We start from the raw sequence: 57,671 nt of genomic DNA, 5'->3' as shown, positions 1-57,671 counted from the left end.
CCGGGGGTCGTGATCCGCCCGGGCGGCACCACGATCACCGCGGCGCCGTCGAGCTCCCCGCGCCGGATGCGTTCCAGTGTCACCAGGGCGAGCGGGATCTTCACGAGGGACGCGACGGGTAACTCGATGTCGGGGTCGATACCGATCTCGTCGCCCGTCTCCAGGTCCCGGACGAGGAACGAGCCGTACAGCCCGCCGTCGCGCAGCGTCCGGCGAAGCTCCCCGAGCAGCCTCTCGGTACCCGTGGTCATGCGGCTGCCTCCGAGTGCTCCATGGCGCCGAGGCACCGGGCGATGCCGTACGCGCAGGCCTGGCGTAGGCGGATCGCATCGGCGTCCGACTCGTCCGCCACGGCCAGGGAGAAGCCTCGTGCGAAGCCGGGGCCGAGTTCGCCGACGGGCCGCCAGTGGAGGCGGAGTTCGCGGGCCTGTGCGGCCGAGCACAGCAGCGCGTCGCCCCTGCTCAGCACGTCCGCCGCGGCGGCGGCCACGGCGGGTGCGACGGCCAGTTGGGCCGGGCGCAGCCCGACGGCGTCGCGCAGGCGGACGAGACGGTCCCGGACGTGCGGCACATCGTCCTCCGGCTGAAGCAACACGCGCCGCGGCCGCCGGTCGCGGTCGGCCCGGCCGGGGCGCAGGGTGTCCAGGTAGATCGGCCCTTGCGGGTCGTCCGCGACCGCCAGTCCCAGCGGCACCGTCCAGGCCGCCTCGGTGGGAGCCACCGCGAGCAGCGCCGCACGCACATGCCGGGACGTGACGAGGTCGGACCGCTCCGCGGGCCCTGCGGGACACGGGTCGAGGAGAACTCCGTGGCCGTGCGCCTCCGCGATGAGGCGGGCGAGGGCTCCGGTGGGACAGATGGCGGGAACGGCGAGCCGCAGCGGCCGGCGCCGCGCGGACTCCGCCTCGTTCTCGAACCGATCGGCCGACTGCACGAGTTGCCTCGCCGACGGCAGCATGTCCCGGCCGAACGGCGTCAGCGTCACCGCCCGCGACGACCGGTCCAGCAGCCGCTCGCCCAGGCGCTGCTCCAACGCGGCGACGCGGCGACTCACGACGGACTGGGCCGTCCGGGCCGCTGCCGCACCCACCGTGAAACTGCCGTGCTCGCTCACATTGACGAACGCGCGGCATGCCGCAACAAGATCCACGCGCCCTACTATGCCAAAACAGCATGGAGTTGAACGTCCGCGTCTTGGACCTCGGCGACCCACTGGCCGGAGAGTGGTCGCCGCCCAGGGCTTTCCCCGGGCTCGCACGGTCCACTTGTCCTTCGACGGCTTGGAGGTCCATTCCATGACGTACCCGCTTCGCATCCACCGGGGCGCCGCCTGGGTGGCGGCCGGCTTACTCGCGCTCGGCGCCCTTCCGGCGTGCGGTCAGCAGACCGAGTCCGGGCCCGGTTCACCGGCCGCCTCGAAGCGGTCGACATCGCCGGCCGCGGCCACGAAACCCACCGCTCCCAAGTTCCGGTCACTGGAGCGGGAGTTCGACGCGCGGCTCGGCGTCTACGCCCTGGACACCGGCACGGGCCGGTCGGTCGGCTACCAGGCGGACGACCGGTTCGCGTACGCCTCCACGTTCAAGGCGCTGGCAGCGGGCGCCATCCTCCGGAAGTACGGGACGGACGGCATCGACAAGGTGGTCATGTACTCGCGGGACGACGTGGTCGCGGACTCGCCCGTGTCCGAGAACTTCGTCGAGACCGGCATGAGTCTGCGGGGGCTGTGCGCCGCCACCCTCTGGTACAGCGACAACACGGCGGTCAACCTGCTCCTCGACGAGCTCGGCGGCCCCGACGGCCTGGAGAAGGTGTTGGAGGAGTTCGGCGACGACGTCACCGAGATGGACCGGTACGAGCCGGAGATGAGCGACGGCACACCAGGCGACATCCGCGACACGAGCACACCGCGTGCGATGGCGGAGAGCCTGCGGGCGTTCCTGCTCGGCGACGCCCTGAAACGGGACGAACGCGAGCTTCTCCGGCAGTGGATGACGACGAACATGACCGGTCGGACGCTCATCAGGGCGGGTGTTCCCGACGGCTGGGACGTGGCCGACAAGAGCGGCTCCGCCGGATACGGGGGCCGCAACAACATCGCCGTGGTATGGCCGGAGGACGGCGGCAACCCCATCGTCATGGCGGTCATGTCCACCCGCGGCAAGCAGGGCGCCGACCGCCGCGACGCCCTTATCGCCAAGGCCGCCACCGTGGCGGCCGACGCCCTGGGCCGCTAGGGCGCATATCGAGTCTGATCAACCTGCGGGATTCGCCCTCTCGTCGGGGCCTGAACCGGTAGATCTTCTTGCGTGACGCGAGTGCAACTGACGGACGAGGAGTGGGAGTTCATCGGGCCGTACCTGCCGATCGGCGAATACGGCCCGTACCCCGGGCGGCTGCGGCAGCAGTTGGAGGGCGTGATCTGGCGGTTCAAGACGGGCGGGCAGTGGCGGGAGATGCCGACGGATTTCGGCGCCTGGTCGACCGTCCACAACCGCTTCCGGCAGTGGCGTGACGCCGGGGTCTTCGAGGCCCCGCTGGACGGCCTGATCGCGGAAGCGGCGAAGCGCGGTGAGGTGGACCTGTCCCTGGTCAGTATCGACTCCACCACCGCGCGGGCTCACCACGACGCCGCCGGGATGCACCTGGACGAGGACGTCCTCATCGCCCTGGAGGAAGCCGCCGCCGATGCGGAGAAGGCCAGGTCAAAGGGGCAGCTGCGTCGAACAAAGCGGGCAGGAGGCCGAAAGCGATCCCGCACGGGAAGAACGAAGACGCATCCGGATGCGGCGAAAACTCCGGCTGAAGGCCGCTCTCCTCGGACGCTCCAGAGGTGGGCAGACCAGCAAAGTCCACCTCGCCGCCGCACGCAAATGCCTCCCGCTGGCGTTCAATCCTGACCGCGGGCCAGGCAGCGGACGCCCCCAGTTCTTCCCCGTCCTGAAGAAAGTACGGGTCCGCGGGCCCGTCGGCCGCCCCCGCACCCGGCCTGACACAGTCGCCGGGGACAAGGCCTACTCGTCCCGGAGCAACCGGGCCCACCTGCGCAGACGCGGCATCAAGGCAGTGATCCCGGAGAAGCGGGACCAGGCGGCCAACCGGAGGAAGAAGGGCTCCGGGGGCGGTGGGCCCGTCAGCCACGACGCCGACCTCTACAAGGAGAGGAACACCGTCGAGCGCCTGATCAACAAGCTCAAGGCCTGGCGAGGCATCGCCACCCGATACGACAAGTCTCCAGACAGCTACCTCGCCGGCCTGCACCTGCGTGCGTCAATGATCTGGATCAAAGACCTGACGCGGACCACCCAATGATCACGACTCGATACGCGCCCTAGGAGTGTCTGAGCCTCAGGCGACGACAGTCAGCCACGACGGCGGGCGCGCCGACCGAGCACGCACGCGTCTGCCTCGCCGCACACCCACCGGCCTCAGCCACGCTGCCATGCCGTCGACCAGAGTGAGCTGCTTCGGCGGAAGCGTGGCGGTGAGAGCTTGGGTGATGACCTCTTCGTCCCGAACCAACATGAGCGAGGAGGCCGCCTTGGACTGGTGCGCCCCTCACCTGCCCTCATGGTCCGCAGACGTCCGCGCTCGTCCGCCAGTGTTCGTCGGCGTTGTCACGCAGTCAGACACTCAGCTGCCGCGTCTCCGAATGTGCTCAGGGTGCCGGCGGGAGATCGCGCCAACCCCATGGCCGGGCGCTCTCCCCGTTGACGTCACGTCCGAATCGTCTCGCCTCGATGGCGGCCTCCCCGTGGTCCTCGGCCCGACCGTTCAGGATGGCGACGGCCTCGTCTGCCCCGATCGTCCGCAGCAGGCGTAGCAGGAGTGCCACGGCGGCCGGGTCGGTGGTGCAGACACCGTTGGCGGTCCGGAGGCTGAGGTCCGCGGTGGCCTTGTCCGCGCCGTATTCCGCCAGCGTGTCGAGCAGTTGCGTGACGAACTCGATGTCGGTCTCGGCCACCGCGCGACGGTTCAAGGTGGTCATGGCCTCGTGCGCGCCGACGTCCTCCAGGACGTGTAGAAGGGAGGCGACGCCGTAGGCGTCCCGGAGTTCCGACGTGACCTCGGGACGGCGGCCGAGCAACACCGCCTCGGCCTCGGTCTCGTCGGCGTCATGCAGGTTTCGGAGGAGTGCGGCGGTGGCCTGCGGCCAACTGAGGTCGGCGCAGACCTCGGGACGCCGGGACAACAGCACGGTCACGGCCGCGTGTTGACCGGACCTGCGGAACTGCTCCAACAGGTCGGCGACGTCGTCCGGGAAGGCAGGGTTGACGTAGGTCGCGGCGCGATGGCTCAGCACACCGGCGTCCTCCTCAGCGCCCACCTCCCGCAGCGCCTTCAGCAACACCCCGACGTCGCCCAGGCGGTCGCCGAAGTCGACCTCCGCCCCGGCGCGGCGGCTCAGGGTGCGGCCTGACCCCCAAGTGCACCCGAAGGAGCGCCGCCGGGGGCGGAGATGCTCGGCACAGCTCATACAGGCGAGCCGTTCATCGTGACGATCACGTTCAGGGACAACCCCAACGACCCAGATCGTTGGCATGTCGGCTGTCTCCGTCCTCGCCCGTTCGGACCTGCCTCCTTCACCCTTAACGGTCGCAACCCTCGGCGCCCTGCGCACCCGGAGATCGAGCGGTCCGTGTCAAGGAGGAACTGCACCCGTCGAGCTTGCGGCGGAGCTCCTCGATGGCTGGATGGTCGATTCTTCCGGCGATCTCCAGGGCGTTGCGCCAAGCGAGTTGGGCGGCCTCGGTGTCGCCTGCGGCCATCCGGGTGTCGCCGAGGTGCCCCAGGATCTCCGTCTCTCCGTACTGGTCGCCGAATTCCCGGTCCAGGGCGAGGGCCCGCTCGTAGCAGGTGATGGCATCGTTGTACTGCGCGAGGTGGTGGTGTGCGTATCCGAGGCTGTCCCACGCTCCGGCCTCGGCGTGACGGTCACCGATCTGCTGGTTGATGTCCACGGCCTGGGCGCAGTGGGTGAGTGCCTGTCGGTAGTGGCCGAGCATGATGTGCAGCCAGCCGGTGTTGTTCAGCGCTTTGGCCTGTCCCGCACGGTGGCCGGCCTGCCGGTACAGGGCGAGGGCCTGTTCGTTGTGGGCGAGCGCGTCTTCTTGGTTCCCCTGCTGGTCGCACACCCAGCCCAGGCCGCGGTGGGTGTGGGCCTGGTTGACTTGGTCTCCGAGGCGGCCGTAGATGTCGAGGGCGTGGCGGAAGTGGGTGTGGCCGCTGTCGAGTCTGCCCATCTGCGTGTAGACGCTGCCGAGGCTGCGGTGGGCTCCCGCCTGCCAGGACGGGTCGGCGAGTCGCCGCGCCGCGTCGAGCGCGGTGTGCTGACTGGCCGCCCAGTCGTGCCAGTGACCGCGATAGTCGAAGTACGTCTCAAGGGCGTGGGCCAGCAGCCACGCGTACCGATCGCGGTCACTCCTGACCGCCATGTCGACGGCGTCGAGCAGCACGAGGTGCTCGACGGTGAACCAGGCCAGAGCCGCGGCGAGATCCGCCGGCTCCTCAGGAGCGGCCCCGGGCCGGGCGGGGGCCAAGGGGATGCGGTCGCGGTGCGGGTCGAGGTGGCCCGCGGCGGCGTGGGCCGTGTGCAGATAGGAGTCGATCAGCCTCAGCAGTGCGTCGTCGCTGCCGGTGGCCGAGTCCTCTCGCGCCCGTTCGGCGGCGTACAGCCGCGTGAGGTTGTGCATGCGGTAGCGGCCGGGGATGTGCTCCTGGACCAGGTGGGCGGCCTGGAGCCTGCGCAGCAGCACGCGCACCCGCGGCACGGGCAGGGCGGTGAGGCTGGCTGCGGCGCGCAGGCTGATGTCTGGGCCGGGTGCCAGACCGAGGAGCCGCAACAGCCGCGCGGCCTCCGCTTCCAGCGCGCGGTACGACGAGGCGAACACCGCCCGGAGGTCGGCGGTGAGGTCGCCGGTGTCCAGGGCGTCGAGCCGGGTGTGGGTCTCGCGGAGTTCTCCGGCCAGTTCGGCGAGGGAGATGTCTCGACTCTGGTTGGCGCGGGCGGCCAGGATGCTGAGGGCCAAGGGGAGGCCCGCGCAGTACTTCAGCAGCGTGGCCACGGCCTCAGGTTCAGCAGCCGTGCGTTCGGCGCCGAGGTGGCTGGTGAGCAGGTGCCGCGCCTCGGTATCGGTGAGTACGTCCAGAGGCAGCGGGCGGGCGCCGTGTGCGGTGGTCAGGCCGGCCAGCTGATTGCGGCTGGTGACGATGACGGTGCACGTCGGGCCGCCGGGAAGCAATGGTGCGGCCTGGGCGGTGTCGCGGGCGTTGTCCAGGACGACCAGGAGGCGTTTGTCGGCCGTCAGGCTGCGGTAGAGAGCGGCCTGGGCGTCCGGTTCAGCCGGGATAGCCGCGCGATCGGCGCCGAGAGCGTCCAGGAAGCCGCGCACTGCCGTGTGTGCCGGGACAGGTTCGCCACCAGGGTCGAAGCCCCGGAGATTCACGTAGAGCTGTCCGTCGGGGAAAGCGTCGAGATGCTCGTGGGCCCAGCGCAGGGCGAGCCAGGTCTTGCCGATACCGCCGATACCGCCAATCGCAGAAACCACCACAGTTCTGCTGGGTTCGTCCGGTGAGCCCAGCACTTCGGTGAGCAGGGCCAGTTGCTCGTTTCGGCCGATGAAGCCACGCGGCCGGGCGGGAAGCTGGCGGGGAACGACCGCCAGTGCTTCCGTGCGGGCGGGGGCCTCCGGTTCCGAAAGGGTCAGTGCCGGGTCGTCCGAGAGGATCTGCTGGTGCAGCCGCTGCAACGGGGCACCTGGCTGTAGGCCCAGCTCGTCGTCCAGTCGGCTCCTGATGGTCTGGTAGTGGTCGAGCGCCTCCACGGTTCGCCCCTGCCGGTGCAGCGTGAGCATGAGTCTTCCTGCGATGCGCTCGTCGAACGGTTGCGCCTGCGCCCGTGTGCGGAGCAGTGGCAGGACTTCCGCCTCCCGCCCGAGCTCCAGCATCACCTCACTCAAGGCCAGCTCGGCATTGAGGAGTTCCCCGCCGAGGGTTTCCCGCAGTTGGTTGAACCATGGGGTGTCCGCCCCGTCGAGCGCGTCCCCCTGCCACAGCGCCAGCGCCTCCAGCAGGAGGTCGGCCGCGGGCTGCGGCGCTTCGGCCATGCGGGCATCCTCCACAAGCCGACGGAAGCGGTGCACGTCCACGATCTCCGGATCGGCCTCGCAGACGTAGCCGCCTGCGCGACGCACGATCGTGAGTCCGAGGCCCTCCACTACCGGGCGCAGCCGTGACACATAGCTGTGAAGCGTCGTCGTTACGCGTCGGGGTGCGCGTTCGCCCCATACCCGGTCGACCAACTGGTCCATAGACACCGGGCGGTTGAGGTCGATGAGCAGGGCCGCCAGGACATGGCGCTGCCGGGCGTGCCCGAGGCTCACCTCCTGCCCGTCCGCCCATGCCCGCACGGCGTTCAGTAAGTGGACCTCAACCGGCACTGTGCCTCCCCCAGCGCTTTCTAGGCGCAAAAGTTTCCGCAGTTCAGCGCACTGATTCAAGAAAGTTCCAAGACATCCTCACGGCCCCTCGGCGAAGGTATGAGCGACCGGAACGACCAAGAAGAGGGGAATTGCCGTGAAGCGCAAGTTCACATGGAAAGCAGCGTCGGCCGTGGCCGGCCTGACCCTGGTCGGGACCCTGACGGGGGCCGGCAGCGCGGTGGCCGCATCGAACGCCGCCGACGCGGCGCTGGCGTCATGTGTGACCGAGACCCGTAACTGGGGCGGAAACATCCACGGTCAGTACGGCTGCACGGAGTACGACCTGCCCAACGGAGAACAGCAGGTCTTCGGGATCGGCACGGACGGGGCGATCTGGACGCGCTGGTCCCGGACCAATGGCACGCTCAGCTCCTGGACGTCGATGGGTGGTCAGGGCCGCAGCACGGTGGTCGCTGAGGGCTGGGGCTGGGCCATCACGCTCAAGGTGCGCGGCACCGACGGCAACTGGTGGTACAACAACCGCAGTGGAACTCCGAGTGGCGGCTGGAGCGGCTGGCACCGCTGAGCAACGAGGGCCCAGTGAGGGGGAGCGGGGGGATCCCCCTGTGACGGGGCGGTGGGCCTTGTACTTGCTCTGTGCAGGTCGAGGCCCACCCTTGCCGTTCCTCACCTGGACCGGCCCGGCGGCGGGTGGATGGATGCTCCTGATCACGTTGTTGGGCGCCGGGCCGATACGGAATATCCGGCGACTCTCAGGTGCTTGGTTGGCTCGGACTCCGCGCTCAGCGGTGCACCGTTCGGGATTCATGAAGTGTTCCGGGTGAACTGTGGAGATGCTCCTGGATGGGGGCCTGGGGGCATCAAGACGAGCTCAGGGCGCGGGCCATCGGTGATGCGACGGCCGTACGGTGCTGATCCGTTCCGAGAACGAGAGCTCTTGAGGGCATGTGCTGTCGTCCCGGAGATCACAGAGGGGGAGGGGAAGAGCCCCGCTGGAACGACTGGCAGCCCCGTACGGGCTCGGGGTGCGCGAACTGCTCACCCGCAACCTTGATATACCCGGCCTGGTCCTGCCGGACAACCTCGGCTACGACCCGCCCCCGACCATGCTCGCCGCGCTGGCCGAGCGCACCGGTGTCACCGTCGCCCGGATGCGCACCATGACGCCGGCCGGGTGGGTGCCCTGGCTCCTGGACGACCTCGGCGCCACCGTCGACCTGCGTGAGCACTGGAAGGCACCCAAGGGCCTGGCTTCGTTCACTTCCGGCGGTGCTGGCACAGGTTCTGTGGTCCGCCACGGTGAGTGACGGAGCGGGCGGAGAGAGCTGCGTCGAGGTTGCCCGAAAAGGGCTGCCCGTCCGGGTGGCTGGGCTGACAGTTCGGGGCCGTGGACGAGCTTGCGGTTCGGTTGAAGGATCTGCTGTTCCCGTCGGTGGCGGACGTGGTGGTGCTGTCGTTAGACGTGAGCATCGCGATAGTGCGCGTTGATGTCCGGTGCGCGACGGCAGGAGCGTCATGTCCGTTGTGCGGGACGTGGTCGGACCGTGCCCATGGCTCCTACCTGCGGTTCCCCGCTGACGTGCCGAGCGGTGGCAGAAACGTGGTTCTCCGATTGAGGGTTCGGCGGTTTACCTGTCCGAATGCCTCCTGCGGGCGCCGGACATTCGTCGAGCAGATAGCAGGGCTGACCCGGCGTCACGGCCAGCGGACGGAACGCCTTGGCTCGGCACTGTCCGACATCGGGCTGGCCCTGACCGGCCGAGCCGGAGCCCGCATAGCCCAAGTGCTCGGGGTCGGCGTCAGCCGGAGCACGATCCTGCGAATTGTCGACGAACTGCCAGAACTGCAGCCGCCCACCCCGCGGGTGGTCAGTGTCGACGAGTACGCCACCCGCAAAGGACGGCTCTACGGAACCGTCTTGGTCGATGTCGAGACCCGCCAGCCGGTGGGGGGGGGGCCAGTTGGCCATCAGGCCGAAGCCGGACGGCATCCCGCCCGGCCCCTTGGATGACTACGTCACCTGGCTGTGGAAACTGCATCCGTTGCCGTGTCCATGTCCCTTTTCCTCGCCCATGGAACTCTTTTCCCTTCGAGTGCCCGTGACCACAGCAGCTCTGCCCTCTGGGTTGGCAGGCGTCGCTCACGGCCCGATGCGCGCGGGCGAGAGCGCGAAACTGCGCGGGCAACGGTTCGCTCGCTGGCGGGGCCGGTCGGTGGTGCGCTGGGCACTGAGACGCTGGGAACACAGTCCTGGCACCTTCGCCTCAGTGACGTCACCGGCCAGGGTCTGAGGAGGGCTGGGCAGCCGGTCCGGGGCCGGGTGGGGTGGTCTCAGCCGTGGAAGTTGATGTAGCCGTTGCGGTCGGGGTCGTCGTTGTGTTTGGTGTAGGCGTGGACGTCGGCGCGGCTGCCTGAGGGCTTGTACAGGTAGATGGTGTCCTTGTCGTTGTTCCACAGGAAGTTGCAGTTGTCGCGGTAGACGACGTTGTGGGTGTCGGAGTCGGTGCCGTGGCCGCCGCGCAGCTTCACATAGTCACCGGGCTGCAGGTAGTGGTTGGCGGTGAAGGTGAAGCGGTTACCGGTGGCGTCCTTGACGACGTGGCCCTTGAGGTTGATCGTCGAGCGGGACGAGTAGTTCTTCACCGTCAGGTACTCCTCGTCGGTGTTGCCCGAGGAGCAGCTGTTGGAGTCCCGGCCCGGCGCGTCGTACTGAACTCCGCGGACCTTCAACGCCGAGCTGTACTCGGCGGCGTGTGCGGGAGTAAAGGACAGGGCGGTCAGCGCGCCGGCCGCAACAGAGGCAGCCTTGACGAGGTTCTTGTGCAAGAGCGGGCTCCCCATGGTTGAGCGGGTGGGAGCGCCTGTGCAGGACACGCACCCAGGTCCGGTGATTGCGCCCAGGCGAGAACCTTCGAAGACCCCGGTGGCCGGCCGGGCCGACGTCACGCTGTCCTGCCGGGTGACGGCGCCCTCTCCCTACGACAGCCTGGTGCCGACCCTCGCGGTCATCGAGACGGTCGTGGCCGCAGTGGTGGAGGGTCTGGGCGAGGCCGCCCACGACCACTTGCGCCGCGCCGAGGACATCGCCCAGAACATCGGCCTGGTATGACGTGAGCCGGTCCGGGTGGTGCGTGCGTCACCTTCGACCCGAAGCTCGACGTCGACTTCGCCGCGCTCCGCGAGCAAGACCTGACCACCGCCGGCCAGGCCGCGTGACATGCCGAAGGATTCCGCCATGTCCGCCGCCCCCGTACGCACGGGCCGCTGCCTCTACCGCGCCGAGCGGGCCTACGTTGATGACAACGGCGTCGGCCACGAGGTCCTGCACCTGTACTCCACCGGCCACCGGCTGCGGAGGTGCTCGGGGTGTCCCAGCGCGCCGTGGAGCTTTACGTCGCAGGCAAGCTCAAGCGGCCCCGCCGGGACCTATGCGAGCACATAGAGCGTGAGGTCAAGCGCTGGTGGCAGCCGCAGATCAGGGCGAAGCCGAAGAAGAAGGCCGCGAACGTTGAGATCGTCGCTCGCACCCCGCAGGTCAAGGGGTTCGTGCCGCAGCCGAAGCGGTGGAGGATCGAGCAGACCTACGCAGTCCTGATACTGCACCGGCGCCTGGCCCGCGACTACGAGCACCGCCCCTCCTCCGCCTCCCGCGTCTACTGGGCGATGACCCACGTCATGACCCGACGCCTCACCGGCGCGAACGGCGTTGTCACGTTGTTGGGTGCGTGACTGCCTGACGGCGCGTCGGGGCAGGGTGGGCTTGGGGGCCGGGCCTGTGGTCAGGCTGGTCTTCCCCTTCGCCGACATCTCAGGGGAAGGGAGAGAGGTGTCAGCATGCCAGGAGGCCCCTTGCCTGCTCGCGCCCTTGCCGCTCAAGCGGACAGTCGCAGCCCGATGTTGCTCCGATCGGGTGGTACAGGCCACTGCCGGCGTCAGGCTCCTCTGGCGATGGACAGATCGGGGCTACGGTCGCCTGCTGACTGCATAAGGCAGAACACGGTGAAGCACTGCGGGGAGACGGCATGAGGTACAGCCCTGGCGTGATGGCCCGCGTGAGCGTGCTTGCGGCGGTCCTCGGGCTCGTCGCAGCGTGCGGTTCGGGAGGAGGGGCAGAAGACACTGAGGAGAGCCCCACTCCTTCGCGGCCAAGCTCCACCCTGACGTCGCCGCCACCCTCGCCGTCACCGACGTCGCCGTCACCCTCGCCTTCGCCTTCCGGTAGTTCTTCCTCCTACAGTGGCGAGTCGATCTCTCCGCCCGACCCCGTGCCGTCGAACACGGGCCCCTCGGATGACGGAGGCGCGGGCATCACTCCGACAGGCACTCCGCCTCCGGCCTGCCCCGGCGGTCCGGCGTGCCCGCCGTCACCGGACGGCACGTGAACGAACCAGGGCCCCGTTCTTCAGCGGGGCTCGAACGCACAGACTCGCCAGCCGGTACGCCCCCGACGGCGCTGATCAACATCGTGGTCGCGCAAGCGTCGTTCATCGCCGCGCTGATGTTCTACGTGGGGGTGATCTACACAGGCGCGTACTACGGCTACTTCCACCTCTCCCCGTTTGCGCTCGGCTTCGGCTTCGGTGAATTCGTTTTGCACAGCCTGCACTTGGTGACGTTTCCGGTTCTTGTGGGCGCCGCCGCGTTGTGCTTGGTCGTGGCGATCGCCGGACATCAGCCGCAACAGGGACTTCACGTCCTGATGCGCAGCGCCGGACGGGGGGCGTCGGCTCTGGCCCGCCACTATCTGATCGTCGTGGCCGCAGGCTTGCTTCTGCTCGTGTTGTGGTGGCAGTGGCAGGTGCTTCTGCCGTACCGCTGGGCGGGACCCCTCCTCGTCGGTTTCGGCCTGGTGCTCGGAGTCGTACGGCAGGCTGGCCTGAGCCGCCCGAGGAGCCCGTGGGAGACGGCTTTGCTGGTTCTGGCCGCCGGACTGTTCCTGCTCTGGGCAGTCACCCTTGTCTCCGGCCAACTCGGCGAACGGAACGCCAGGAACGACGCGCGCAACGTAACTCTGCGCACCGGTCTGGTGGTCCACAGCGCCCAGTCACTCAGCCTCTCGTCGTGGGCGCCCGGCCTGCGCCACCGGGATCTGGGTGCGGGCGTCCACTTTCGCCACCGCTACGAGGGCCTGCGGCTCATTGTGGAGCGCGCCGGGCGTTACTACGCCGTGCCCATCGGCTGGCGGGCGCGGATCGACCACGTCTTCATCCTCAGGGAAGGCGAGGGCGTGCGCATCGAGCTCACGCCCGGTGTGCAGTGAGCGGTGTGCATCGTGAGGGTGCTGGTCACGGGTCTGGCGTGAGTTGTCTTCGGCGTACTCGTGCTGGTCGTGGGCGGCAGTCTGAGGTGTAGATCGTCTGGCAGGTGCGGGTATTTTGCGATTTCTCGCCCGCCGTCTCGGTGCGCTCGTACGCTCCGGCGAATGGTGGACCCCGAGGTGCATGAGCGGATCACCGCGCGCCGCGCGGAACGGGGGGCACCGAAACTGCTGGGCTATTGCGGGAGCAGAAGCTCTTGTTCGGGCCGCTGCGGGAGCAGCGGCCGGCCCGGTTAATCGGTTGCGGGCCTTCGGGATGGAGTGTCTGATCCCGGCTATGACGATTGTGCTGGGTACGCCGACTGTCGACGGGGTACGCGAGGCCATGGCCGCGCTGCGGGAGTGGCAGTACGACGAAGCGCCGATGCAGTTGCATTCCGGGGACATCGGCTGGAACTACCGGTTCGGAACGGCCGAGACGGCCGCGGTGGTCCGGACCTGGAGTCGGGACGGGCGGATTCTCGCGGTCGGGATGCTCGACTCGCCGACGCTGGTGCGGATGACGGTCGCTCCGGACGCTTTCCAGGATGAGGACTTGGCGCGGCGGCTTGTCGAGGACTTCTCGCTGCCTGAGCGCGGCGTGTTGCCGGAAGGAGCGGTGTCCATCGAGGCGCCGCTGGGCCTGGTGCTCCACGACCTGCTGAGCAAGGAGGGCTGGGGCGTCGACGAGCCGTGGACGCCGCTCTTCCGCGACCTCACCGAGCCGGTGGAGGACCCCGGCGTGCGGATCAAGTCGATCGGCCCGGAGCAGGCGCAGGACTTCGCCGACGTCCTGCGGTCGGCGTTCAACACCTCGCGGCCTACGCGCGAGTACTGGCACGCGATGTCGGCGGGACCGTTCTACGCCGACGCCCGCTGCCTCGGCGCCTATGACGACCAGGGCAGCGTGACGGCGGTGGTGACGGTGTGGTCGGCCGGCCCGGGGAAGCCGGGGCTGGTCGAGCCGATGGGCGTCCACGAGGACCACCGTGGTCGCGGCTACGGCCGGGCGATCAACGTGGCCGGGGCGGCCGCGCTGCGGGAGCTGGGCTCGTCGAGCGTACGTGTATGCACGCCGAGTTCCAACGTCGGCGGCGTCGCCACGTACAAGGCGGCCGGGTTCGAGGTGCGGCCGGAGGTGCGGGACCGGATCCGGACGGTCTGACGCCGCAACTGCTCGGTATGGCGAGAGTCTGGGGCGTAGATCGTCTGGCAGGTGCGGGTTTCCGGTTTCTCATCCGCCGTCTCGGGTTGCGCTCGTACGCTCCGGCGAATGGTGGACCCCGAGGTGCATGAGCGGATCACCGCGCGCCGCGCGGAGCTGGATGAACTCGAAGAGCAGCTGGTCAAGCAGCTGTCCGAGGTGCGGGCCGAGCGGGACTAGCTGGCCGTGGCGGTCCGGGTGTGGCAGCGGATGAGCGAGCAGCTCGCTGACGAGCGGGCAACGGCCGGGTCGCCGGTGGTGCAGGTGGCGGGTCGGGCGGTGCGGCTGGTCCCGGACCGGGCGTCAGGGGTGGCCGAGTCCGCGCTGCCGGCGGACTACCAGCGCATCCTGGCCGCCGTGCGGCAGGCCGGTGGGCCGGTCGCCACCCGGGCCGTCGGTGAGGCGTTGGGTCTGGACACCGGGGTGCGGGGCAAGCTGGAGCCACTGCGCGGGAAGTTGACGAAGCTGGCCGATCGCGGCTGGCTGCACAAGCGGGGTGACGGCAAGTTCACCGTGCGCCCGTAGTCACCGGACTCGAAGAGCGGGTAGGCGTAACCGGCGGGCCCCCGGCGGCAGTTGAGTTTGGTGTGAAGAAAAACAACGAAACCGTCGAGGGCCCTGACGGCCTTGTCTGCACCGCCCGCCTGTCGCTGTCGAGCGCCACCTTGAACTATCTCGCCGATCTGATCCGCGGCCACCGCAAGAAGATCCGCTCGCCGTGGCGGGCGCTGCCCGCCGGGAAGATCGCCGGGATCGTGCTGGCGGTGCTGCGCTGAGACCAGCGGCCCGGCGACCTGGCCGGCGGCAACGGCATCCACCGCACCACCATGAGCCGGTGGGTGCGCGAGGTCGGCGGCCTTCGACCACATGACGACACGTCAGCTGAGTATGCTCAGAGAACAGCCTCTGACCAGCGGCGACAGCGAAGTTCAACTGGAGTACTAAGACGACCGATACGCACTTCAAAGAGGACTTCTTCCTGCGGGTGCAGGCTGTCAGCGGAGCCCTTGTTGCCGGCTTCACCATTGAGATCGACGGCGAATGTGTCGCATCGTCGGCGTGCGAGCAGGGCCTCGGACCGTGGACGGGCCCGGCTCCAGTGACGCCGCTCTCCATAAAGGAGGGGACCTGGCAGCGTTCATGGAAGAAGACAACCGGTAACGACACACTGATGCTGGGGTACAAGCTCACCACCAAGTACGGCGCTTCGAAGGCCGACGTCGAGTGGGGAGCGAACGAGAGCCGCGCATGGGAAGTCCGGTGTGACAACCGGGTGGACAAGTTGGCCGGATGCGTCGTCCCGATGTACACCCCACCTTCGTGGTCGAGTCGAAGTACAACGAGGCCCGGCAGTTCATCGGCATGGTGCAGGCGAGCATGTCGAGCCATCCCGGCTGGGAGGGCAAGGGTCAGCCGCTGACTCGAGAGGCGGATGACAAGGTGGCCAAGAAGAACCAGGACATCATCTGCGACAGCACCTTCAAGCCTCACCCGTCGACTCCGAAGCCGACCCAGTGTGACGAGTTCCCCTTCGCCAAGTCCAAGCAGAGCGGCGCCCAGCAGGGGGTCACATCGGGCAAGGTCTGCCAGCAGTACAACGTCGTGGCCCAGACCCTCGAAGGCAAGGAATACCTCTCGCTCACCTGGCCCGGCCTGAACCAGGGCAAGATGCCTCCCGCGAACGCCAAGTGCGCCCGTGCCAGCATGCCCAAGAACCAGAACGAAGGCGTCGGTGGCGACCTGGGCCGGTTCACCAAGGCACAGCGCCTCCTTGGTGGCGACGGATACTGGGTGGACGCAGGAAACAAGCCGTAGCTGCCTGTATCCACGTCGCTGGCCGGCCGACGCCGACAATGCAGGCCGGCCAGCGACGGCTCAAGCCGCATCAATAAATCCGCCGGGGTAGCAAGTGACCAGTGACATCTTTCCGAATCGTCAGCTCTACCAGTTCGGCTACTGCGCCATTTTCGCGAGAGGCATCGCCCCCGCTGAACTTCTCGCACGGACAGGAGGCGAAGACCTCCACCCCGTTGGCCTGACCCGCACAGAGGCAGCGCGCATCGAGGCCCTCGGCGAGGACATCGACGAGGACGACGTGCCTGAGGTGGACTTCGAGCTGCTGCGAGACAGCGGCGTACTCGGCAGTGACGGCCCCGTTCTTAGGGCCGGCGAACACGGCGATTGGTTATTCGTGATCGAGCCCGAGGGCTCATACCTGGCGGCGGACGACATCGTGAAGTCAGTGTCCCGGGAGACGGTGGCTCTCTCGCTGCGTGACAGCGAGTCAGGCTCGTGCTGGATCTCCTATGCCGAGGACGGCGAGATCGTCTCGTCATTCGATCCGCTCTTCCCGGACAGCGACTACGGCACGCGACCTGAAGTGCTCGATCGGCTCACCAGTCATGTGGCGGCCATCAACACCGGTGATCGCGCCGATGCCTACGCGAACGCTGTGCGAGCGATCCAGCAGCAGATGCAGTGCACGGTCCCCCCGGAAGCTGATGAGCGCCGCCTCCTCACGATCAAAATCGCTGACGGGTACTGAGTCGGGGCCATGCGGCCTCCTCACCGCGGCCGACCGTCCGTCCGTCTGGGACGGCCACCTCAGCCGTGCCGCCGACAGCCCGTACACCTCCCCGGACCCAAGGTCGCTCGACCGTGAGCACCGGCAGACGATCCCCGAGCAGATGGGCACTGCGAAACGCTGACACACGGCTGTGGCGCCATGAAAGCTGACTGCGAGCAGGGAAGCGGCCGACCCCACCGTGGGGGTCGGCCCGTTCTCTCCTGCCGCGGAGCCACGGGTTAGTGAGGATCGAGTGCGTACCGACTCGGCGCCGAATGAAACGTGATGAGCAGTGCTGTGACATGGCGCTTCAGCTCGGGCCAGGCCTCTCGTCGATAAGCCTCGCCCGGGCGGGAACGAGGCTGAAGGTCTGACCGGTCTCGGAAGCCGCTCGTGTGCGGCATCCCGCCCATACGCTCACGCCGCGGCCCGCGCCGCCGACGCCCGGCCAAGCTCCATGCCGACAAGGGCTACGACTACGACTACCTGCGCCGGGGCCTGCGTCAACGCCGCATCCGCCACCGCATCGCCCGCAAGGGTATGGAGTCCTCACAGCGCCTGGGCCGTCATCGCTGGGTGGTCGAGAGGACAGCGTCCTGGCTCGCTGGATGCCGGCGCCTGCACCGCCGCTACGAACGCAAGGCCGAGCACTGCCTCGCCTTCGTCGGCATAGCCGCAGCCCTCATCGGCTACCGCCGACTCACCAACTGAAACGACGTCTAAGAGTCCGCGCAGATAGGCGGGGTGGGGTACCCAGGCAGCGAGGCGGGCACAGGTCTCCGTGATCATGAAGTTGCGACGCTCTGTGATCACTAGGGGAACCGTGCCCGTGCTGCCATCATGGCTGACCGGCCCGCTCTGGGACCAATTCGCTGCCTTGCTACCCGAGCGCCCGACGGTCGATCCGTCCCACCCGCTGGGGTGCCACCGGCCCCGCATCAGCGACCGGATCGTGTTCGACAAGCTGCTGCAGCTCCTACGGTTCGGCTGCTCGTATCAGGCGATCTCCGACACGACCTGCTCGGTGACCACCATCCGCAACCGCCGTGACGAGTGGATCCGGCTCGGCGTCTTCACCCGGCTCAAGCAGATCGCGCTGGAGTCCTACGACCGGATCGTCGGGCTCGTGCTCGACCAGATCGCCGTTGACGGCTTCATCACCAAGGCCCCCGGCGGCGGCGAGGTCGCCGGGCGCTCACCGGTCGACCGCGGCAAACAGGGCCTGAAACGCTCAGGCATGACGGATGGATACGGGATCCCGCTCGGCCGGGGCCAACCGCCACGACTCGCCGCTGCTCGCGCCGACGCTGGACCTCCTGGACGACCTCGGACCTCTGCCCGACGACATCACGGTGCACCTGGACGCCGGCTACGACTCGGACAGGACCCGCACCGAGCTCACCGCCCGCAACCTGCACGGCCGCATCGCGGACAAGGGCGAGAGGCGCCGATCCAGGCCGGTCAGCGGTGGCATGTCGAGCGCACCCACGCCTGGCAGAACGCCTTCCACCGCCTTGGCCGCTGCTACGAGCGCCGCTCGACCGTCGTCAACGCCTTCTTTGACCTCGCGGACACGATCATCGCCGTCCGCAGTCTCATCCGCCGAGCCGGGACCACCCACCGCTGGGACACCCACCCCCGGCGCTGCCCGTGACTGATCACCAATTCACCAGGGCACGGGCGTTCCGTCCCAGGAGAAGAAGCCACCGGTGGGGCCGTCGTCCGGCAGCAGGGCCAGGCGGAGGGCACCGTGGGCGGCCTCGGCCGGGTCGTCGCCGGCAGCGGCGGCCCCGGGGGTGAGATCGGTGGCCCTCAGACCGGGGGCGAGCGAGTTGACCTTGAAGCCGTCCTCGGCCAGCGTCTGGGCGTAGAAGACGGTAAGGGCGTTGAGGGCGGCCTTGGACGACCGGTAGGCGGCGGCGCCACCGCTTCCCGGCGTGAACTGGGGATTGGGGTTCGTACTCCAGGTCAGCGACGCGGTGCCACTGGAGATGTTGACGATGCGCGGGTGCGGGGACCGGCGCAGGGCCGGCAGGAAGGCATTGGTCACCGCCGCCACCCCGAACACGTTGGTCTCGTATGCGCGCCGGAACTCCTCGACGCCGGTGTCAGCCGGCGAGGCCAACGATGGTGCGATGCCGGCGTTGTTGACCAGCACGTCCAGGCGGTCCACCTGAGCCGCGGCCTGTGCGATGCCGTCGGGATCCGTCACGTCGAGGACCAGCAGCCGGGCGCCGGGACCGATCTCCTCGACGGCCCGCTGTCCGCGCCCCGGGTCGCGGGCGCCCACGTACACGGTGAGGCCCTCGGCCGCGAGCAGACGGGCGATGTGCTTGCCGATGCCCTTGTTGGCGCCGGTGACCAGAGCTGTGCGATCGTTCATGGCAACTACGGTCCTCTGGCGGTGGGCGCCCTGCCAGGGACAACCTGTACCAGGCAAGCGGCAGGAGGTGGCATGGCGCGGCAGGAGCTGGCCCGCTTCCTGCGGGACCGCCGGGCGGGCCTGCGCCCGCACGAGATCGGGCTGACGACGACGGGCACCGCCCGCCGCACGCCGGGCCTGCGCCGCGAAGAGGTGGCGGAGCTCGCCCACATGTCGGTCGACTACTACACGCGGCTGGAGCAGGCCCGCGGATCGCGGCCGTCGGCCCGGATCCTGGACGCGCTGGCTCAGGCGCTGATGCTCACACCGGCCGAGCGCAACCACCTGTTCCGCCTGGCGGGATCGAGCGCGCCGCCCGGCAGCAATGTCGTGCGGCGGGTACGCCCGCACGTGGCCCGGATGCTGGAGCGACTGCCGCAGACCGCTGCCATCGTCACCGACGCGGCCTACGGCGTCGTCGCCTGGAACCCCCTGGCCCAAGCCCTGCTCGGCGGCGACCTCGCACGCGGGACGACAAACCTGGCCCGGCGCCGCTTCCTGGGCCAGGGACGGATGTACGAGGGCGCCAGCACCGAGGAGCTCGGGCACATCGTGGTGGCGCGGCTGCGCCGGGCCGCCGACCGCTACCCGCACGACCCGCAGCTGACCGCCCTGCTGGCCGAACTGCACGCCAGCAGCGAGGAGTTCCGGCAGATCTGGCAGACACGTCCGGTCCACGCTCCCGGGCACCGCACCAAGACCATCGACCACCCGGAAGCCGGCACGCTGCGGCTGAACTGTGACGTCCTGCTCGTACCCGAGGAAGACCAGGAAGTCGTCCTGATCACGGCCGACCCCGGATCACCCGCCTCGCGGGCCCTGCACAGGCTGGCCAGGCAGACGACCTGAAACGGAAGACGCGCACAGGTTTGCCCAGCAGTCGCAGAGCGTCGCAACTACATGTTCACTCGGGCCTATGCCCACCTTGCTACTGAGGCTCTCCACGCCGCCTATCTGCACGGGCTTTAAGTGCTCAGCACCGCAGGCCGATGACGGCCCAGTTGCGGCGGGCGGCCTGGCTGACGACGTCACCCCATTCGGTGACGAGCCGGGAGAATGACGGGAAGTCCTTGATCCAGCCGATGGGTTCGGTGAGGTGGCGGTCGAAGGGCTCGCGCAGTGAGCCGAGGTGCGGCTCGGCCTGCCCCCAGAAGTGATGCAGCGCCGCTACCTCCTCCGGCAACAGCCAGAGCATGACGTCGAGCCGAGAGGTCCAGTCACAGGCGCCCGGCCCCACACCCGGAGAGAAGCCTGACGTCTCGGAGGCGTAGGTGGAGCCGTCCCAGAACAGCGGGGCACTGAACTGGTCGAGAGCGTCCCGCAGCGGCGCCTCGACGAAGGCGCGCAGTTCGTCCCAGCGTTCGCCAGCCCAGAAATGCGCTTGTTGGCTGGTGTGATCACGGCGTCGGAGCCGTCCTGGATAGCCCCGTTCACCGGGCTGAGTCCGCGTCAGTTCAGCAAGCTGATCACCGCGTTGCGGCGTGAAGGCGCGGACCCGGTCCGCAAGGGACGGCCCTGGAGCCTGCCGTTGGAGGACCGCGTCCTGCTGGTCGCCGCGTACTGGCGCACCAACCTCACCCTGCGCCAACTCGCCCCGCTGTTCGGGGTGTCGAAGTCGGCCGCCGACCGCATCATCGACCACCTCGGGCCGTCTCTCGCGCTCCAGCAGCGCAAGCGGTTCGGCAAGGGCACCGTGCTGATCGTGGACGGAACCCTGGTGCCCACCCGCGACCACACCATCGCCGAGCAGTCGAAAGCGTGGGAGCTGTCCGGCGCGAAAGGCGCCGTCGGCAGGACGATCGTGATCGCGGACGGCGGCTCCCGGGGAACCGGTCTGGTCATTCCGCACCGCCGCGAACGCGGCCAGGCCGAACTGCCAGCCTGGAAGGAGGAACACAACGCCTCGCACCGCAAGGTCCGCGCCCGCGTCGAGCACGCCTTCGCCCGCATGAAGACCTGGAAGATCCTGCGCGACTGCCGCCTCAAGGGCGACGGCGTCCACCACGCCATGCTCGGCATCGCCCGCCTGCACAACCTCGCCCTCGTCGGATGACGGGAGCGGGCAGGTCATCGAGCACGCCAAAGATCTTTTACGGGACAGCCTTCAGGTACCTGTTGCCGGTTGCGCCGCCCCGTTTCGTCGCAGAGGTCCAGCTGGCGAGGAGGGCGAGGGCTTCGACGGAGGGGGAGGCGGGTTCGGGGGTGTAGATGGTGAGGGTCTGTTCGGGGTCGCCTTCGACGGCCAGGACCAGGTAGTCGAGGGTGAGGTCGCCGACGAGCGGGTGGTGGAGGCGTTTGGTGCCGCTGGTGTGGGCGAGGACGTCGTGGTCGGCCCACATGCGGCGGAAGGTGTCGCTGTGCAGGGACAGCTCCCCGATCAGCTCGGTGAGCTGCGGATCGTCGGGTGGCGTCCGGCGTCAGGCGCAGGGCGGCCAGGCAGTCGCCGGCGACCCGCTCCCAGTCGGTGTACAGGGTACGGGCGGCTTGGTCGAGGAAGTCGAAGCGGGGGCACGGGGCTGCTGCTGGATACCAGCGTGACCTTCGGCGGGGTGGCGGCCGTGTTCAAGGCGGCCTCCGACATCAAGATCCAGGCCATCACACCGGCCGGCCCGCCCGGAAACGCGGTCGTCGTCGTGCGCACGGCCGACGGCAGGACGGCCACGTCTCCCATGACGTACACGTACACGTGACCTTCCGCGCGATCCGTCTGTCGTTGTTCTGTGCGACGGGCGGTTTCGTTTCCGGTCAGGTGTTCGTCTGGGTTCACTCGGGTGGTGGGCTTGAGTGGAAGGGGTGACTGGTCCGGCGGGGTGATTGCATCTGGCGGACCCGGAAGGCCTCGCGGGGCTCATTCGTGCACGTCGGGAGCCCTTCTTGCCCATTGCATATGCCGAAGGTATGGAGATGGAGCCACGATTAGAATCGCCTCTTTTGGTGTGAATGACGGGGTATGGCAATCGACCTGAAGCAGACGGCCATCGATCCCGATGTCGAGATCCCGCCGACCCGCAACACGACGGCCGCGTTGAAGGTAGCCCTGGGCGACCTTCAGGGCAACATCCTCAAGAGCCATGGGCGCGACCACAGCCGCCACCTGTTCATCACCTTCCCGAGCCAGACAGCCGAGCAGCGGACGAGGGCCCGGCAGTGGCTGGCCGGGATGGTTGCCGACGACCGGGTCACCTCGGCCCTGCGGCAGTGGGAGGAGGCGAAGTCGTACCGGGCCGTGCGGGAGACGATCCGGGGCAACGGCGCGATGTCGGGGAGCGACGTCGGTGCGCTGATCGAGTCCGCCAGCAAGACCTTCGTCGGCGTGCTGCTGTCGGCCGACGGCTATCGCGCCCTCAAGCTGGACACGCGGTTCATGCCCGACGACCCGTGCTTCCGCGCCGGCGCCAAGGCGCGCGTGGACGTCCTCGACGACCCGCCGGTGACGCAGTGGGAGCCGAAGTTCCAGGGCGAGCTGCACGCCCTCGTCATCGTCGCCGACGACGCCACGGACCGTCTGGACACGGTCGTGCAGACGCTGAAGGGCGAGCTCGCGAAGCTCGGCGTCACGCCCGGGGAGGAGACCGGCACCGCCATGCGGCTGGACGGGCAGGGGCAGGAGAACCCGGCCGCGCCCGTCCGGGAGCACTTCGGGTTCGTCGACGGGATCAGCCAGCCCCTGTTCTACGCCCGCGACATCGAGCAGGCCCGCGTCCGCCAGGGCGGCATCGACCAGTACGACCCGAGCGCTCCGCTCGACCAGGTGCTGGTGAGCGATCCGGGGGGCACGGGCGACAGCTACGGCTCGTACTTCGTGTACCGCAAGCTGGAGCAGGACGTGCAGGGCTTCCGTGAGGACGAGAAGCGCCTCGCCAAGCAGATCGCCCACTACGCCCATCCGAAGAGCGAGGAGCCGACGCCCGAGGACATCGCGCTGGCCGGCGCGTACATGGTCGGCCGGTTCCAGGACGGCACACCGGTGGTGGACCGGGAGGTCGCGGGTCTGGGTCCGCTGCCGAACAACTTCAGCTACGACGCCGATCCGGACGGCGTCCGCTGTCCCTTCCAGGCGCACGTCCGCAAGTCCAACCCGCGGGGCGACAAGCAGCGCCAGTTCGGGCAGCCCCTCACCCAGGAGCGGACCGTGCGGATCGTCCGACGGGGCATCAGCTACGGCAAGGTGACCCTGCAGCCGGGCAAGGACGACAAGGTGGGCCTGTTGTTCCTGTGTGCGCAGAGCAGCATCGCCGACCAGTTCGAGTTCATCCAGAACCAGTGGGCGAACAACAAGGTCTTCCTGCGCGCGGGCAGCGGCATCGACCCCGTGATCGGCCAGCGGAAGCCCGGAACGAAGCCTGACGAGACGGACAAGGCCGAGTGGCCCAAGCTCTACGGCTCCCGCAATGAGCTGGACTTCTCTACCAGTCCGCCGACGATGGTGGGCCACACCTTCAAGGAGCGGGTCGGCGAGTGGGTGACCATGCGGGGCGGCGAGTACTTCTTCGTCCCGAGCCTCACCGCCCTCAAGGCGTTCGGCGCGGTCAAGGAGGGCTGAGACATGACCGACTTCCGTTCCGCGGTGAACGCTCTCGCCCGCCGTCTCAGCGGCCACGTCTGCGAGCCGGGCAGCGCCGAGTACGCCGAGGTCGTCGCGATCGACAACGGCCGTACCCGCACGCCCCCGGCGCTGGTCATCCGCGCGAACGCGGTGGCCGACGTCCGCCAGGCCATCCTGTTCGCCCGGGAAACCAAGCTGCCGATGACGGTGCGCGGTGGCGGGCACAGCGCCGCCGGGTACTGCCTCAACCGGGGCGGGATCGTCCTGGACCTCGGCCTGATGAAGGGCATGCGGCTCGACCGGGACAAGAAGCAGCTCACCGTCCAGATGGGCGCCACCTGGAAGGATGTCTACGGCTACGTGGCCAGTGACGCCGCCGGGCTGATCCCGGTCGGCGGTGGCTGTCTCACCGTGGGGCTGCCCGGGTTCCTCCAGGGCGGCGGCTACAGCTTCGTCTCCCGTTCCTACGGGCTCGGCTCCGACAACGTCACGCGGATCGAGCTCGTCGACGCGTCCGGCACCCTGCGCACCCTGACCGCGGATGCCGCCGACCCGCTCGACAAGGACCTGTTCTGGGCCTGCCGGGGCGGAGGCGGCGGCAACTTCGGGGTCGCCGTCGAGATGACCCTGCAACTGCACAAGCCGGCGGCGACAACCGTCCTCGGCGGCCAGCTCTCCTTCCCGCTGAAGAGGGCCGAGGAAGTGATCCCGGCCTACGACAAGTGGGCGGCGGCGCTCCCCGACCCGATGGCCGCCTACGGGTACGTCGGCAACGACCCCGACCCGGCCGAGCCCACCCGGAAGATCCCCACCTTCAGGATCACGCCGGTCTACAACGGGAACTACGCCGACGGCGTCGAGCTCCTCCGGCCGATGCTGAAGCTCGGTCCCTTCGGCGTGCAGCTGCACTCGGTGACCCTGCCGGCGCTGGAGATGGCCATCGGCCGGTCCACCCTGATCCGCGACCGGCAGGCCTACATCCGCTCGGGCATGATCGGCGAAACGGGCTGGACGACAGAGATGATCAAGGCCGTACAGGAGCGGATGGACTGCGCTCCCTCGCCCGACAGCTTCGTCGTGTGGACGCACGGCCGCGGCAAGGTCCTGAACCCGGACTGCACCGACCTCGGCCCCTACCCGCACCGCGACAAGCAGTACGTGTTCGAGCTCAAGGCGATCTGGAACGACGCGGCCGACACCCGGCGCAACGTCGAATGGGCCTACGACTACGGCGAGGCGCTGAGTTCCCAGTTCCACGGCGCCTACGTCAACTACATCGATCCTCTCCAGAGGGACTGGGCCAAGGCCTACTACGGGGACAGCCTGGAGCCCCTCAGGCGGATCAAGAAGGCCGTCGACCCCGACCGCTTCTTCCGCTTCCAGCAGTCCGTCGACTCCGACTTCGAGCCGGACGTCGCCCACCGCCCGCTGGACCTCAGCCCCCTCAACCGCACCTTCGTCTGACACCCCCGCCACGCACACATCCGTACGGGAGTACGCGTATGCCCAACGACGCCCCACCACGTCCGGCACCCAAAGACATCTTCACCGACATGTCAGTCGTCCTCACCGGCTTCGACCGGGCGGAACTGGCCGGCACCGGCCTGATCGACACGTACTACGACACCCTGCTGCGGATCATCGGCGAGCGGGAGGCAGGACAGCTGTTCCGGGTCGCCGAGGAGGCCCTCGCCCAGGACCGGACGACCAAGGGCCACTCGGCCTTCGAGCAGGCGGTCGTCCACGCCCCGCGCTTCGCCCCGGTCGTCGTCAGCCTCATCAAGCTCTGGTACCTCGGCAGCTGGTACCCGCTCCCCGGCAGCTACCGCGACGTCAACGGCTCGACGGCGGACGACGTCGAGCACGTCGTCTCCGACCAGAGCTACCGCGAGGGCCTGGTCTGGTCCGCCGCCGGCGCCCACCCGATGGGCGCCAAACCGCCCGGCTTCGGCTCGTGGGCCGAACCCCCCTACCTGCCCCCGATCTCTTGAGCCGGAGGACGCCGTGACCAACCCCGTACCCGAGCACTTCGACATCGTCCTCGTCGGCGGCGGCATCGCCGCGGCCACGGTCGCCAAGACGGTCATCGACAAGGCAGCCGAGAACGAGCAGTACCCCCGCATCCTGATCCTGGAGGCCGGCCGGGCCACGGCCATGAGCGCCGACAAGTACGACACCTACGTGGAGGCCTACCACAAGGCGCTTGCCAAGGTCCCCAACTCCCCCTATCCGGCGACCAGTTCGGCACCGCAGCCGGATGTGCTGGACATCACGCGCCTCACGGACGACCACGGTCACCCGGTGATCAGCACCCAGGGGTACTTCGTCCAGAAGGGCCCGATGCCCTTCGCCAGCGACTACGCCCGCTCGCTCGGCGGCACCACCCTGCACTGGCTGGGCACCACCCTGCGGATGCTCCCGCACGACTTCGAGATGCACACGAAGTACAAGCGGGGCGTCGACTGGCCGAAGAAACTCAGGTACGAGGACCTGAAGCCGTACTACGAGCGCGCCGAGTGGGACATCATCGGCGTCGCGGGGAACGTGGACCACCAGTATTACCCGGGTATTGAGGACAACGACCCGAGGAAGTACTTCAAGAGCAAGAACACGGAAGCGTTCCCGGGCGGGGTCTACAACTTCCCCATGCAGGAGATCCCCTCCAGCTATCTCGACCAGTACATGGCCAAGATGGCCGACGAGATGGAGATCAAGCTGCCCGACGCGAGGAGACCCACCCACAAGTTCAGGATCAGGTTCAGCAACACGCCGGTGGCCCGCAACTCCACCCCCACCACGCCGGACTACGAGCCCGTCGGCGCCGTCGGGAACGCCGACCGGGGGACCCGCTGCGAGGGCAACTCCAGCTGCATCCCCATCTGTCCGGCCCAGGCCAAGTACAACGCGCTCAAGACGCTGTACGAGCTGATCGTGGAGTACCCCGACCGGCCCCCGGCGGACGACGATGTGCCCAAGGCGAGGGTCGCCGTCCGCAGCCAGTCCGTCGTCATGCGTGTGAACCACACCCAGAAGAAGGGCCACAAGGGCAAGGTCACCGGCCTCACGTACAAGACGTACCACGCCGACGGCGGCTCGGAACCGGAGAAGGAGGTCACCGCCGACGTCTACGTCCTGGCCGCCAACGCCATCGAGAACGCCACCCTGCTGCTCGCCTCCGACGGCGCCGCCAACAACAGCGGGCAGGTCGGCAAGAACCTGATGGACCACCCGCTGCTGCTCACCTGGGGCCTGCTCCCGGACAGCGCCGGCGCCTTCCGGGGCCCCGGCTCCACGTCCGGCATCCCCACCTTCCGGGACGGCGACTTCCGCAAGGACCGCACGGCCTTCCGCGTCGAGATCGGCAACTGGGGCTGGAACTTCCCGGAGAACGCCCCGTACGACACCGTCCACGACCTGGTCGGCGGCGGCGACGACGGCCACGCACGGCTCTACGGCAAGGACCTGCGCAGGAGACTCGGGGAGATCCTGCCCCGCCAGTTCCGGATCGCCTGGGAACTGGAGCAGGACCCCGAGGAGCGCAACTGCGTGACGATCGACCCCGCGTACGTGGACCACCTGGGCAAGCCCCGCCCGGTCATCCAGTACGACCTCTCGGACTACGTGAAGGCGTCGCTGCCCTGGGCGAGGGAGGCGAGCCGGCAGCTGTTCGCGCGGCTCGGCATGACGGTGAGCCGCACCCGCCCCACGTACGAAACCGGCGACTACACCGACTACAAGGCGGGCGACGCGTCGGAGGTGCGGTACAAGAACGAGATCTACTGGGTCCGCGGCGCCGGGCACGTCGTGGGAACCCACCGGATGGGCGACGACGCCGGCAGCTCAGTCGTCGACAGCTATCAGAAGAGCCACGACCTGGAGAACCTCTACATCGTCGGCTGCGGCAGCATGCCCACGCTCGGCACCTCCAACCCGACGCTCACCATGACCGCCCTGGCCATCCGCACCGGCGACCAGATCGCCGAGAACCTGAAACCGCAGAAGGGGGGCAGCAAGTGAGCGACAAGACCCCGCCTCCGCTCGCCAGTCTCCAGGAGCTCAAGACCGCTCTTCAGCTCGCCGTCGGCCTGGAGCTCAGCACCATCCCGGTGTATCTGACCGCGCTCTACTCCATCAAGGACGGCCACAACACCGAGGCGACGCAGACCATTCGCGGCGTGGTCATGGAGGAGATGCTCCACATGACGCTCGCGGCCAACGTCCTCAACGCACTGGGGGAGACGCCGAGCGTCGAGCCGGTCGTGTTCCGGGGCAAGCACCTCCAGCCGATCCCCTCCTACCCGATGACCAGCCCTCTGGTCTCCGGCATCGGGGAGCTGAAGCTGCGCCCGCTCTGCCCGGAGGCCGTGAACGGCTTCGTCGCCATCGAGCACCCGCTTCACGGACACGCGAGGATGGCGGACATCCCCCTCGGCACATGCCTCTACCAGACCATCGGCCAGTTCTACGAGGCGATCCGCACCGCGCTGAAGGACACCGGTATCTGCAAGGACGCGGACTTCAAGCACAGCAACCAGGTGCCGGACACGCAGTACTACGGGGGCGCCGGCCATGTGATCGAGGTGAAGGACCGCGCGAGTGCGGTGAAGGCGATCGAGACGATCATCGAAGAGGGTGAGGGCCTGCCCGAGGTAAAGCTCCACGACAAGGCCAAGACGGTCACGGACGACGACAGGCTCCGCAACGGCTGGCAGATGTACTCCCACTACGCCCGCTTCCGCGAGCTCCAGACCGGTCGCCGCTTCCGCAGCACCCAGACGGCCGCCGAGGAACCGACGGGCGCCATGGTGCTGGTCGACTACTCCGCCGTCCATCCGGCGCTGCACGTCCCGCGCAACGGCGACACCGAGGGCGGCGCCGAGAGCGCGGCGCTGATCGAGTTCGACCTGGCGTACACGCAGCTCGTCGACGACCTCTACCGTGTTTTCTCGGGCGGGGCGAAGGACGTCCGGTACACGCTCCCCACCGGGGACGGCGCGGTGGCGAAGCCCGCCCTCCCACGCGCCGTCCACCGCATGTACGCGCTGAAGTACATGGCCGTAGCCCTGATGCGGATGCCGAATCCGGCGAGCCCGGGCCACACCCTCTGCCCCAGGTTCTCCTATGTGGAGACGGGTGACCGGGAGAAGCTGCGCACCATCGCCGACGAGCAGAGGGAGGTGAACCGGTGATCTCCATCGTCACGAAGTGGTGGCATGCCGAGGGCATGCGGGAAAAGGCCGTCGCGGCGCTGAAGGACCTGGTGGCGCAGGTGGAGGCGGGTGAGCCCGACACCTACATGTACTGCCTGCACACGGCCGTCGTGGAGGGCTCCCTGCCCCCGCCGGCCGGAAACGAGGTGATCTTCCTCGGCGCCTGGAAGGACCGCAAGGCGTTCGAGGCCCATCGCGACGGCAGGATCTTCCAGGACTGGCTGGCGAACAACCTCCATCTCTTCGTGCAGAACAGCGGCAAGCTCTACGTCAGCGCGGAGTTCGCCGACCGGTTCACGGGCTTCGTCCGTAAGGAGGCGGTCGCCACGAAGTGAGAGCCGATCACCCCCGGCCGAATACTTGCGGTGTGATGCGGTTCAGGGGAGTCTCCGGGGCTCGCAGGGCGGCGTGGGCGTATGTCCGCGCCGCTCCGGGACGTACGTGTGGCTGGGGATCCTGTTCGTCACCACCGTCGCCCTGCACCACATGTCGGTAGCCGGAGCCGTCGCAGGTGGTGCACTTTCCTTTGCCCTTGCAGCGCTGGCACCTGTTCCACATGGTGAGTCCTCTTTTCGATGTCTTGGGCGGTTGGATGTCCTTGCGAGCAGACGGTGGGGTCACAGGTTGACGGTGCCGCTCCACCCGGCCTTGGGCAGCAGGTTGTTGTAGTAGTGATTGGGGGTCAGGGAGACGCCGTAGGGCTTGGGGTCGGGCAGACGCCTGCTGCTGTTCAACCAGGGGCTGTAGGCGTGGAAGATGTCCACGCTCTTGGTCAGGCAGTTGTTGCGGGCCAGGCTGTAGCCGTTGCTTGCGCTCGTGCGGGCTGCCCGCTGCGCCTTGGCCACATTCGCGGAGGGCGTGCTGAGGCACCGGTACTTCACGTAGCGCTGGTTGCCGGTGTGCCGGGTCTTGAAGTTGTGGAGCATCCGATTCCAGGAACCGGTCTGGATGAAGGTGGCCTTGGGCTGGCCGGTGTCGCCCTCGGTGGCGCCGTACGTCCAGGTCTTGCTGCTGTTGCGGAAGGCCCAGCCGATATGCCCGAGGGGCCGGAGTCCTTCGGGGCCGTCGACGTCGACGGAGTTGGGCGCGAGGACGAGGCACACCCGGCCGCCCGAGGCGGCTTCGGCGGGTGCGGACCCTGCGGTGAGCGCTCCGGCGGCGAGCACTGCCGCAGCCGCAGTCGCCGCGAAGGCGTTGTTGATCTTGCCCATGGTGGTGGTTCTCCTGTTCTCGTTGGCCCCAACGAAGGGGGCGACGGCCGGGCGTCCCGTGCCGCTGAAATCGAACGTCCCGTAGGGGAAGAGGGAGATCACCAGTGCAAGGGGGGCGAGGATTTGCGGCGCAACTTGCACCTCCGTAGCCTGCTGCTTCTCGGTTGCACCGCAACGAAATGTCCTTCGGGGGGAGCCGTTGATGGGGGATCAGGGCGAGTCGTTCGCGGACCTTTCGCGCCGCCTGGCGCAGACCCTGGACGCATGGCAGACATGTGTGGGAGAGCCGACCGCGCAGGGGAAGCCGCCGCGTAAGGTCCTGGTGAAGGCCTTGGAGGCAGAGCGGGAGACGCTCGCCTGGCAGTCCCGCAAAAAGATCGACGAGGCACTGCTGTCGTATTGGTTGAAGGGCCGCGACCAACTGCTGCCCGGCATCAAGCACAATCGGCTGCCCAGCGAGGAGGACTGCGCGGCTGTTGCACGGGCGCTGAAGGACCATGCGCCCGAGAACGCTCAGCAGCTGCCCCAGATCGGCTGGGAGATCGCCGACCTGGCGCGCCGCCTTCGAGCCGCAGGTGGACCGGGCTGGAGGAACCGAGTCCTGGCGAGCATCGTTGTGCAGCCCGCCGAGCCCGCCGAGCCCGCCGAGCCCGCCGAGCCCGCCGAGCCCGCCGAGCCCGCCGAGCCCGCCGAGCCCGCCGAGCCCGCCGAGCCCGCCGAAGCTGACCAGGCTGCCGGACCGGCCACGGCTACGGAAGCGGCCGAACCTGTCGGAACAGCCAGCGCGGCGGAGCCGACCGCAGTCGTAGCGCAGACGGCTAGGCGCCGGCGCTGGAAGAACGGGCTGGGCTGGGCAGTGGCCACAGCCGTAGGGGTGGCTGGGGGAATCGGGCTGTTCGTGTGGCTGGACGGAGGTGGAGAGTCCTCCTCGGCGGGAGGGAATCTAAGCGTGTCGGCCGAGCCGAGCACGCAGGGCGCGGGCGTGGCCAAGCCAGGTCCCGCCGCCTCAACCGAGTCCGGCGGCGTTGAGGGCAACCACCGGTGCGGAAAGGCACGGAGTGCGGGCGCGGTGTTATGGACGCCGTGCACGCGCGTCGCCAAGGACGGGACGATGTCCTTCCTGGTGCAGTTCACGAACAGCTCGGGCAAGCCGGTCGCGGTGAGGGCGAAGCTCGCCTACGTCCAGGCAACGGTGGAGCAGACCTGTCCCGCCCCATGGGGCACCTCGGTGAAGATCACCGTCCCCGCCAAGGCGACGAAGACCAGCCCGCTAGGGGCGTGTACTGCTTCGCTGACGCCAGCCCAGGCATTCCAGGCCAGGGGCTGGGTGGTGCCCGATGGCACAGCACAGTGGGGGTACCGGGAGCACTCTCCGACACTGCACGTGCAGGACGACGGCACTCCGCTGTGGGCCGACGAGGTGTGACGACTCGCACCACACCGCGTGGCACAGGCACCCCCGGCTCCCGCCGACCCGAAAGAGGAGCACTCAGCATCCGCCCGCGCACGACCAGCGACAACAGCGCGGGCTATGGCGCGCGAGGCAGATACCCCGTGCCCGCGCCATGCATCACCACCTCCTCCCAGGACCTGGGCCGGGGGGAGTCAGCCTTCGTGTTCGTCAGTGCCCGTGAGGGCTGCGAGGTGGGTGCTTTTAATACTGGTGAAGAGGCGGTGTTCCAACCTTGCGCTATTCCACGGTGAGCACGGCGCAACCTTTGACCGCGTAGGGCAGCGGAACAGCAGGAGCCACAGAACGCATCAGGCGTTCCAGGCGCCCTGTGCGGCGGCCGATCGAGCGAACTGGGCGAAGGTGCGGGGCGGCCGGCCCAGCACCTTCGCCACGTCATCGGTGACCGAGGCGAGAGCGCCGGCCCGGACCTGGGCGTACAGGTCGACAGTCAGCTGCACCCATTCCTCGGGCACGCCGTGCGCGCGCTGTTCGGCGGCGTATTCCTCGGGCGTCAGCGGGGTATAGCGGATGTCTCGGCCGGTGGCGCCGGCAATCTGTGCGACGGCGTCGGCGAACGACATCGCCTGCGGGCCGCTCAGCTCGTAGGTCGCTCCGGCGTGCCCGGTCTCGGTCAAGGCGGTTGCGGCGACGGCGGCGATGTCCTCGGCGTCGACGAACGCCTCCGTGCCGTCCCCGGCCGGCAGCCGCACGTCACCGGAGAGGACGGCGTCATGCAGGAAGTCCTCGCTGAAGTTCTGGAAAAACCACCGCAGCCTGAGCACCGTGCTCTCCAAGCCAGCCTGGCCCAGTGACCGCTCGGCCGCCACAGCGTGCTCCAGACCCGGGGTTCCGGTGTTGGGGAAGGAGACCAGCACCGCACGGCGCACCCCGGCCTCGGCGGCCTGGCGTGCGAAGGCGGCGATGTCGTCGGCGGCCTTCGCGCTGCCCAGGTCAGGAGCGACCAGATACATCCCGCTCACCCCGCGCAGGGCCGGCTCCCAGGTGGTGCGGTCGCTCCAGTCGAAGCGCACCTCGCCGGAGCGGGACACCGCCCGCACCGAAACTCCGCGGTCCGCCAGCTGCTGCACCACGCGGCGGCCGATCTTGCCGGTGGCGCCGGTCACCAGAATTGTCTCGTTGCTCATGCCCACCAGCCAACCGGACGACCACGCGCCGGGCCATGGCGAGCCCGCTCGCACGCATACGCGTTCGTCTACGCTGACCAGCATGGACGCCCTGACGCCGACCGGCACGGACCCGCTGACGGACCTGCTGAACGGCGTGCGGACCACCGGCGCGGTCTTCAACCGCTCCACCCTGTCGGGTACCTGGGCGGTCCGTTTCGAGGACGGCTCCCCGCTCGCCCTGGCCGTGCCACTGGCCGGACCCGCCTGGGTTGTCCTCCACAACGATGAGCCGGTACGCCTCGATGCCGGCGACGTCGCCGTGCTCAGTGGCGGCACCCCGTACACGATCGCGGGCAACCCGTCAGCCGCTCCGGACGTGACCATCCGGCCCGGCGGACACTGCATCACACCCGACGGCACCGAGCACAGCACCTACAACTCCGGACCTGCGCACCCTGCCAGGCCAGACAGCACCGTTCTGCTGAACGGCCTCTACACCGTGCCGAGCGGCACCCCCGGCCGCCTGCTCGCGGCCCTGCCCCCGCTCGCCGTCGTTTCGGCGCAGCAGGGCGCCTGCCCGGTCAACCCGGAAGCCTTCGAGGACACCCTCCACCCGGCTCCCGGCCGGCAGGCGCTCCTGGACCGGATGCTCGACCTGATGCTGATCACCGCACTGCGCGCCTGGTTCACCCGCCCCGGCGCCCCGCTGCCCGCCTGGTACCGCGCCCACAGCGACCCTGTGGTCGGACACGCCCTGCGGCTGCTCGACACCAGTCTCGACCGTCCGTGGACAGTCACTTCCCTGGCCGCCGCGACGGGCGTCTCCCGCGCAGCCCTGGCCCGCCGCTTCACCGCCCTGGTTGGCCAGCCCCCGATGACCTACCTGCGCGAGCAGCGGATCGCCCGGGCCGCCGACCTCCTGCGCGACCCCGCTGCCACGATCGGCTCCGTTGCCGCACGGGTCGGCTTCTCCAGTTCCTTCGCACTGAGCACTGCTTTCAAGAAGGTGCGCGGCGCCAGCCCGAGCGAGTACCGCGCAACCGCGCCGCGGGCCGGCGGCTGACCGCATACCCAGCGCTTTACAGGGCCGGCGGCGCCGGCACCGTGGCGCACTGAATGCCCGGCCTGCCCTGGATCGATGTCTGCCACGGCGCGGGGACGGCTATCTCACGGTGCGGCCCTCCCGCCGGTGCAGGGCGCGCCCGGCTCGGGTGTTTGCGGGCCCTGAACGTAGGCGGCGAGGAACTCTCCGACCCGTGGGTCGCGGGCTGTGTCGACGGTGAGCTGGTGGCCCCAGGCGGTCAGCATGATCCTTCCGGGCTGGGTGCTGACCGGACTCATCAGCGTGTATGGGGTGGAGGCGACCTTGTCTGCCAGCGCCCGCACCGAGGTGGCCTCGGCCTGGGTGTTGTAGGTGATCCAGACGGCGCCGTGCTCAAGGGAGTGGACAGCGTTCTCCTTGCGGACTGCGTCGGTGTAGACGTCGCCGTCGCAGTTCATCCAGACCGTACTGTGATCGCCGCCGACCGGCGGGTTCACCCGGTAGGCAACATCCCCTTGGACGTGCCGGTAGGTGAGCTCTTCGATGCTCCAGGTCTGCTCGCCGCGTACGCGCTTCTCCGCCCCGGCTGCTTTGCGCTCCTGCTCGGCCTGGTGTTCCTGCCGGGCCTCGAATAGTCCGTAGCCGAGGAGTCCGGCAAGGACGACGGCCGTCCCGGTGAGAAAGAGCCAACGGCCGCGCGGCGCGCTGACCGTCCCAGCGGGCAGTGCTTCCAGCGGCCTGCCGGTGTGGGCCTTCCCCCGTGCTCCTCTCTTGGCGCCGGTGTCGTTCATGCGTCTGTCCTTCCTCAGCTCACCGGCGGCAGTGCAGTGCCTGGACGGCGCCGCCGGCGGGGGACGGTCGCAGGTGTGGTGGAAATTGATGGTGTTGCTGTGCCCGACGCGCTGGTGCGCGTCGGGCACGAGGAGCGATCGGGTTGCCGTCAGCCCATGTGGACGAGGGCGGTGGCTTCAGTGTTGTTCTGCTTGCGGGCATTCACGGCGAGCACCGTGACGAGTAGGGCAGCCAGGAACATGACCCCGGCGGCGGCGAAGGCCATGGTGTAGCCGTGGGTCAGCGCCGAACTGGCCCTTTCGACCAAGGCGGCGTCCTTGGTGCCCAGCCCTCGGTACAGGGACTGTGCGGCGTCGGGCAGCTTGTCGTTGGCCGTGGACGTGGAGATCGTGGCCAGGACGGCCAGGCCCAGGGCAGCGCCTACCTGCTGCGCGGTGTTCAGCAGCGCTGCGGCGATGCCTGTCTCGTGGTCCTGCACGCCGCTGACCGCTCCCAGCGTCATCGGGACGAAGCACATCCCCAGTCCCAGAGCGGTCAGGAACATCGCCGGCATGAGGTGCCCGGCGTAGGAGGAGTCGGGCTCAAGGGTGGCGAACCAGAACATGCCCGCCGAGGCGACCACCAGTCCGGGGCCAGCGATCAGGCGGGGAACGAACCGGGCGACTAACGCTCGGAGGGGGGTTTGTTGGTGTATCGCGGGGTTGCTGGCCTGGTGTGTTGTGGGTTCGTTGAGAGAGGCCGGGTGCACGGTTCCAGCGGGAAATTGAGGGTGTGAGCTGGGGTTGTGTCATGTGCGCTGAGTGGGACCGGGCTCGTTGGGGGTTTCGCCAGCGTGTAAAGACTCGGTTGGTGTTTGTGCTGGTCAGCGCTGTTTTGTCTGTTCGGTGGGTGGGGGTTAGCGGCTGCGGGTGGGGCGCCTGTGTTGTTCGGCGAGGTGGTCGAGCTGTACCGCGTCGAGGGCGGTTTTGGTGATGCGTTCGGTGCCGTCGTGGATGGCGGTGATGGCTGCTTGGCGGATGAGCCTTGTGAGAGATCCGATGCGGCTGGCGGTGCGCTGGTGGAGGTAGGCGGCGTGCCGGGGGAGGGTGCCGGGTTTGTGGTGGGTGAGGTCGAGGGCGTTTTCGATGTCGGTGATGACATCGCGGAAGGGGTGGCGGGTGCCGTGGCGGGCGGGGAGGGGGCCGCAGGTGATGAGGGTGGCGCGGCCGGCGAGTTGGGCGCCGCGGGTGCCGGTGAACAGGGGTGTGTCGGTGACGTTGATGCCGGCGTAGACGAACGTGGCGGGCAGGCGTTCGGTGAGGTCTTTGAGTAGGTCGGCGGTTTGGGCGCCGGTGGTGGTGCGGGGGTTGAGGCGGTGGATTTCGTCGATGAGGACGAGTTGGACGCCCGCGGCGGTGTAGGTGTGGCAGACGGCGTCGGTGATCTGGGTCTGGGTCATGCGGGAGGCCACGGGAATGCCGAGGTAGCGGGCGAACTCGGTGATGAGGGTTTTCGCGGAGGCGCCGGGCGGGACGAGGACGTAGGCCACGGGTGCCGTGGCGTGGGCTGATCCGGGCGGTGCGGGGTTCTTGCGGGTGTGGGCGAGGTGGCAGGCGCGGCCGACGTTCAGCAGGGCGGTGGTTTTCCCGGCTGCGGCGGGTCCGGTGACGATCAGGGAGGGCCGGGCGGTGGTCCGCTGGTGGCGGCCGAGGATCATCAGGGTGCGGACCTGGGTGGCGAGGGCGCTGATGGCGGGGGTGCGGATGGTGACGAACGCGGAGTGGTAGGCGAGGCGTTCGTCGGTGCTGCGGGGCGGGTCGCCGGGCTGGGGCGGGGCGGGCGGCTCGGTGGTGGCGAAGCGCTGCCAACCCTGCCAGGTGGTCAGGGGCCAGGACGGCTCGGCCGTGTTGCCGCTGCCCGCGTCGGCGGGTGAGCTGCTCGGATGGTGCGCTGTGGGGTGGGTGCGGGGGTTCACCACTTATCGGCTTCCTCGTAGGCGTCGTAGAGCCCGAATCCGGCGGCCGGATTGGGGCTGAGGTCGTCGTAGGGCGCGTCGTTGAGGTCGTCGATGCTGTCGCTTTCGCTGTCGGCGCCTTGGGCGTCGTTGTCGCTGTGCTGCGCCGGTTCGTCGGTAGTGCGTCCGGTGTCGTGTTGCGGATGCCGGGCGGCGGGGACCGGCGCTGTGGTGGCGCGGGCGAGGAGAGCTTGTTCCGTTTTGGTGGCGTGGCCGCTGTGTACGCGGCGCATGAGCTGGTCGAGGGCGTCGGCGAGGCCGGCCTCATGCTGCTGGCTGTCGTCGTGATTGTTGTGCCGGGCGTGGGTGCGGATGTGCTGCCAGGTGTGGTCGTTGAACGGCTGGTGGACGTGGTCGCGGTGGATCCACGGGATTTCGGTCAGCTCGCCGTCAGGCAGACGCACCCAGATCTGGCGGACGTCATGGGGGTTGTAGTGGATCTCCCACTTCCCGCCCCGGCCCGCGACGGGGGAGGCCTGGCCGCGGTACGGGGCGAGGAGATCGTGGTCGTAGGTGCGGTGGTGGATGGTGATGCCGGCGGGGGTGATGGCCTGCCAGCGCACGGGCAGCAGTTCGAGGTAGTCGTGGCCGGTGAGCGGGACGGGCACATGTCCGGCGACGGCGACGAGCGCGGCCCACATCTGGTTGGGGGTGAGCGCTTTGCGGGGCATCAGCGGGTGGCGCAGGCCTTCGTGGGGGCGGTGGTGGTAGTGCATCAGCCACTCATCGAGCAGGTCCTGGAGCTGGGGGACGCTGTAGCAGGCGTCTTTCTCGGTGTCGGGGCCGCGGCGGGTGACGTCGGATCCGGTGTAGCCGGGCAAGTGCTGGCAGAACAGGGCGTTGATGGTGCCGAAGGTCCGCTCGACGATGCCTTTGGCGGTAGGGGCGCGGGGCGGGGCAGGCTGGACGCTGATGCCGAGGTGCTCGCAGGCGGCGGTGAACGCGGTGGAGACGAAGACTTTGCCGCGGTCGACGACGATCGTCTCGGGCAGGACGAAGGGCCGGGCTGCAGCCCCGGCCAGTCGCTCGTCCAGCGCGGCCAGCCGCTGGTGGGGGAGTGCGGGGGCGTGGTCCATGCGCAGGATGTCCGGCCAAGTGGGGCGGGCGGGGTGCGGGACGGCCATCTCCGCCAGCAGCAGCGCCGCGTCCACAGCCTTGGTCGCACTCGGGCACAGCACGGCGGCGAGGATGGCGCGGGTGGCGACGTCGACGGCGATGGTCAGCTCGGGCCGGGCCAGACGCCCGTCGTCGAAGAGGGCCAAGACGTCCAGGCGGGTGGTGTCGACCTGGACCTGCTCGCCGGGCCGCAGCGCCGTAGCTGGGGTGAACGCCCGCCCGTCGACGCTCGCCGGTACTTGCCGGACGGGTCCGGAGGGCAGTTCGCCGGGCCGGGCGAGGTTGGTGACGAGCCGGTACAGCGTGGCCTGGGACGGCGGGGGCACCGTGCCTGGGCCGTGCCGGTCCTCGAGGATCTGGTTGATCAGCGGGAACAGGCCGTTGATGGTGCCCTTGGAGCGGCCGCGGCGGCGGCGCAGCGCCTCGCGGACGGCGGCGACGACCCGCTCGTCGGCCCGGCCGGTGGGGCTGGAGGCGCGGGTGGTGCGGTGGTCGAGCAGCCCCCACAGGCCTTGCTTGCGGTAGGCGAGCCGCATGCGCTGCACCGTGGTGCGCGAGACCCGGCCGAATCCGAGCGCGGTCAGCTCCTGGGCCTTGGCCTGCTCCCGTTCGGCCAGCGTGTACCGCTCGGGGTCGTACTGCTCGCGCACTGCTCCTTCGCTGCCGGGCCCGCCAGGCAGGCCGCATTCGACTTCCCTGACGTGTCGTTGCCACGCCAGCGCCTTCTCACGCGCCGCGGCAGGGGCGGTCTCGAACAGCCCCCACTGCGGTGCCGCCTGGGGCGCATCGGCCCCGACGACGGTGAAGCCGGGGTCGGCGAACAGGTGCCCGGCGAGCACGGCCTCACCGCCGCCATCCGGGCCGACGAGGTGGATGTCCTGTCCCGAAAGGGCGACCACTTGCCACTTCATGCCACGGAAGCGGATGTGAGCACCGACCTTCACGGCCGGCCGAGCATTGCGCCGCGCGGTCACCCGGCATCTCCCGTCTGGGGGCCGCTCCAGCCCCGCGGACCGACGGGGACGCGTTCGTGCAGCGGCGTGTCCAGGTCGGCCGTCAGCTGTCCGTGCCACAGGGCGTGAAAGACGGCGGGCAGGACCTCGATGGGGTCGCCGACCGCGCTGGCGCCTTCGATCAGCGGCCGCGGCCGCGTGAACGCCTCCAAGACAGCGGGCATCAGGCCGGGCTGGCCGGCGTTGTGGGGGTGGCGGTAACCGGCCAGCCATTTCAGGTTGGTGGCCAGTACGTCGTCGAGCGGTGGGAGGCGCCGGTAGATCCAGCCGACGTGCGCGCACGCCTGCGCCACCGCTTGGGCGGCTTTCACCGCCCGCTCGCCGCCGGCCTCCGGGTGGCTGGGGCAGTCCGCGAGCAGCGCGGTGCCGTCGGCACGGCGGGCGAAGAGCTGCGGCACCCAGGAGCGCACCTGGCCGCGGGGATTACGCCACAGCAGCCGCACTGGCCGCCCTGCCAGCCCCGTCACGTCCGGGTCGCGGTCCAGGACCATCAGCTGGACACGCATTGCGTTGGACCCGGCGGCCACGTGCCGTCCGGTGGTCGCCGACCACCAAAGTCCCGGCCCCCAGCGGCGTCCCGGGACCACCGGGAACGCCGACACCGGCGGCAGTTCCTCGAACGCCACGGTCATGGCGGCGTCCGCCCACCGCTGCTGCACAGGGTGCCCCACCGGGTCGAGGAACACCGCCTCGAACCCGCCGCCCTGGTCCACGCCTGCCCGCTCTGCCCGGCGTTGGTGCCGGGCTGCTCCTGTGCTGGTCACCCGCGCCAGCCAAGCCGCTCCCGCCGGCACAGGCTCCCGTTTTCAGTGTTTCTGCCACGAACGAGTGCCGTATCAGCTAACAGCCGACCTCTCCCTGGCGCATCGCTCTCAGCGGTCGTCTTCCTGCCTGTCCGCTGTCAGCATTTTTCGGAGCACCTCGACGGGCAGGTCGACCCACCGGGCCACCTCCTGAAGGGGCACCCCGCCGTTCACCGCCGCCACCGCAGTCCGTTTCCAGGCGTTCTCGATCAGGCCGGCACTGTGACCGAGGCCGCGCAGCAGCCGCCGGGCGACCTCAGCGGTCGGCCCGGTCTGCACCCCGCGCAGTTGCAGCAGTTGCTCCTCGGCGCTGTCGACAGCGCTGGTGATCAGCCTGCGCTGCTCGGCGGGCACCGCAGACCGCCACATCGTCCCCGAACCGGGCGCCTTTTTCTCCTTGCCCAGCACCCGCAGCTGGCCGGCCATGGTCGCGGCCTGGTGTTCCTGCCGCAGCCACCACGGGTCGTTGTCGTACCCAGGCGGCCCGCCGGCGCCGCGGCGAAGGCGGATGACGCTGCCCATCCACGCGATGAGCGGCCCGCCATGGTCCGTCGCGGCCAGCGGCCCCAACCACGCACGCCCCAGCCGCTCACCGAGCCTGCGGCAGAACACCCCGTCGGCGGGCAGCGCCCGCGGCCGCCCGGCACCGCTGTCGGACCACACCAGCTCGGTCATGGCCGGGTCCAGCAGTGCGTCGGCCACGGCCACCACCTCCGGGAAGACGACCGCGTCCCGCCCCACGATCCGCCACCGCTCCAGATCACCGCCGGCATCCCCGCCCGCGACCTGGTGCAGGCGCCGCGGCCAGACCGTCTCCCGCTCCCAGCCGTAAGCCTGCTCCCACCACCGGGTCACCACCGCCCGGGCCAGAGCGAACACCCGCTCCGGCTCCGCACCGGCCCGTACCACCCGCCGCGCCACACCGGCCCACCGCCGCTGCGCCTCGGTCACCTCCGGCAGGTGCTGCAGGTCCAGATACTCCAGGGGCTGGTCTGCGTCTGCGTCCAGATGCCACCGCCCATGCCGGTCACACACCCGGGACCAGAGCGGCGCGTACCGCACCACCCGCACGGGCGTCCCGGTTCGCCGGGCGGTGCACAGGCGGCAGCCGAACGTCACCGGCCCGGCGACCGCGCCGCCGATCCGCCACGCCGCCGCCGGCACTCCGTCCTTTTCGGCAGGCAGCTTGGCGTCCTCTTCTTCCCAGGACGGCAACGCCCGCGCCAGCACGTCTTCCTCCACGCCGCACAGGCCTGCCAGGAGCTGCCGTCCGGCCGCGTTCAGCAGCACCTCGGCGTCAGCCCGCGCGCCCCCGCCGTCGTGCCCAGGCTGGTAGTTGCGCCAGTGCCAGCAGGAGCGCAGCGCCTTCGTTTCCATCCCGTAGCGGCTGGCGATGCGGCAGATCAGCGACGAAATCGTCTCCCCCCGCAGGGGAGCTGTCCTCAGGAGGCCGGGATGGTGGGTCACTCCACCACGGTCTCGTGTTCGCCGATCCGGGCGGGCGCTTTTGCAACGGATGTCCAGCGGAGCAAGCAAACCGGATCCGCGCGGGACGGCTGTAGAGAGCTGCCCTCTCGGGGTGGGGATTGGCCTGTTCGAGCGCATCGTGATGATTCGATCGCACTAAGCTACGCCCGTGGTGGCGGGCGAAGACGCTCAGGTGAAGGGCTTCTCGCACGCCTGCGCGTGACAAGACCTCAGGCAGAAGCACGGCCGAGACGCCGGCCCTATGTCCAGCGCATGCCGATGGCGGAGAGCTGTTCGATCCGTTCCGGCGACAGTGTCGCGGCCCGCGAGCGCTGGTTACTGATCCATGCCCCGAGCCGGAGCTGCCGTTCTTCCTGGTCCTGGCCGTCCCTCTCGGCGACGACGATCGTCTCGATGTATTTGCGGGGCACTCGGAGGTGCCCCTCGCGCTCGTAGAACTGCTTGGCGGCGGCGTAGTTCATCGCCCACTTGTCGGCCTGCGTACGTCGCGGCTGGGGCTTCTCGTCTTCGGCTGCGGGTTGGATGCCGAGGATGTGTTCGCACATCCACTGCTGCACGCCTGTGAGCTTGTCCCAACCGAGCCGCTGCGACCGTACCCACCGTCCGAGGTCCTCGCCCTGGTGCACGACAACACCGGGTTCGGTGGGCAGTGCGCCGCCGGCTTCGAGGTGCTGTCGGGTGAGGTGGAAGGCGCGTTGCCATTCCACGGGCCAGGCCGGGCACCACGACGGGTCGATGTCCTCGAGCTGTTCGCGCCGCTCGTCCGACAGTGCCCCGGCCGACGACTTCACGGGCAGCCCTTCGGCGCGCCGCTGCTCGTTTTCGGCGGCCCGGCGGGCGGCAGCCCTCGCGTTCTTCAGCCAGATGCCCACCTTGTAGCCCTGGTAGGTGGCGTCCAGCGGCGCGAGCAGGTGCCCGTTCTCCTCGGCCCACCCACGCGCCGCCGCAAGTCCTTCTTCCCACGCGACATCGAAGTGCGACCACACCATGCCGAGCTTCTCCAGCTGTGCGATGCGATCCTCGTCCATGTCACCGCGGGTGTAGAAGCGCCTGGCGTCGGCGAGCCACTGCCCGAGTGGGAACCCGGCAAGCGTGGCCGGCCACCTCTCGGCTTGCGCCTCTTGGTCGTCGGCGTCAGGAACGCGGTAGGTGAACGGCACCTTCAGGTCCCTGTGGAGTCGGTGGTAGATGGTGGCGGCTTCGATGCCGCGTCGCCAGTGTTGGTGTTCGGGGTTGAGGACGCGCAGGTTGATGAAGGCGGCCAGCTGGGCGGGGTCGCGGGGGGTGCTGAATTTCAGCAGCGCACGCGCCGGTTCCGAGAGTCGGTCGCTTCGGTCGCTTGCGGCTCCCTCGCCCTCCTCGCTGCTTGAGCGGGTCTGCACGCCCCTGACGCGGCTTGGCGCCTGCTGCTGCGCGAGAGCCTCCACCACACGGGCGTCGTGCGCTCTGAGCGCCTCCAGCAGCTTCGCCAGGCCGCCGTACGCCCGTGACGTGAGCATGTTGTCCGCCGTCTCACCCGGCCCGAGCAGCACCGGCACCACGAGCGAGGCGACCTTGCCCTCGCCGGGCTGCATCCGCAGTGCCCGGCCGACGGCCTGGACGAGGTCGGGCATGGAGCCGCGGACGTCGGCGAAGTACACGGAGTCGCAGTTCTTGGTGTCGACGCCTTCACCCAGGACCTTCACGGACGCCAGGTAGCCCTTCTCGACGACCGTGCCGTCCGTGGTGATCCCGTCGGCGAACTCCGTCAGAACCCGGCGCCGGTGCCCCGGCTTGTGATCGCCGCACAGCCAGTTGGCCCAGATCGTCTTGGGGTACAGCTCCGGATCGGCGGCGTGCAGCTGCGCGGCGACGTCGGCAAGGCCGGCCGCGAACGCCTCGGCCTCGCGGACCTGGTGGTGGAAGACGAGCGTGCGCCGAAAGCCTTCCTCGGCCGACGCCTTCACCAGCGCGGTCTGCAGCGCCCCGAGCCGCGCCCCGCGCACCTGCTCGGAGCGCGCGTCCTCGCCCAGGAGCTGGGCGGCTTGGAGCTGAGTGTCGGTGATGTCCACGCACACCACCTGGTAGGGGGCACAGATTCCCCTATCGATCGCCTCCGACAACGTCAGGGTGAAACACCTGCTACCGAAGGGGCCGCTCGGGTCGTCTTCCATCGAGGCCACCAGCTCGCCCGGCGCGCCCTGGTCGGAGTCCTCGTCCAGCTGCCACAGCCGGGGTGTGGCGGTCATGTAGAGGCGGCGCAAGGCGGGGATGCGGGTGTTGTCGTGGACGCCCGCCCATGGTTTGCCGATCCGGCCCGAGGTCCGATGGGCCTCATCGACCACGATCAGGTCCCACCCCGGTAGGCCGGCGTTGTGTGCCCGCTCCAGCGTGCCGAGTCCGAGCGAGGCGTAGGTGGCGAACACGGTGACCTTGTCGAACGGCCGCACCCAGTCGACCAGCTCTGCCACGTCCGTGGTGTTAGGGAAGGACACCTCCTCACCCCGCAGGGAGGAAACCCCGATCACAGGGCCCGTACGGCCTCCCTCGCGCCAGGCGGCCTCAGTCTGGGCAAGCAGATCAAGGGAGGGTGTGAGGTCTCAGTGATGTTGTGGGGCGTTCACCTGCAGTACAGCGTCTTGAGTGAGACGGCTTTCGAGGGGCTCTGTGCCCGGGATCAGGGACACCGCATCTTCAGTGCGTGTCCAGCATGTCGAATGAGAATGCCTTAGCAGTGGACGAGGGCTAATGCTGTTGGGGCCCGGTGTCAGACAGCAGACCCGCCAGCAGCGGGCCAGGTTCCCCGGGGGCCGCCCGTTGCGCCCCGACAGCACCGTCTTCCGGTAACTGCGCAACCCGGGCAGGCAACAACTATTCGGTGTCCCTGGGTGCGCAGGGCTCGAGCCCGCTGCCGCCGCGCAGGTCGGTGACGCCGGTGACGCAGTTTTCCCTCATTCCTCTGCCACGGGGCGGGGCTGGCCGCGGCGCCTCCGATGCACTGGCGGAACCACCGGGCGCCCTTGCCTGCCGGCTTCCGGGCTCCGTCCGCTCCTGGCGGACCGGCCACCCGGCTCGCGGTGTGCACGACTAGGGTGATGCAGGGTGTGCTGGCTTGTGTATCGATGGGGGCCTGGCCATGGGGGGCGACTGGCAGATCGCTGAGTGGGAGCGCGGCTGGTCGTCGTCGGACGGATGGGTGTGTGCCGACTGCGTCGGTGACGAACATCTGGCCGCTTCCCTGCGCTCGGCTCACGAACCGGAGGTCGGCTGCGATTTCTGCCGCGCCGACTCGGCAGCCCCGCTCGACGTCCTCATGGAAACGTTCGTCACGCAGATCCGCACGGAGTACGCCACCGTCGATGACGAAGGCGTCTGGTACACAAAGGAAGACGGCTACGTCACCCTGGGCGATGCGCCGCTCGACGCGGATGACCTGGTGGGCATGTTCGAGGAGGAACTCGGCGGTATCCCTTTGTTGGAGACGGTGCAGCAGAATATGCAGGACCAGCTCTGGGTGCCTCGCGACTTCGCCCTGCTCCGGCGGAACGAGGCCCTCACGATCGGGTGGCAGGGCTTCTGTGCGCACGTGCGCACAAAGGGCCGGTACTTTCTGCCCGACGACGATGAGGATGACGAGCACCTCGACCACATCACCCCTGCCGCATCCCTGCGCCACATCGCCGATCTGGCCCGCCAACTCCTGTCCACCGAACTGCCGGCGGGCACACGATGGTGGCGGGCACAGCAAAATCCGGACCAGGAGACCGGATGGGGTGCCGCCCGTCTGGGCACCGCTCCCCATAAGATGGCCCCGGACAACAGGATGAGCGCGGCTGGCATCGCCATGTTTTACGGTGCCGCCGACCTGGAGACCGCCCGGCAGGAGGTCGCAGCCCACAGCGAAACCAAGTGGATCACAGCTGCAGGCTTCGAGACATCCCTGACCTGTACCGTTATCGACTTCACGAAACTCCCCCCAGTGCCGTCGATCTTCGACCCGCGCCCCGACCGCATGCGGCGCGAGATCATGTTCCTCGAAAATTTCGTGGAGGATCTCGTCGCCCCGGTCAACCTTCACGAGGACGCACTGGGATACGTGCCGACCCAGTTCCTCACCGAGTATCTGCTGAGGGAACTGCGTGCCGTGGGCTTGCTGTACCCGTCTGCACAGACACACCGGACCGCTGCCGTCCTGAAAGTCCCGAACGAACGCTGCATCGACGCCGCCCCACTCCCGGGCACTCCGGATGCAGCTCAACTGCACCTGGTGCTGTCCCCTGGCACACAGCAAACACTCCCGGCCCGATGATCTGGATCAGCGTGCGGTCAAGGGCGGCACGCTGAGGACGGTCCGGTCCACTTTCACGGCGGCCCAGTGGCCTTGGCCGGCCACTCCCTCGACCCGTGGGGACCCAAGCCGAGCCCGTCGATCCGTGTACAGGCCACGAAGCCGATCAGCGGGAGGCGGAGCATTGTCTGAGCAGGGCGCACCGGATCTGCGGGATCTCTAGGCTGGCAACAAGAACGGACACGGGCAGCAAGGGAATCTGACGATGATGGCGACCGGTGAGGCAGGCAGCGCAGACCGGATCCAGGCGCTCTTGTGGTCAGCCCCTGAGGGGCCGCTGCCGGCGCCGCCTATCGACACCAGGGCGCAGGTGCTGCCCGTCGGCGACCTGGACTGGCCCGACGCAGAGCGTCTGTTCCTCAGGCTGCTGCACACCGTCCGGCCGGTTCAGTACGCCAAGCTCTTCGGTGTGCCGGGTCAGGCCCAAGGCGGGATCGACGCTTATGCTCGGCTTCCGCTCGACCTGGCGCACGGCGAATCTCACGGCCGGGACTACATCACCCTGCAGTCCCGACGCATCAGGACGCTGACCGCGGCCAAGATTGAGAAGGCCGTCGATGACCTCCTGGCGGGGGAGTGGGCGGCCAAGACGGCGAGGTTCCACTTCGCCACCTCATTCGACCTGCAGGACACCAAGCTGGACACGGCGCTCCGCGAGCAGACGGAACGGCTGGCCGAGCTCAAGATCACCTTCGTTCCGTGGGGCGTCCAGGAGGTCTCCAGCCTTCTTAAGCACCAGCCGCGCATCGTTGATGACTTCTTCGGCCGACCCTGGGTGGAGCGCTTCTGCGGTACGGACGCAGCCCATGGCCTGGCACACAATCTGCCTCAGCAGGACAGCCGAGAACTCCGCGCCGAGCTGCGCGACCTCTACCACGCTGTCTTCTCCGCCCAGGGCGGAATCCACCCGGTCGAAGACGCCGAGACTGACGGCACCTTCGTCGTCGTGGATGTCGATCCCAGCCGACGACGGCCTGACCGCTTCGACGCCGAACAGCCCGAGCCGGCCGCCGAAGACGAACCGCCGACGCAGGACCCCGGGGACGGACACACCTACATCGCCTCACGCCTGGGTGACTCGCGGCAGTCGTTCAGATCCGCTCACCAACTTCTCAGGCACAGCAGCCAGGCAGGACCAGCCGCAGGTGCCACCATGGCGGCCGACGAGTGGCTGGCCAGCGGCAAGTACCGGCTGCTCATCGGCCGCCCGGGAGCGGGAAAGTCCAGCCTGCTGCGATTCATAGCAGTCGACCTGCTCTCCGCTCAGCCGCAGTCGGTAACGCTGCAGCGGGAACACGGCACTGACCTTCCTGTCTGGCTGCCGTTCGGATTCCTGTGCCGCCACCTCGAAGGATCGACGGAAAACTCCCTCGTCTCGGCCGCCGAGGCATGGCTGAGGTCGCAGAGTGCCGCCCACCTGTGGCCGCTGGTCGAACGCGCGCTGCGGGACGATCGCCTGCTCCTGCTCATTGACGGCATCGACGAGTGGAGCGACGTCAGCGCAGCCGAACGTGCCCTGGGAACCCTTGAGGCGTTCCTCGGCCGCACGACGGCTTCCGCCATCCTTTCCACACGCCCGTACGCGGTCGACCGCCTCAACTGGAGGTGCCCCTGGGCGCAAGCGGAGATCACCCCCCTGACCGACAGGCAGCGCTGGACGATCGCAGCAGCCGTCCTCGGGTCGGCCGCACGGTCGTTGGACGCAGCAGCCACTCCTGCGATGTGGAGCGGCGGCATCGAGACGTTCCTCGCCCAACTCGAGACCATTCCGGAACTCGCCGAACTCTCCCGGTCCCCCCTCTTTCTCACCCTGCTCGCCACGACCTGGCAAGGCGAACCCCTCCCACGCCAGCGGTTCAAGATCTACGCCCGACTCGTCGAACTGCTCGTGGAGAAGCATCCCCAGATGCGCCAGCGTGCTTCACATGCTCACGGGGCTGTCCTGACCGCCGCCGAGGCCACCACGCTGTTCGCTGCCGTGGCCTACCGGCTGCGCGTCAAAGACCCTGCCGGCACGGTCACCAAGGCGGAGATGCGTGCGCTCATCGTCGAGTCGATGACCGACGACCAAGTCCTTGGCTATCCTCGGCCAGAAGCCCGCCGCGTCGCCGATGCCGTCCTCACCATGGCGGAAGACGAATTCGGGCTGATCGTGTCGCACGGCGCCGGCACCTTCGGCTTCCTGCACCGCGTGGTGCTCGACCATCTGGCAGGCCAGTACTTGGCCACCCGCCCCGCCGAAGAACAGAGAACAGTCGTCCAACGGACGGTGCATGATCCAGCCTGGCGCGATGTCCTCCTGGCACTGCTGACCGCGCAGATCAGCTCTCACACCACCCAGCCCCTGCTCGCTGCGGCCCTCGACACCGGCACGCAACGGTGGGCAGACATCGATGGATACGAGCTGCTCGCCCAAGCTCTCGCGGCCGGTGCCAAGCTCACTCCGAGAGCGCAGAGCGTCTATCTCAACCAACTCGTCGAACGAGTAGAGACCCATCCCTCGCTGCCGCATCGCGCCAACCTCATCACCGCGCTCACCGGCATGCTCGCAAGCCACGCCGCACGCTCGCACCTGCTGCCGGTCATGAAGCGCTGGCTCACAGCACCCCGCCCTAACCCTTCGCCGACCATGTGGGCGCTGCGCGATCTGGACATAGACGACAACAGGGCCGCCGCGTACCTGCTCTGGGGCATGCGACACACAGACGAGCAGGTGAAAGTCAACGCGGCAGCAGCCATCGCCCACCGATTCGGTGGCCAGCCGCACATGCTGAAACAGGTGATCACGTTCACCGAAACGGGTCCATCTACAGCAACTCAGGCCGCTGCCCTCCTTGCCCTCAGCCGCGGCTGGCCCGATGAACCCGAGACCGCACGGCTGGTCGACTGGGCGCGGCGCCAGCCATCCAGGCCGCTCCGGCTGGTCGCTCTGCAGGCCCTGCAGCGCACCACCCCGTCAGGCGATGCCACCCTGTACCGGCAAGAAGAGCGAGACTGGCTGCTGTCCCTGCTGCACAGGGAAGACTTCCGCTCGGGCCCATGGCCCACAGCGGACCTCATCAACATCGCCGCCGCCGCGGATGCACAGGCAGCCGACTTCGCGCTGGAGACCCTGGCGACGAACGGACGCAACGGCGGCGACCGGAGCCTTGCGTGGATCCTGGCCTGTCACGCCTTCGCCAGCGACAACCGCTTCAAGAACTGGGTAGCCGAGCAGCTCTCGGCCCCAGGAGAACACGGACTGATCTTGTACGACGTCAGCTTGATTCCGCAGCAGTGGCGCGACGACCCGGACTTTGCGCAAGCTCTGCGGCCCTATGTCGACAACGAGTTGGGGGGTGTGACGCCTTACCTCGGGGCAGGTCTCGTTACCGCACTTCCGCCCGCCGAAGCTCAAGCCCTGCTGTTGCGCAACCTGGACGGACACCGCCCCTACGCTGCAGCCCGCACGCTGGTCGAGCAGTACGCCGACGACGAGCAGGTCCGTACGGTTCTCACCCGCAGGATTCGTGGCGACTTCGACCAGGCGGCTCCGATGGCCGGCATCGCCGTAGATGTCCTCGGTCCGCAGGAGGGCTTCGCCGTCCTGGTGTCCCTGCTGCGTCAGTCGACCCCCGATCACGGGTCCGAGAAGCAGGTCGTCGTCGCCGAGGCCATAGCCGAAACCTGGAAGACGTTCGAACGCACCGCTTCAGAACACCATGCGGAAGCTGAAGCCGTACGCGAGGTGCTCGCCGCCTACGATCCAGCCGAACTGGCGGCACTGTGCACAGCGGTGAGCCCTCACCCTTTGATGTGGCACGTCCCTGCGGTCATCAGCGCCTGGCCTGATCAACCAGCCGTCCAGAACTTCGCCGACCAGCTCATTCATGACACAAGGCCCATTACGTCGGGAATTGCGGACACCATACCGGTCGCCATCCTCAGGGCCTACAGCAACAGGACCGACGTCCCGTCCCGCCAGATCCTCGACAAGACCCTTACCCTGCTCGAGCACATCGGCCCAGAGCTCAGCGAAGTCCTGACGTTCGAACTCGTGCACAGTGCGCTGTCCGTGGCCGAACTCGTCGACGTCATGACGGAATGGGAGATCGAGCCGGACGCCGCTATCCGCCGCACTGCATTCATTGGGCTGACCCAAGTGATCAAGCGCCACCAGCAGGCGCACAACAACCTGGCGGGCTCAGCCGCCTGGACAGCCGAGATGCAGTGGCTGCGTGGCGAGATCAAAGGCGGGCTGTGCGCCTACGGTCCCGAACTCGAAGAGCGCCGTCAACTGGCATGGATCGGCATGCTCATGCTCGGCGATCTCAGCCTGATGGACGGCATCAGGGAAACCATCGGGCGCCCTGACGCGCCCAGCGTCACCCTCGATGTTCTCTACGGCCGTGACGTGGATCAGATCCTGGTGGACCTCGTCGCCGAGCACTGGGAACAGCTGCGCTCTCATTTCGGCGACCAAGTCTTCGAGCGGCTGAACGGAAGGACCAGTAAACGAACGGCGAGTGAGCAACGGCGCCACGTCATGTCGGCTCTGGCAACCGTTGCTTCCCGCTACCCCGCCATCGCTGAGCTGCTCCGCGATGAGGCAGACAATGACGCCACACTGCGCCAAGACGAGCGCTTTCTCTCGTGGGCCAAAGAAGAGAACAGGGGCGACGAAGGGGTCCTGCGCGCCGTCGTGTCCCGCCTTGACCGAATGCACCACCGAGAGAGCTACGACCTCGACTCCCTGTTGGACCGAGACAGCTGGAACGTGTCCGACGAGCTGTTCAAGGCCATCCTCACCGAAGAGACGATCAGTGCCCGGCCAGGCTTCGTACAAGAAGGCGACGGGCTGGCTGCCTACACGCAGCTGTTTCCTTCGGACCCTTTGGCCACCGCCGCCTTCCGCGAGCTTGAAACGTGGTTCACAACAGACCGCGAAGCTCGCGAGCCCCGTGAACGGGGCAACGTCCTAGCCATCGCGTTCGGCGCAGCCCCACCGAGGGATCTGCCAGTCCTCGCGACCCGCGCGCACACCCGATTCCGTCTGGATACCTTCGACAGGTACCTGTCGATGTTCACCAAACCGCTGATGCGGCGGCTCCGCACCGACCCAGACGCCATTGAGGCGTTCAAGGACGCACTCAATGACCCCATGGGAATTTGTGAAGACAGCCCCATCATGGCCGACCCATGGGACCCCATTGCCCACGCCCACCCGGGAGAGCAAGCCATGCAGCGCAGGTACCTCTTCGCGCTGGTACTGCGGCAAGTCGGCGCCCTGCCGCAGACGGATGCGGCAGCAACCATCCGCATCCTCGAATCCGCGTCACCCGACACCGTGGTGCACAATCCTTTCACCCACCACGAAGGCCCACTATGCCTTGCCGTACTCGACCTCGCCGTGAGCGCAGGGGAGCCGGGTCCGTCTGTTAGCAGTGTGGAGCGATGGCGGCAGCGGTGAGGCCGGATGCCAGATACATACCGAGTGTATGGAAGTCGGCCATGGCCATGTGAAGTTCTTGATGGGTGGTGACAGGGAAGCGGTCACCCAGTCGTCGGGGGAGGGCTACCAGATCACCGGCGTCAGCGATGTTGGTCCACGATGTGACGCCCGGTGGGCACTGGCCGCGGCCTTCTACCGGTTCGGGATCGAGTACATCGAAGACGGCGCTGGGCAGGCCGAGTGGTGAGCCTAGGGTAATGAAGGTGTTCACGCCCAATTCCGGGTGAGCGTGCAGGGCTTCGTAGGCGACGACGGATCCGAGTGAATGGGCTACGACGACATCGGCGCCGGATGATCTCACCGCCTGGGCTACCTCTTGTAGGGCGGCGGCCCTTCGGCCTGGCGAGGACAGGTAGCGGTATACCTCGGGCAGGAGTGCCACCGCGATGCGCGCAAGAGTCTGCGCTGCGATCCCGCGTCTGCGAGCGACGAGATCGATGGTCTGGCGCAGGGGCAGGCCGCCCCAGGACTGGCCTTCTGCGGGCTGTGACGGCAAGCCGACGGCACGCAACCAGGCCAGTACCGCTTGCTGTTCTTCCAGGGGCAGCTGGTCCAGATCATCACGCGCGCCCTGGGCTTCGGCGTTGTTGAGATGGTGGGCGTAGTAGGCCGCTGTTATGTGGGGTGGGTCCAGGTGTTCCAGACACGCGTCCTTGTATCCGATCGCCAGCCTGTCACTCCAGGCGGCTGCGAGGGCGCCCCGGGACGCGTGCGGGCTCAGGCCGCGCTGGTAGTTGCGCACTCCGTGAACGACCACGATCCTGTTCATCGATCTCCCATCTGGTTCACTGCGCTTGGCGGTTGGGCGAGGTCGGTCCAGGTGAAGAAGGCGACGCGTTCGCCGAACCCAGCGAAGACCCCGTTGTCGCAGACGCTGGTGTCGGTCAGCCTGTCGGGGAAGCTGGTCTGCGACAGCATGCCGCCGCCGTTCTGGGCGTCCCATACCCGGATGCAGTCGTCCTCGCCGGATGTCACCAGCAGGTCCGCGCCTGCGGTGTGAACGAAGTCGATGGTGGCGGTGGTTATGTCGTGTGCCGGGATGCGGCCGAGTTCCTCGCCTGTGGACAGGAGCAGGGTGATCACTTCGCCGTTCTCGGTCCCCACCGCCGCCACATCCTGGCCCATCCACGGACCGGCTGCCACGCAGGTGATGGTCTCCTCGAGTGTTGCCAACAGCCGTGGCCCCTCCGGCGGAGTGTGCACGGTCAGGCGCCCCCAGTCCCTGGCCAGGGAATCGCTGTCGTAGGCGACGACGGTGGTCTCCTGCCCGCTGCAGCGGGCATGGGTGTAGCAGGCCACCGGTAGCGGGTCGGTCTCGGCGAGGGCGGGCAGAGGCGAGGAAGCGGACGCTAGGTCGGGGTGAAGGACGAACAGCCCGGCTTCGGTCTGCAGCGTGATGCCTGGGGCTGCGCCGGTGCCGGCAATGGACATGGCGTCCACGGCGTGGTTCCAGGGGATGCTCTGCCAGCGCTGGGGGTCGGCGAGCCGGATGATGCCGATGCCTCTTTCCCGGCGGGCCGTGAACGCCAGGGCGACGACGGCCGTGCCGTCGAGGGTGCCTGCGGAAACGGCGCTGATGCCGGGCAAAGCCCCTCGTGTCACGACTGCACCGGTTGAGGCATCCCAGACCAGGAAAGTGCCAGAGAGGCCCACGCTGACGGCAGGGATGGTGCCCTGGGAATCGGCGCTGCCCACCGCGACGATTGCGACGTCGCTGCCGTGGCTTTGGTACGGGGCCAGCACCGGAGTTGGGCTGTCCTGGCTGTGGGAGAGCAGTACGGTCGCCTCTCCTATGCCCACGGCGGCAACCTGATGGCTGTCCGCCGCGAGCGCCAAGATATGTGCTTCCTCGCTGATGTGCAGCGGGGAAGCACTCGTGCGCTGAGGGTCGTCCAGGCGGTGAACTCGCACCGCGGCACTGGCGTCGGTGGAAATGAAGCAGGGCCGCCGGTCATGGTCGAGCAGCAGAGCGCCTGTCGGGGAGGTTCCGGCGTCGGCCAAAAGCTCGTGTGAGCCGGCCCGGACATCCCAGACACGTGCCCCGTCCTCGGCACCGGTCACCACGAATGGCCCGCCGGCACCTGCCAGGACCTGCAGCAGGGTTACTGGTTGAGACCCGCCGGGGAGGGTGCGGTGGCGGCTGCCGTCCACGTTCCACACGTGAAGTGCTCCATCGACCGCACCAGCTATGACGGCCGGTGTCCCGTCGAGATGGCAGGATGCCACGACTGTGCAGTCGTATCCCGTGATGTCGAGCTCCGGCTCCCAAAGGTCGTCCACGCTGTCGTCTGTCTCCATGCCACACAGCCAGCCTGCGAGGACATCCATGGATGCCATCCGGTGGCCGGACATGTCGTAGAGCGTGACCTCTCCGCCACCGCAGACCGCCACCATGGGCGCTTCGCGCACGTGGCTGATGGCCACGGCCGTGATGGCGTGCCCATCGGTCTGGATGTGGGTGTGCAGAACTTGGCTGTTGAGGTCCCAGACGAACACCTGCCCATCGGAGGTGCCGGCTGCAATCAGCGGCCCGTCGGGGCCATTGCCGCTACACAGTGCGGTCAGCAGGCAGTCTGCCGCAAACTGCGGGAAGCGGCGCAAGAAGATGGACAGACGGGCGTCCCACACCTCCACGCCCTGTTCGTCGCCTAGGACCGCCAGCCAGCGGCCGGCACAGTGCGTGAGCGTGGCGTGGCTGATGTCTTCGGGCGAGTAGGAGTACTGCTCGGCTGTGCCCCAGCGGAACTCAAGCAGCCGCGGCTGCAAGGGCTGGGCGGATTCTTCCTCCAGGGCGTCCAGCGCCTCAACCAGCCATGTCTCTCCCCAGACGGTCGCGGTGTGGCGCAGCCACTCACGTCGCTGCCACGGTTCGTGCAGCGGGGACAGCGCAGTCTGGGCCATGAGCGCCGAGAACTGGGCCCGCACACTTCCAGGATCCATGTGTTCGAACAGCAGTTGGGGGTCGCAGTGGATCAGGAAGGAGGCCGACAGCAGCAGTGCGTCCAGGGCTCCGGCCTCCTGAGCGTGCTGCGCCGCGTGCCGCAGCACATACGGCACTGCCAGAGCGAAGCTGCGGGCGGTGACATCATCAGGCCCTGGCACGGTGTCCAGCACCCGCGTGAAGATCTCACGGCGACTCACCCGGGCGGGCGCCTGCCGCAGATGATCCACCAGACTCTGGTGGTAGAAGCGGTACAGGTGGCGGCCGTCGCTGTCGGTGCTGAAACGGAGATAGAAGGCGGCCGCGCGCAGTGCTTTGCGGGTGTCGTCGAGGTCCGGCTCGCCTGTGCCGGGGGGAACAAATGCCTTGGCGACATGATGGACGACCTCGAGCGGCATGCCCTGGCCGTAGCCGTGCGCGACCGCTGAGAGGACCGCCGACATGCACGGATGCTGACGCTCCAGCACACCCAGATGCAGATCCAGCATGGCCGGCAAGTCTGCGGGGATCCGCTCGATGACCTCCTCCACCGGCCGTGCCACATCCTGGTGGACGAGATAGTGGGCGAACAGCGACGCCAGCAGGAACCCGCCGGCCTTGTGCTGTTTACCCAGCCGCGCAGCAACCGCCTCGGCCGTCCGTGTCCGCAGCGATACCACGCCCAGCCCGCTGTAGACGCGCGAGGTCTCCAAGACATCACACAGATAATCGGACAGCTCGGCCGTGCGCTGCTCGAGCGGAATATCGTCAAGATCGAGCAGATGCGAATTGTCCTCCATCTCGTCCAGCAAAGAGGCATACCGGTCCCACAACGGCCGCATCCCGATCAGCACCCGGCACAGCACCGAATCCTTGACGGACGCGCCGGACTCGTCAGGGCGGCGCCGAGCACGAGCCAACGGCAGCAGGACCTCGCTGACAAGCGCCATGTCCGACGACGCCTCATCAAGGGCATCCACCAGGAGCGTGACGGGCGTATCCCGCTGCACACTGAGCCGCTCCACCACCGACCGGGCAGTCCAGCCCCTGCTCGGCTCCTCACCCAGGCCCAGCTGCGACGCCACCGACGAAAGCACTTCACTGGGCCCCCGCTGACGCGCATGCACCGCCGCCACACCCGGGTTGAGCTCCGGCCGCACATCCCGAGGGATCGCCGTGGCGATCTGCCGCGTCACCTCACGCAGCTGCGGATGAGCCAGACACGCCACCACCCCCAGCAGAGCCGACTTCCCCGAACCCGGACTGCCCGTCACCACCATCAGCGACGGCTGACCGTCCTCCTCGAGCCACTGCTTGATCCGCCCCAGCTGCTCCTCGCGGCCAGTGAAGAAACATCCCTGAGCGATGTCCTGCTGCTGCGGCGCCCCGGCCGCGCGGGAAATGAAGTGCAACGGATCAAGAGCCGGATCGACGGCAGCGGCGAATTGCCACAATCCCGTCTCCACCGCCTGCCGGAACCGGCCCCCCGGCGTCTCCCGGTAGGACGGATTGGGCAGGAACGGCGGCACCTCCACGTGCGCGTCGGCATGAACCGTGCGCAGCACACTCTGCGCTGGAAGATCCTCGGCCACGGCCGACCTCGCCAGCTCACGGTCGATCTCCCGCGCCAGTGTCTCCACCGGCACGTGCTGCAGCGCCGGCGACAGATCCAGGCGCCCTTCCCGCAGCCGCTCCACCACCAGGCCTGCCGCCGTGGTGAACCGTGCCTGGTACGTCTTCTCGTCAGGCGCACACGCGGCGATGACCCAGGCGCGGCGCTCCTGTGCTCGGATGCCTTCCAGGGTCTGCTGCATCACCGTGCGGCCGGAGCCACACGCGTCCAACAGCAGCAGGAGCGGCGCCCCGCCCGGCTCGGATTCCACCTCCGTCAGCCAGGTACTGACCTGCGGTGCCGTCCACGCGATGTTCGAGCGGTCGCAGTCCCGCGTAGCCAGGAACAGTGCGTGGTTTCCACTGCCCTCAACGCCGTGTCCGGCAAAGTGCACAATGAGGGTCTCGTCGTCGCCGCGGCCCCTCGCCGTCTGCCGTGCACTGCGCCATACTTCGGTCAGCTCCCGGGCCTGAAGATCATGCACCGCGCCGCCGCCGAGCACGGTCAAGCCCGGAACCTTCGCCAGCTGCGCCGCCAAACCGTCCACGGCCGGTGCGACAGACGGAAGCTGCTCCAAAGCCTGCGGAACCAGCAAGCCCTCTTCCCCGCTGCCCCCTTCGTTGTCGAATGCGCCGATACCGACAACGAGCACCTGCGCCACAAGCCACCCCCAGTCCCCGCTGCCCCCTGCCACTCATCCTAGAACCCATCATCACGGCCGGCGGGCGGTCTGACCGGGGGACTCGGAACAGCACACCTGGGTAACTCGGTGCGCCGAGCGTGCCTTCACGGACGACAACGTGCTCTCAGGATGCTGAAGGTGTGCACCGACTGGGCGGCGCCCGCGGATGTGGGGAGCCCCGGCAGAGTTCTTCGGCGGTATTTGGTCGGCGGTGTCTGAGGGCGGCCTGGAGGTTTAGAGGGAGGGTTGAAGCGTGACGGCTCCCCGGAGGGCCTGTCTAGCATCAGGACAGCCAGTGGGATGAAGCGCGGGGCGGAGCGGCACGTGCGAAGTGATCAACTACAAGGATCTCGATAGATGGCGTGGGAACGCCCGGTTCTTGGTGGAGGACGGCTTCACACGCTTCCGATACACACCACCACTGACCGGTCGGAAGGGCGCGTTGAAGCATCAGGCCCAGTTCACGTCACGCACGGCAGCCTGCACAGGTCAGCCATCCGCACGGTTATCGCTGGAGCCCATCGCTGAGCGCGCAGCTTCTTTGAACTGCTCGATCGCAGCATTGGCACGGTCGTACATCTCATCACTCGATGGCAGGTCGGTTCGGGGAGCTGCTCCTCTCATGGCCCGCAACGCTTCGACCGCGGTCGACGCCTGCCACTCCGCAAGGCAACGCTCGACAGCTCTCGCGCTCCGGGCGACGCTGGGCGGACCTTCGAGCTCGATGACAAGAGCAGCCTTGTCGAGATCACGGACGAGCCCTCTGAGCCGATCGGCGTGTCCGGTCGGCAGATCTTCACGCAGCAGGTCCCGTTCGCGGTTGGCACGCCAAATTTCCTGAAACGGTGCAATACATCCGAGGAAGGAAACGTAGGCGTCTCTGCGGATCTGCCTGCGCCAATGCTGGTGCTGTGTCGTTGCCTGCTTGCGGCCGCTCACTATGGCCGACCCGATGGCTCCGCCGGCGCCCACAGCCGCGCCCACTACGGCAGCCACCGCCCCCACCAGCGCCACGCCCCCCGCATCCATCTCCCTATTGTGCTGTTAGCGCACCGCCCCGTGCCGTGCCACAGGCCTGAAATTCGAAGCACGGCGCACGCAGCCGTGACCCTAGGACCGTCGGCGGCGTTGACCGGGGTAGCCAAGGCGCCCGGGCGAGAAGCGGGGACCGAAGCGAGGTCATCTCCTGGCGCGAGTGCGTCCGGGAGAGCGGACGGAGGGCAGGTCGTCGCGCGCATTGTCCGCTTCGAGGGCGCCGGCGGGCATCTGGCGGTAGGTATGGAGGAGTTCGGCTATGACGGCGGGACGGACCTCGGCCGCCGTCACGAGCGCGGCCAGCACCTGGGAACGCGATGTCTGCTCCCCGGCCGCGGCCGCGGCGCGGACCAGGACGTCCAGTCGTGAGTCCACGTCCTCCGGCCAGTCGACCAGCGTCTTGCGTCGTGGACGCTGCCACAGCAATTCCACACGTCCCCCTCGCTGACGCCTATCTATATTGAATATATATTGAGCCCATGCTGACGGTGCTGCAAGAGCGTGCAGAACAACGGGACTTAGAGCGCGGCCCTGCGAGGAAGATCTGTGTGGCAGGCCGCACGCTGGCCCCGACTCCGGTGTTCGATACCTACTGGCGTTTTGCGGCGGCGCGGCAGAGGGTCTACGAGGCGCGCCTTGCCGGGGGAGCGGGACCGTTCACGGACGATCCGATCCTGCAGCGCTACCGCTTCACCAACTGCTTTAGGGCCGCCGACCGGGTCAGCCAGGACCTCATCGGCGGCGTGATCTACCGGGGCGAGCAGACGTGGGAGGAAGTCTTCTTCCGGACCCTGCTGTTCAAGATCTTCAACAAGACCTCGACGTGGCGGCTGCTGAACACCGCGCTGGGAGAGGTGCGGTGGGACACCTACGACTACCG

45 protein-coding genes and 6 pseudogenes (2 of these 51 cut by a window edge) are annotated in these 57,671 nt (G+C 68.5%); 30 read left to right on the top strand and 21 right to left on the bottom strand.

The genetic code is table 11. The annotated features are described in order from the left end of the window. Positions 1–251, bottom strand: partial view of a serine hydrolase gene (locus tag ABZ192_RS29285; RefSeq protein ID WP_356927477.1) — the beginning only. The gene continues 691 nt to the left of window position 1, outside the view; 251 of the gene's 942 nt are visible here — the first part of the coding sequence; the start codon lies at positions 249–251; the stop codon falls past the left edge of the window. Then, the gene (locus tag ABZ192_RS29280; RefSeq protein ID WP_356927476.1) at positions 248–1,150 is read right to left on the bottom strand and encodes a LysR family transcriptional regulator; all 903 of its coding nucleotides are present in this window, start codon (positions 1,148–1,150) and stop codon (positions 248–250) included. Before ABZ192_RS29280 ends, ABZ192_RS29285 begins: the two co-directional genes overlap by 4 nt. 145 nt (positions 1,151–1,295) lie before the next feature. Here ABZ192_RS29280 and bla point away from each other — a divergent pair, with 145 nt between their 5' ends. Beyond that, positions 1,296–2,237 (top strand): class A beta-lactamase, encoded by a 942-nt coding sequence (bla, locus tag ABZ192_RS29275; protein ID WP_356927475.1) that lies wholly within the window; start codon positions 1,296–1,298, stop codon positions 2,235–2,237. A gap of 72 nt (positions 2,238–2,309) precedes the next feature. Beyond that, positions 2,310–3,312: pseudogene (locus ABZ192_RS29270) on the top strand (IS5 family transposase). A gap of 346 nt (positions 3,313–3,658) precedes the next feature. Here ABZ192_RS29270 and ABZ192_RS29265 read toward each other — a convergent pair. Then, on the bottom strand, positions 3,659–4,477 hold the full coding sequence (locus ABZ192_RS29265; protein WP_356927474.1) for a hypothetical protein: 819 nt from the start codon (positions 4,475–4,477) through the stop codon (positions 3,659–3,661). A gap of 112 nt (positions 4,478–4,589) precedes the next feature. Next, on the bottom strand, positions 4,590–7,439 hold the full coding sequence (locus ABZ192_RS29260; protein WP_356927473.1) for a BTAD domain-containing putative transcriptional regulator: 2,850 nt from the start codon (positions 7,437–7,439) through the stop codon (positions 4,590–4,592). Between the two features lie 136 nt (positions 7,440–7,575). Between ABZ192_RS29260 and ABZ192_RS29255 the strand changes: the two genes are divergently transcribed. The 3 genes from ABZ192_RS29255 (at position 7,576) to ABZ192_RS29245 (ending at position 9,453) form a co-directional block, all read left to right on the top strand. Continuing rightward, positions 7,576–8,007: a hypothetical protein gene (locus tag ABZ192_RS29255; RefSeq protein WP_356927472.1), complete on the top strand. Its 432-nt coding sequence runs from the start codon at positions 7,576–7,578 to the stop codon at positions 8,005–8,007. Positions 8,008–8,467: 460 nt separating this feature from the next. Continuing rightward, positions 8,468–8,749, top strand: a complete 282-nt coding sequence (locus ABZ192_RS29250) for a hypothetical protein (protein ID WP_356927471.1) — start codon at positions 8,468–8,470, stop codon at positions 8,747–8,749. Positions 8,750–8,829: 80 nt separating this feature from the next. Continuing rightward, a complete protein-coding gene (locus tag ABZ192_RS29245) occupies positions 8,830–9,453 on the top strand; it encodes a transposase family protein (RefSeq protein ID WP_356927470.1) in 624 nt (207 codons plus the stop codon). 320 nt (positions 9,454–9,773) lie between these two features. Here the strand turns inward: ABZ192_RS29245 and ABZ192_RS29240 are convergent, their stop codons facing one another. After that, complete coding sequence (locus ABZ192_RS29240; protein ID WP_356927468.1) at positions 9,774–10,268, bottom strand: lamin tail domain-containing protein; 495 nt, start codon at positions 10,266–10,268, stop codon at positions 9,774–9,776. Positions 10,269–10,365: 97 nt separating this feature from the next. On the opposite strand from ABZ192_RS29240, the gene ABZ192_RS29235 reads away from it, so the two are divergent. The 10 genes and pseudogenes from ABZ192_RS29235 to ABZ192_RS29190 all read left to right on the top strand — a co-directional run bounded on the left by ABZ192_RS29235 (position 10,366) and on the right by ABZ192_RS29190 (position 18,162). Next, positions 10,366–10,551 (top strand): hypothetical protein, encoded by a 186-nt coding sequence (locus ABZ192_RS29235; protein WP_356927467.1) that lies wholly within the window; start codon positions 10,366–10,368, stop codon positions 10,549–10,551. A 395-nt stretch (positions 10,552–10,946) separates the two neighbouring features. After that, positions 10,947–11,171, top strand: a pseudogene (locus ABZ192_RS29230) (IS5/IS1182 family transposase); the annotation flags it as partial. A 736-nt stretch (positions 11,172–11,907) separates the two neighbouring features. Continuing rightward, complete coding sequence (locus tag ABZ192_RS29225) at positions 11,908–12,702, top strand: hypothetical protein (protein ID WP_356927466.1); 795 nt, start codon at positions 11,908–11,910, stop codon at positions 12,700–12,702. A gap of 334 nt (positions 12,703–13,036) precedes the next feature. Next, positions 13,037–13,903 (top strand): GNAT family N-acetyltransferase, encoded by an 867-nt coding sequence (locus ABZ192_RS29220; RefSeq protein WP_356927465.1) that lies wholly within the window; start codon positions 13,037–13,039, stop codon positions 13,901–13,903. Between the two features lie 249 nt (positions 13,904–14,152). Continuing rightward, positions 14,153–14,467, top strand: a complete 315-nt coding sequence (locus ABZ192_RS29215) for a hypothetical protein (RefSeq protein WP_356927464.1) — start codon at positions 14,153–14,155, stop codon at positions 14,465–14,467. A 62-nt stretch (positions 14,468–14,529) separates the two neighbouring features. Beyond that, positions 14,530–14,802, top strand: a pseudogene (locus ABZ192_RS29210) (IS5/IS1182 family transposase); the annotation flags it as partial. A gap of 430 nt (positions 14,803–15,232) precedes the next feature. After that, positions 15,233–15,757: a hypothetical protein gene (locus ABZ192_RS29205; RefSeq protein WP_356927463.1), complete on the top strand. Its 525-nt coding sequence runs from the start codon at positions 15,233–15,235 to the stop codon at positions 15,755–15,757. Positions 15,758–15,851: 94 nt separating this feature from the next. Continuing rightward, complete coding sequence (locus ABZ192_RS29200; protein WP_356927462.1) at positions 15,852–16,487, top strand: DUF6461 domain-containing protein; 636 nt, start codon at positions 15,852–15,854, stop codon at positions 16,485–16,487. 426 nt (positions 16,488–16,913) lie between these two features. After that, positions 16,914–17,219 (top strand): annotated as a pseudogene (locus ABZ192_RS29195) (transposase); the annotation flags it as partial. 112 nt (positions 17,220–17,331) lie between these two features. Then, positions 17,332–18,162 (top strand): annotated as a pseudogene (locus ABZ192_RS29190) (IS5 family transposase). 12 nt (positions 18,163–18,174) lie between these two features. Here ABZ192_RS29190 and ABZ192_RS29185 read toward each other — a convergent pair. Further along, positions 18,175–18,891, bottom strand: a complete 717-nt coding sequence (locus ABZ192_RS29185) for an SDR family oxidoreductase (RefSeq protein WP_356927461.1) — start codon at positions 18,889–18,891, stop codon at positions 18,175–18,177. A gap of 72 nt (positions 18,892–18,963) precedes the next feature. Between ABZ192_RS29185 and ABZ192_RS29180 the strand changes: the two genes are divergently transcribed. Beyond that, positions 18,964–19,779 (top strand): helix-turn-helix transcriptional regulator, encoded by an 816-nt coding sequence (locus ABZ192_RS29180; protein ID WP_356927460.1) that lies wholly within the window; start codon positions 18,964–18,966, stop codon positions 19,777–19,779. Positions 19,780–19,903: 124 nt separating this feature from the next. Here the strand turns inward: ABZ192_RS29180 and ABZ192_RS29175 are convergent, their stop codons facing one another. Beyond that, entirely contained in the window at positions 19,904–20,125 is a 222-nt protein-coding gene (locus ABZ192_RS29175; RefSeq protein WP_356927458.1) for a hypothetical protein, read from the bottom strand. Positions 20,126–20,314: 189 nt separating this feature from the next. Here ABZ192_RS29175 and ABZ192_RS29170 point away from each other — a divergent pair, with 189 nt between their 5' ends. Then, a complete protein-coding gene (locus ABZ192_RS29170; RefSeq protein WP_356927457.1) occupies positions 20,315–20,983 on the top strand; it encodes a transposase family protein in 669 nt (222 codons plus the stop codon). 37 nt (positions 20,984–21,020) lie between these two features. Here the strand turns inward: ABZ192_RS29170 and ABZ192_RS29165 are convergent, their stop codons facing one another. Beyond that, positions 21,021–21,293, bottom strand: a complete 273-nt coding sequence (locus tag ABZ192_RS29165; RefSeq protein ID WP_356927484.1) for a hypothetical protein — start codon at positions 21,291–21,293, stop codon at positions 21,021–21,023. Between ABZ192_RS29165 and ABZ192_RS29160 the strand changes: the two genes are divergently transcribed. The 8 genes and pseudogenes from ABZ192_RS29160 to ABZ192_RS29125 form a co-directional block, all read left to right on the top strand. Continuing rightward, entirely contained in the window at positions 21,213–21,620 is a 408-nt protein-coding gene (locus ABZ192_RS29160) for an IPT/TIG domain-containing protein (RefSeq protein ID WP_356927456.1), read from the top strand. The genes ABZ192_RS29165 and ABZ192_RS29160 overlap by 81 nt on opposite strands. 260 nt (positions 21,621–21,880) lie before the next feature. Further along, positions 21,881–23,473 carry a Dyp-type peroxidase gene (locus ABZ192_RS29155; RefSeq protein ID WP_356927455.1) on the top strand — a complete coding sequence of 531 codons (1,593 nt, stop codon included), beginning with the start codon at positions 21,881–21,883 and terminating at the stop codon, positions 23,471–23,473. 3 nt (positions 23,474–23,476) lie between these two features. Further along, positions 23,477–24,940, top strand: coding sequence for an FAD-binding oxidoreductase (locus ABZ192_RS29150; protein WP_356927454.1), 1,464 nt, complete (start codon positions 23,477–23,479; stop codon positions 24,938–24,940). Positions 24,941–25,029: 89 nt separating this feature from the next. Further along, positions 25,030–25,467 (top strand): hypothetical protein, encoded by a 438-nt coding sequence (locus ABZ192_RS29145; protein ID WP_356927453.1) that lies wholly within the window; start codon positions 25,030–25,032, stop codon positions 25,465–25,467. 13 nt (positions 25,468–25,480) lie between these two features. Then, the gene (locus ABZ192_RS29140) at positions 25,481–27,493 is read left to right on the top strand and encodes a GMC family oxidoreductase (protein WP_356927452.1); all 2,013 of its coding nucleotides are present in this window, start codon (positions 25,481–25,483) and stop codon (positions 27,491–27,493) included. Continuing rightward, positions 27,490–28,665 (top strand): ferritin-like protein, encoded by a 1,176-nt coding sequence (locus ABZ192_RS29135; RefSeq protein ID WP_356927451.1) that lies wholly within the window; start codon positions 27,490–27,492, stop codon positions 28,663–28,665. Before ABZ192_RS29140 ends, ABZ192_RS29135 begins: the two co-directional genes overlap by 4 nt. Further along, complete coding sequence (locus tag ABZ192_RS29130) at positions 28,662–29,021, top strand: antibiotic biosynthesis monooxygenase (RefSeq protein WP_356927449.1); 360 nt, start codon at positions 28,662–28,664, stop codon at positions 29,019–29,021. The genes ABZ192_RS29135 and ABZ192_RS29130 overlap by 4 nt, the downstream gene beginning before the upstream one ends. 35 nt (positions 29,022–29,056) lie before the next feature. Next, a pseudogene (locus ABZ192_RS29125) lies at positions 29,057–29,178 on the top strand (rhomboid-like protein); the annotation flags it as partial. A 125-nt stretch (positions 29,179–29,303) separates the two neighbouring features. Here the strand turns inward: ABZ192_RS29125 and ABZ192_RS29120 are convergent. Continuing rightward, positions 29,304–29,999, bottom strand: coding sequence for a Tat pathway signal protein (locus tag ABZ192_RS29120; RefSeq protein ID WP_356927448.1), 696 nt, complete (start codon positions 29,997–29,999; stop codon positions 29,304–29,306). Positions 30,000–30,099: 100 nt separating this feature from the next. Here ABZ192_RS29120 and ABZ192_RS29115 point away from each other — a divergent pair, with 100 nt between their 5' ends. Beyond that, positions 30,100–31,323: a hypothetical protein gene (locus ABZ192_RS29115; protein WP_356927447.1), complete on the top strand. Its 1,224-nt coding sequence runs from the start codon at positions 30,100–30,102 to the stop codon at positions 31,321–31,323. Positions 31,324–31,658: 335 nt separating this feature from the next. Here the strand turns inward: ABZ192_RS29115 and ABZ192_RS29110 are convergent, their stop codons facing one another. Beyond that, the gene (locus tag ABZ192_RS29110; RefSeq protein ID WP_356927446.1) at positions 31,659–32,495 is read right to left on the bottom strand and encodes an NmrA family NAD(P)-binding protein; all 837 of its coding nucleotides are present in this window, start codon (positions 32,493–32,495) and stop codon (positions 31,659–31,661) included. An 82-nt stretch (positions 32,496–32,577) separates the two neighbouring features. Here ABZ192_RS29110 and ABZ192_RS29105 point away from each other — a divergent pair, with 82 nt between their 5' ends. Then, on the top strand, positions 32,578–33,540 hold the full coding sequence (locus ABZ192_RS29105) for an AraC family transcriptional regulator (RefSeq protein ID WP_356927445.1): 963 nt from the start codon (positions 32,578–32,580) through the stop codon (positions 33,538–33,540). A 104-nt stretch (positions 33,541–33,644) separates the two neighbouring features. Here the strand turns inward: ABZ192_RS29105 and ABZ192_RS29100 are convergent, their stop codons facing one another. The 7 genes from ABZ192_RS29100 to ABZ192_RS29070 all read right to left on the bottom strand — a co-directional run bounded on the left by ABZ192_RS29100 (position 33,645) and on the right by ABZ192_RS29070 (position 43,282). Next, on the bottom strand, positions 33,645–34,310 hold the full coding sequence (locus ABZ192_RS29100; RefSeq protein ID WP_356927444.1) for a DUF3105 domain-containing protein: 666 nt from the start codon (positions 34,308–34,310) through the stop codon (positions 33,645–33,647). A gap of 149 nt (positions 34,311–34,459) precedes the next feature. After that, positions 34,460–34,915: a hypothetical protein gene (locus tag ABZ192_RS29095; protein WP_356927443.1), complete on the bottom strand. Its 456-nt coding sequence runs from the start codon at positions 34,913–34,915 to the stop codon at positions 34,460–34,462. A 291-nt stretch (positions 34,916–35,206) separates the two neighbouring features. Beyond that, positions 35,207–36,175 (bottom strand): ATP-binding protein, encoded by a 969-nt coding sequence (locus ABZ192_RS29090; RefSeq protein WP_356927483.1) that lies wholly within the window; start codon positions 36,173–36,175, stop codon positions 35,207–35,209. Between the two features lie 86 nt (positions 36,176–36,261). Beyond that, positions 36,262–38,331, bottom strand: a complete 2,070-nt coding sequence (locus ABZ192_RS29085) for a Mu transposase C-terminal domain-containing protein (protein ID WP_356927442.1) — start codon at positions 38,329–38,331, stop codon at positions 36,262–36,264. A gap of 59 nt (positions 38,332–38,390) precedes the next feature. Beyond that, entirely contained in the window at positions 38,391–39,146 is a 756-nt protein-coding gene (locus ABZ192_RS29080) for a TnsA-like heteromeric transposase endonuclease subunit (protein WP_356927482.1), read from the bottom strand. A 159-nt stretch (positions 39,147–39,305) separates the two neighbouring features. Then, entirely contained in the window at positions 39,306–40,703 is a 1,398-nt protein-coding gene (locus ABZ192_RS29075) for a DNA-binding protein (protein ID WP_356927441.1), read from the bottom strand. A 260-nt stretch (positions 40,704–40,963) separates the two neighbouring features. Then, positions 40,964–43,282: a Helicase associated domain protein gene (locus ABZ192_RS29070; RefSeq protein ID WP_356927481.1), complete on the bottom strand. Its 2,319-nt coding sequence runs from the start codon at positions 43,280–43,282 to the stop codon at positions 40,964–40,966. Between the two features lie 557 nt (positions 43,283–43,839). On the opposite strand from ABZ192_RS29070, the gene ABZ192_RS29065 reads away from it, so the two are divergent. Both ABZ192_RS29065 and ABZ192_RS29060 read left to right on the top strand, forming a co-directional pair. Further along, positions 43,840–45,012 (top strand): HEPN-associated N-terminal domain-containing protein, encoded by a 1,173-nt coding sequence (locus ABZ192_RS29065; protein ID WP_356927440.1) that lies wholly within the window; start codon positions 43,840–43,842, stop codon positions 45,010–45,012. A 244-nt stretch (positions 45,013–45,256) separates the two neighbouring features. Next, positions 45,257–50,500, top strand: coding sequence for an NACHT domain-containing protein (locus ABZ192_RS29060; protein ID WP_356927439.1), 5,244 nt, complete (start codon positions 45,257–45,259; stop codon positions 50,498–50,500). On the opposite strand, the gene ABZ192_RS29055 is transcribed toward ABZ192_RS29060, so the two are convergent. The 4 genes from ABZ192_RS29055 to ABZ192_RS29040 all read right to left on the bottom strand — a co-directional run bounded on the left by ABZ192_RS29055 (position 50,469) and on the right by ABZ192_RS29040 (position 57,223). Beyond that, on the bottom strand, positions 50,469–51,311 hold the full coding sequence (locus ABZ192_RS29055) for a serine peptidase (RefSeq protein ID WP_356927438.1): 843 nt from the start codon (positions 51,309–51,311) through the stop codon (positions 50,469–50,471). The genes ABZ192_RS29060 and ABZ192_RS29055 overlap by 32 nt on opposite strands. Continuing rightward, a complete protein-coding gene (locus ABZ192_RS29050; protein WP_356927437.1) occupies positions 51,308–55,735 on the bottom strand; it encodes an AAA family ATPase in 4,428 nt (1,475 codons plus the stop codon). Before ABZ192_RS29050 ends, ABZ192_RS29055 begins: the two co-directional genes overlap by 4 nt. Before the next feature lie 510 nt (positions 55,736–56,245). After that, entirely contained in the window at positions 56,246–56,785 is a 540-nt protein-coding gene (locus ABZ192_RS29045; protein ID WP_356927436.1) for a hypothetical protein, read from the bottom strand. Between the two features lie 150 nt (positions 56,786–56,935). Next, the gene (locus tag ABZ192_RS29040) at positions 56,936–57,223 is read right to left on the bottom strand and encodes a hypothetical protein (protein ID WP_356927435.1); all 288 of its coding nucleotides are present in this window, start codon (positions 57,221–57,223) and stop codon (positions 56,936–56,938) included. A gap of 47 nt (positions 57,224–57,270) precedes the next feature. On the opposite strand from ABZ192_RS29040, the gene ABZ192_RS29035 reads away from it, so the two are divergent. After that, a protein-coding gene (locus ABZ192_RS29035) for a nucleotide kinase domain-containing protein (RefSeq protein ID WP_356927434.1) crosses the window boundary here: on the top strand, positions 57,271–57,671 show its beginning. It continues 631 nt past the right edge of the window; the window shows 401 of its 1,032 coding nt (coding positions 1–401); its start codon is at positions 57,271–57,273; the stop codon falls past the right edge of the window.

The sequence above is a fragment of the Streptomyces sp. NPDC006235 genome (assembly GCF_040613735.1).
Lineage (GTDB): Bacteria > Actinomycetota > Actinomycetes > Streptomycetales > Streptomycetaceae > Streptomyces.
Note: the sequence above shows the minus strand (reverse complement) of the source record. Positions and strands in the feature narration are given on the sequence as shown.

Excerpts from the sequence above, each read along its gene's own strand:
- bla (WP_356927475.1), top strand. The coding sequence starts at position 1,296 with ATGACGTACCCGCTTCGCATCCACCGGGGCGCCGCCTGGGTGGCGGCC.
- ABZ192_RS29265 (WP_356927474.1), bottom strand. The coding sequence starts at position 4,477 with ATGAGCTGTGCCGAGCATCTCCGCCCCCGGCGGCGCTCCTTCGGGTGC.
- ABZ192_RS29220 (WP_356927465.1), top strand. The coding sequence starts at position 13,037 with ATGACGATTGTGCTGGGTACGCCGACTGTCGACGGGGTACGCGAGGCC.
- ABZ192_RS29215 (WP_356927464.1), top strand. The coding sequence starts at position 14,153 with ATGAGCGAGCAGCTCGCTGACGAGCGGGCAACGGCCGGGTCGCCGGTG.
- ABZ192_RS29205 (WP_356927463.1), top strand. The coding sequence starts at position 15,233 with ATGCGTCGTCCCGATGTACACCCCACCTTCGTGGTCGAGTCGAAGTAC.
- ABZ192_RS29185 (WP_356927461.1), bottom strand. The coding sequence starts at position 18,891 with ATGAACGATCGCACAGCTCTGGTCACCGGCGCCAACAAGGGCATCGGC.
- ABZ192_RS29180 (WP_356927460.1), top strand. The coding sequence starts at position 18,964 with ATGGCGCGGCAGGAGCTGGCCCGCTTCCTGCGGGACCGCCGGGCGGGC.
- ABZ192_RS29175 (WP_356927458.1), bottom strand. The coding sequence starts at position 20,125 with ATGCTCTGGCTGTTGCCGGAGGAGGTAGCGGCGCTGCATCACTTCTGG.
- ABZ192_RS29155 (WP_356927455.1), top strand. The coding sequence starts at position 21,881 with ATGGCAATCGACCTGAAGCAGACGGCCATCGATCCCGATGTCGAGATC.
- ABZ192_RS29150 (WP_356927454.1), top strand. The coding sequence starts at position 23,477 with ATGACCGACTTCCGTTCCGCGGTGAACGCTCTCGCCCGCCGTCTCAGC.
- ABZ192_RS29145 (WP_356927453.1), top strand. The coding sequence starts at position 25,030 with ATGTCAGTCGTCCTCACCGGCTTCGACCGGGCGGAACTGGCCGGCACC.
- ABZ192_RS29115 (WP_356927447.1), top strand. The coding sequence starts at position 30,100 with ATGGGGGATCAGGGCGAGTCGTTCGCGGACCTTTCGCGCCGCCTGGCG.
- ABZ192_RS29110 (WP_356927446.1), bottom strand. The coding sequence starts at position 32,495 with ATGAGCAACGAGACAATTCTGGTGACCGGCGCCACCGGCAAGATCGGC.
- ABZ192_RS29105 (WP_356927445.1), top strand. The coding sequence starts at position 32,578 with ATGGACGCCCTGACGCCGACCGGCACGGACCCGCTGACGGACCTGCTG.
- ABZ192_RS29100 (WP_356927444.1), bottom strand. The coding sequence starts at position 34,310 with ATGAACGACACCGGCGCCAAGAGAGGAGCACGGGGGAAGGCCCACACC.
- ABZ192_RS29095 (WP_356927443.1), bottom strand. The coding sequence starts at position 34,915 with ATGTTCTGGTTCGCCACCCTTGAGCCCGACTCCTCCTACGCCGGGCAC.
- ABZ192_RS29085 (WP_356927442.1), bottom strand. The coding sequence starts at position 38,331 with ATGAAGTGGCAAGTGGTCGCCCTTTCGGGACAGGACATCCACCTCGTC.
- ABZ192_RS29065 (WP_356927440.1), top strand. The coding sequence starts at position 43,840 with ATGGGGGGCGACTGGCAGATCGCTGAGTGGGAGCGCGGCTGGTCGTCG.
- ABZ192_RS29060 (WP_356927439.1), top strand. The coding sequence starts at position 45,257 with ATGATGGCGACCGGTGAGGCAGGCAGCGCAGACCGGATCCAGGCGCTC.
- ABZ192_RS29055 (WP_356927438.1), bottom strand. The coding sequence starts at position 51,311 with ATGAACAGGATCGTGGTCGTTCACGGAGTGCGCAACTACCAGCGCGGC.
- ABZ192_RS29045 (WP_356927436.1), bottom strand. The coding sequence starts at position 56,785 with ATGGATGCGGGGGGCGTGGCGCTGGTGGGGGCGGTGGCTGCCGTAGTG.